The sequence below is a fragment of the Mycobacterium sp. 663a-19 genome, assembly GCF_035616495.1.
Classification (GTDB): Bacteria; Actinomycetota; Actinomycetes; order Mycobacteriales; family Mycobacteriaceae; genus Mycobacterium.
Window position 1 is genome coordinate 225,694 of record NZ_JAPJAV010000002.1, and the last position, 56,057, is coordinate 281,750.

At 69.7% G+C, this 56,057-nt stretch carries 54 protein-coding genes and 1 pseudogene (2 of these 55 only partly in view); 27 read left to right on the forward strand and 28 right to left on the reverse strand.

Going from position 1 to position 56,057, the window contains the following annotated elements; genetic code table 11:
• The 4 genes from OQ968_RS05380 to OQ968_RS05395 form a co-directional block, all read right to left on the reverse strand.
• Window positions 1–1,284: the 5' portion of an aldehyde dehydrogenase family protein gene (locus OQ968_RS05380; protein ID WP_324675482.1), read on the reverse strand. Its footprint begins 114 nt before the window's first position; the window shows 1,284 of its 1,398 coding nt (coding positions 1–1,284); it begins with the start codon at window positions 1,282–1,284; its stop codon lies beyond the left edge, outside the window.
• A gap of 1 nt (window position 1,285) precedes the next feature.
• Window positions 1,286–2,398 carry an AMP-binding protein gene (locus tag OQ968_RS05385; protein ID WP_324675484.1) on the reverse strand — a complete coding sequence of 371 codons (1,113 nt, stop codon included), beginning with the start codon at window positions 2,396–2,398 and terminating at the stop codon, window positions 1,286–1,288.
• 133 nt (window positions 2,399–2,531) lie between these two features.
• On the reverse strand, window positions 2,532–3,314 hold the full coding sequence (locus OQ968_RS05390) for an SDR family oxidoreductase (RefSeq protein ID WP_324675486.1): 783 nt from the start codon (window positions 3,312–3,314) through the stop codon (window positions 2,532–2,534).
• A gap of 85 nt (window positions 3,315–3,399) precedes the next feature.
• On the reverse strand, window positions 3,400–4,281 hold the full coding sequence (locus tag OQ968_RS05395; protein ID WP_420715848.1) for an oxygenase MpaB family protein: 882 nt from the start codon (window positions 4,279–4,281) through the stop codon (window positions 3,400–3,402).
• A 119-nt stretch (window positions 4,282–4,400) separates the two neighbouring features.
• Here OQ968_RS05395 and OQ968_RS05400 point away from each other — a divergent pair, with 119 nt between their 5' ends.
• The 3 genes from OQ968_RS05400 to OQ968_RS05410 all read left to right on the forward strand — a co-directional run bounded on the left by OQ968_RS05400 (window position 4,401) and on the right by OQ968_RS05410 (window position 7,241).
• Complete coding sequence (locus OQ968_RS05400) at window positions 4,401–5,006, forward strand: TetR/AcrR family transcriptional regulator (protein WP_324675489.1); 606 nt, start codon at window positions 4,401–4,403, stop codon at window positions 5,004–5,006.
• A gap of 44 nt (window positions 5,007–5,050) precedes the next feature.
• Window positions 5,051–6,436, forward strand: a complete 1,386-nt coding sequence (locus OQ968_RS05405) for an adenylate/guanylate cyclase domain-containing protein (protein WP_324675491.1) — start codon at window positions 5,051–5,053, stop codon at window positions 6,434–6,436.
• A 64-nt stretch (window positions 6,437–6,500) separates the two neighbouring features.
• Entirely contained in the window at window positions 6,501–7,241 is a 741-nt protein-coding gene (locus OQ968_RS05410) for a class I SAM-dependent methyltransferase (RefSeq protein ID WP_324675493.1), read from the forward strand.
• 46 nt (window positions 7,242–7,287) lie between these two features.
• On the opposite strand, the pseudogene OQ968_RS05415 reads toward OQ968_RS05410, so the two are convergent.
• From OQ968_RS05415 to OQ968_RS05430, 4 genes and pseudogenes are all read right to left on the reverse strand, one after another.
• Window positions 7,288–7,773 (reverse strand): annotated as a pseudogene (locus OQ968_RS05415) (SDR family NAD(P)-dependent oxidoreductase); the annotation flags it as partial.
• Window positions 7,773–8,231: an SRPBCC family protein gene (locus tag OQ968_RS05420; protein ID WP_324675495.1), complete on the reverse strand. Its 459-nt coding sequence runs from the start codon at window positions 8,229–8,231 to the stop codon at window positions 7,773–7,775. The pseudogene OQ968_RS05415 and the gene OQ968_RS05420, both read right to left, overlap by 1 nt.
• A 31-nt stretch (window positions 8,232–8,262) precedes the next feature.
• On the reverse strand, window positions 8,263–8,421 hold the full coding sequence (locus tag OQ968_RS05425; RefSeq protein WP_324675496.1) for a hypothetical protein: 159 nt from the start codon (window positions 8,419–8,421) through the stop codon (window positions 8,263–8,265).
• A gap of 144 nt (window positions 8,422–8,565) precedes the next feature.
• On the reverse strand, window positions 8,566–9,429 hold the full coding sequence (locus OQ968_RS05430) for an SDR family oxidoreductase (RefSeq protein ID WP_324675498.1): 864 nt from the start codon (window positions 9,427–9,429) through the stop codon (window positions 8,566–8,568).
• 48 nt (window positions 9,430–9,477) lie between these two features.
• Here OQ968_RS05430 and OQ968_RS05435 point away from each other — a divergent pair, with 48 nt between their 5' ends.
• Complete coding sequence (locus OQ968_RS05435; protein WP_324675500.1) at window positions 9,478–10,083, forward strand: PaaI family thioesterase; 606 nt, start codon at window positions 9,478–9,480, stop codon at window positions 10,081–10,083.
• Here the strand turns inward: OQ968_RS05435 and OQ968_RS05440 are convergent.
• The gene (locus OQ968_RS05440; RefSeq protein ID WP_324675502.1) at window positions 10,064–10,834 is read right to left on the reverse strand and encodes a DUF2127 domain-containing protein; all 771 of its coding nucleotides are present in this window, start codon (window positions 10,832–10,834) and stop codon (window positions 10,064–10,066) included. The genes OQ968_RS05435 and OQ968_RS05440 overlap by 20 nt on opposite strands.
• A 52-nt stretch (window positions 10,835–10,886) precedes the next feature.
• Window positions 10,887–11,786 carry an IclR family transcriptional regulator gene (locus OQ968_RS05445; RefSeq protein WP_324675932.1) on the reverse strand — a complete coding sequence of 300 codons (900 nt, stop codon included), beginning with the start codon at window positions 11,784–11,786 and terminating at the stop codon, window positions 10,887–10,889.
• Between the two features lie 98 nt (window positions 11,787–11,884).
• Between OQ968_RS05445 and OQ968_RS05450 the strand changes: the two genes are divergently transcribed.
• The 5 genes from OQ968_RS05450 to OQ968_RS05470 all read left to right on the forward strand — a co-directional run bounded on the left by OQ968_RS05450 (window position 11,885) and on the right by OQ968_RS05470 (window position 16,657).
• Window positions 11,885–12,928 carry a zinc-binding dehydrogenase gene (locus OQ968_RS05450; RefSeq protein WP_324675933.1) on the forward strand — a complete coding sequence of 348 codons (1,044 nt, stop codon included), beginning with the start codon at window positions 11,885–11,887 and terminating at the stop codon, window positions 12,926–12,928.
• Entirely contained in the window at window positions 12,925–13,338 is a 414-nt protein-coding gene (locus tag OQ968_RS05455; RefSeq protein ID WP_324675504.1) for a nuclear transport factor 2 family protein, read from the forward strand. Before OQ968_RS05450 ends, OQ968_RS05455 begins: the two co-directional genes overlap by 4 nt.
• Window positions 13,339–14,154, forward strand: a complete 816-nt coding sequence (locus OQ968_RS05460) for an SDR family NAD(P)-dependent oxidoreductase (RefSeq protein ID WP_324675506.1) — start codon at window positions 13,339–13,341, stop codon at window positions 14,152–14,154. It abuts the gene before it with no gap.
• A gap of 361 nt (window positions 14,155–14,515) precedes the next feature.
• Complete coding sequence (locus OQ968_RS05465) at window positions 14,516–15,805, forward strand: sodium:proton exchanger (protein WP_324675508.1); 1,290 nt, start codon at window positions 14,516–14,518, stop codon at window positions 15,803–15,805.
• Between the two features lie 33 nt (window positions 15,806–15,838).
• A complete protein-coding gene (locus OQ968_RS05470) occupies window positions 15,839–16,657 on the forward strand; it encodes an SDR family oxidoreductase (protein WP_324675510.1) in 819 nt (272 codons plus the stop codon).
• A gap of 110 nt (window positions 16,658–16,767) precedes the next feature.
• On the opposite strand, the gene OQ968_RS05475 is transcribed toward OQ968_RS05470, so the two are convergent.
• The 3 genes from OQ968_RS05475 to OQ968_RS05485 form a co-directional block, all read right to left on the reverse strand.
• The gene (locus OQ968_RS05475; protein WP_324675935.1) at window positions 16,768–18,312 is read right to left on the reverse strand and encodes an NAD(P)/FAD-dependent oxidoreductase; all 1,545 of its coding nucleotides are present in this window, start codon (window positions 18,310–18,312) and stop codon (window positions 16,768–16,770) included.
• 29 nt (window positions 18,313–18,341) lie between these two features.
• Entirely contained in the window at window positions 18,342–20,141 is a 1,800-nt protein-coding gene (locus tag OQ968_RS05480) for an NAD(P)/FAD-dependent oxidoreductase (protein WP_324675512.1), read from the reverse strand.
• 66 nt (window positions 20,142–20,207) lie between these two features.
• A complete protein-coding gene (locus OQ968_RS05485) occupies window positions 20,208–20,822 on the reverse strand; it encodes a TetR/AcrR family transcriptional regulator (RefSeq protein WP_324675514.1) in 615 nt (204 codons plus the stop codon).
• Between the two features lie 74 nt (window positions 20,823–20,896).
• Between OQ968_RS05485 and OQ968_RS05490 the strand changes: the two genes are divergently transcribed.
• Window positions 20,897–21,520: a helix-turn-helix domain-containing protein gene (locus OQ968_RS05490; RefSeq protein WP_324675516.1), complete on the forward strand. Its 624-nt coding sequence runs from the start codon at window positions 20,897–20,899 to the stop codon at window positions 21,518–21,520.
• Here the strand turns inward: OQ968_RS05490 and OQ968_RS05495 are convergent.
• Entirely contained in the window at window positions 21,510–22,025 is a 516-nt protein-coding gene (locus OQ968_RS05495) for a YkgB family protein (protein WP_324675518.1), read from the reverse strand. The genes OQ968_RS05490 and OQ968_RS05495 overlap by 11 nt on opposite strands.
• Window positions 22,026–22,159: 134 nt before the next feature.
• On the reverse strand, window positions 22,160–22,630 hold the full coding sequence (locus OQ968_RS05500; protein ID WP_324675520.1) for an SRPBCC family protein: 471 nt from the start codon (window positions 22,628–22,630) through the stop codon (window positions 22,160–22,162).
• A gap of 109 nt (window positions 22,631–22,739) precedes the next feature.
• Here OQ968_RS05500 and OQ968_RS05505 point away from each other — a divergent pair, with 109 nt between their 5' ends.
• The 5 genes from OQ968_RS05505 (at window position 22,740) to OQ968_RS05525 (ending at window position 28,637) form a co-directional block, all read left to right on the forward strand.
• Entirely contained in the window at window positions 22,740–23,561 is an 822-nt protein-coding gene (locus OQ968_RS05505; protein ID WP_324675522.1) for a mycofactocin-coupled SDR family oxidoreductase, read from the forward strand.
• A 176-nt stretch (window positions 23,562–23,737) separates the two neighbouring features.
• On the forward strand, window positions 23,738–23,920 hold the full coding sequence (locus OQ968_RS05510) for a heavy-metal-associated domain-containing protein (RefSeq protein ID WP_420715849.1): 183 nt from the start codon (window positions 23,738–23,740) through the stop codon (window positions 23,918–23,920).
• Window positions 23,917–26,169 (forward strand): heavy metal translocating P-type ATPase, encoded by a 2,253-nt coding sequence (locus tag OQ968_RS05515; protein ID WP_324675526.1) that lies wholly within the window; start codon window positions 23,917–23,919, stop codon window positions 26,167–26,169. Before OQ968_RS05510 ends, OQ968_RS05515 begins: the two co-directional genes overlap by 4 nt.
• Window positions 26,170–26,211: 42 nt before the next feature.
• Window positions 26,212–27,603: an alpha/beta hydrolase gene (locus tag OQ968_RS05520; RefSeq protein ID WP_324675937.1), complete on the forward strand. Its 1,392-nt coding sequence runs from the start codon at window positions 26,212–26,214 to the stop codon at window positions 27,601–27,603.
• A 224-nt stretch (window positions 27,604–27,827) separates the two neighbouring features.
• Window positions 27,828–28,637 (forward strand): polysaccharide deacetylase family protein, encoded by an 810-nt coding sequence (locus OQ968_RS05525; protein ID WP_324675528.1) that lies wholly within the window; start codon window positions 27,828–27,830, stop codon window positions 28,635–28,637.
• A gap of 17 nt (window positions 28,638–28,654) precedes the next feature.
• On the opposite strand, the gene OQ968_RS05530 is transcribed toward OQ968_RS05525, so the two are convergent.
• Window positions 28,655–30,031: an FAD-binding oxidoreductase gene (locus tag OQ968_RS05530; protein ID WP_324675529.1), complete on the reverse strand. Its 1,377-nt coding sequence runs from the start codon at window positions 30,029–30,031 to the stop codon at window positions 28,655–28,657.
• Between the two features lie 149 nt (window positions 30,032–30,180).
• Here OQ968_RS05530 and OQ968_RS05535 point away from each other — a divergent pair, with 149 nt between their 5' ends.
• Window positions 30,181–33,081: a helix-turn-helix transcriptional regulator gene (locus OQ968_RS05535; protein WP_324675531.1), complete on the forward strand. Its 2,901-nt coding sequence runs from the start codon at window positions 30,181–30,183 to the stop codon at window positions 33,079–33,081.
• A gap of 6 nt (window positions 33,082–33,087) precedes the next feature.
• Here OQ968_RS05535 and OQ968_RS05540 read toward each other — a convergent pair whose 3' ends face one another.
• Window positions 33,088–33,357: a DUF4242 domain-containing protein gene (locus OQ968_RS05540; protein WP_324675533.1), complete on the reverse strand. Its 270-nt coding sequence runs from the start codon at window positions 33,355–33,357 to the stop codon at window positions 33,088–33,090.
• 12 nt (window positions 33,358–33,369) lie between these two features.
• Entirely contained in the window at window positions 33,370–33,849 is a 480-nt protein-coding gene (locus tag OQ968_RS05545; protein WP_324675535.1) for a MarR family winged helix-turn-helix transcriptional regulator, read from the reverse strand.
• Window positions 33,850–33,924: 75 nt separating this feature from the next.
• Between OQ968_RS05545 and OQ968_RS05550 the strand changes: the two genes are divergently transcribed.
• The 3 genes from OQ968_RS05550 to OQ968_RS05560 all read left to right on the forward strand — a co-directional run bounded on the left by OQ968_RS05550 (window position 33,925) and on the right by OQ968_RS05560 (window position 36,938).
• Window positions 33,925–34,869, forward strand: coding sequence for an alpha/beta hydrolase family esterase (locus OQ968_RS05550; protein ID WP_324675537.1), 945 nt, complete (start codon window positions 33,925–33,927; stop codon window positions 34,867–34,869).
• A 146-nt stretch (window positions 34,870–35,015) separates the two neighbouring features.
• Window positions 35,016–36,305 (forward strand): lipase family protein, encoded by a 1,290-nt coding sequence (locus OQ968_RS05555; protein WP_324675539.1) that lies wholly within the window; start codon window positions 35,016–35,018, stop codon window positions 36,303–36,305.
• A gap of 69 nt (window positions 36,306–36,374) precedes the next feature.
• Entirely contained in the window at window positions 36,375–36,938 is a 564-nt protein-coding gene (locus OQ968_RS05560) for a TetR/AcrR family transcriptional regulator (RefSeq protein WP_324675939.1), read from the forward strand.
• Here the strand turns inward: OQ968_RS05560 and OQ968_RS05565 are convergent.
• Window positions 36,895–37,548 carry a TetR/AcrR family transcriptional regulator gene (locus OQ968_RS05565; RefSeq protein ID WP_324675540.1) on the reverse strand — a complete coding sequence of 218 codons (654 nt, stop codon included), beginning with the start codon at window positions 37,546–37,548 and terminating at the stop codon, window positions 36,895–36,897. The two genes, OQ968_RS05560 and OQ968_RS05565, sit on opposite strands and share 44 nt — an antisense overlap.
• Before the next feature lie 70 nt (window positions 37,549–37,618).
• On the opposite strand from OQ968_RS05565, the gene OQ968_RS05570 reads away from it, so the two are divergent.
• From OQ968_RS05570 to fadD1, 3 genes are all read left to right on the forward strand, one after another.
• Entirely contained in the window at window positions 37,619–38,449 is an 831-nt protein-coding gene (locus OQ968_RS05570) for an alpha/beta hydrolase (RefSeq protein ID WP_324675542.1), read from the forward strand.
• 32 nt (window positions 38,450–38,481) lie between these two features.
• Complete coding sequence (locus tag OQ968_RS05575; RefSeq protein ID WP_324675545.1) at window positions 38,482–39,252, forward strand: SDR family oxidoreductase; 771 nt, start codon at window positions 38,482–38,484, stop codon at window positions 39,250–39,252.
• 67 nt (window positions 39,253–39,319) lie between these two features.
• Window positions 39,320–40,963 carry a fatty-acid--CoA ligase FadD1 gene (fadD1, locus tag OQ968_RS05580; protein WP_324675547.1) on the forward strand — a complete coding sequence of 548 codons (1,644 nt, stop codon included), beginning with the start codon at window positions 39,320–39,322 and terminating at the stop codon, window positions 40,961–40,963.
• Here the strand turns inward: fadD1 and OQ968_RS05585 are convergent.
• Genes OQ968_RS05585 through OQ968_RS05610 form a run of 6 tightly spaced genes read right to left on the reverse strand, consistent with a single transcriptional unit; the run spans window position 40,908 to window position 47,152 of the window.
• The gene (locus OQ968_RS05585; RefSeq protein WP_324675548.1) at window positions 40,908–41,555 is read right to left on the reverse strand and encodes a MarR family transcriptional regulator; all 648 of its coding nucleotides are present in this window, start codon (window positions 41,553–41,555) and stop codon (window positions 40,908–40,910) included. The two genes, fadD1 and OQ968_RS05585, sit on opposite strands and share 56 nt — an antisense overlap.
• Window positions 41,552–41,977, reverse strand: a complete 426-nt coding sequence (locus OQ968_RS05590; protein ID WP_324675550.1) for a Zn-ribbon domain-containing OB-fold protein — start codon at window positions 41,975–41,977, stop codon at window positions 41,552–41,554. The genes OQ968_RS05585 and OQ968_RS05590 overlap by 4 nt, the downstream gene beginning before the upstream one ends.
• Complete coding sequence (locus OQ968_RS05595; protein WP_324675552.1) at window positions 41,974–43,137, reverse strand: thiolase family protein; 1,164 nt, start codon at window positions 43,135–43,137, stop codon at window positions 41,974–41,976. Before OQ968_RS05595 ends, OQ968_RS05590 begins: the two co-directional genes overlap by 4 nt.
• Window positions 43,127–43,459 (reverse strand): hypothetical protein, encoded by a 333-nt coding sequence (locus OQ968_RS05600; RefSeq protein WP_324675554.1) that lies wholly within the window; start codon window positions 43,457–43,459, stop codon window positions 43,127–43,129. Before OQ968_RS05600 ends, OQ968_RS05595 begins: the two co-directional genes overlap by 11 nt.
• A 1-nt stretch (window position 43,460) precedes the next feature.
• On the reverse strand, window positions 43,461–45,800 hold the full coding sequence (locus OQ968_RS05605) for a CoA transferase (protein WP_324675941.1): 2,340 nt from the start codon (window positions 45,798–45,800) through the stop codon (window positions 43,461–43,463).
• A gap of 2 nt (window positions 45,801–45,802) precedes the next feature.
• A complete protein-coding gene (locus OQ968_RS05610; RefSeq protein WP_324675556.1) occupies window positions 45,803–47,152 on the reverse strand; it encodes an amidohydrolase family protein in 1,350 nt (449 codons plus the stop codon).
• A 261-nt stretch (window positions 47,153–47,413) separates the two neighbouring features.
• On the opposite strand from OQ968_RS05610, the gene OQ968_RS05615 reads away from it, so the two are divergent.
• Window positions 47,414–48,388 carry a LacI family DNA-binding transcriptional regulator gene (locus OQ968_RS05615; protein WP_420715834.1) on the forward strand — a complete coding sequence of 325 codons (975 nt, stop codon included), beginning with the start codon at window positions 47,414–47,416 and terminating at the stop codon, window positions 48,386–48,388.
• An 87-nt stretch (window positions 48,389–48,475) separates the two neighbouring features.
• Window positions 48,476–49,930, forward strand: coding sequence for an aldehyde dehydrogenase family protein (locus OQ968_RS05620; protein WP_324675558.1), 1,455 nt, complete (start codon window positions 48,476–48,478; stop codon window positions 49,928–49,930).
• 75 nt (window positions 49,931–50,005) lie between these two features.
• Here OQ968_RS05620 and OQ968_RS05625 read toward each other — a convergent pair whose 3' ends face one another.
• From OQ968_RS05625 to OQ968_RS05635, 3 genes are read right to left on the reverse strand one after another with little or no spacing between them, the layout of a single operon-like run.
• Complete coding sequence (locus OQ968_RS05625) at window positions 50,006–50,416, reverse strand: OB-fold domain-containing protein (protein WP_324675560.1); 411 nt, start codon at window positions 50,414–50,416, stop codon at window positions 50,006–50,008.
• Window positions 50,417–50,418: 2 nt separating this feature from the next.
• Complete coding sequence (locus tag OQ968_RS05630) at window positions 50,419–51,627, reverse strand: thiolase family protein (RefSeq protein WP_324675562.1); 1,209 nt, start codon at window positions 51,625–51,627, stop codon at window positions 50,419–50,421.
• A gap of 9 nt (window positions 51,628–51,636) precedes the next feature.
• Window positions 51,637–53,856: an acyl-CoA dehydrogenase gene (locus OQ968_RS05635; protein ID WP_324675563.1), complete on the reverse strand. Its 2,220-nt coding sequence runs from the start codon at window positions 53,854–53,856 to the stop codon at window positions 51,637–51,639.
• A gap of 132 nt (window positions 53,857–53,988) precedes the next feature.
• Between OQ968_RS05635 and OQ968_RS05640 the strand changes: the two genes are divergently transcribed.
• The 3 genes in view from OQ968_RS05640 to OQ968_RS05650 are tightly spaced (at most 10 nt apart) and all read left to right on the forward strand, a layout consistent with a single transcriptional unit that may run on beyond the window.
• The gene (locus tag OQ968_RS05640) at window positions 53,989–54,594 is read left to right on the forward strand and encodes a TetR/AcrR family transcriptional regulator (protein WP_324675565.1); all 606 of its coding nucleotides are present in this window, start codon (window positions 53,989–53,991) and stop codon (window positions 54,592–54,594) included.
• Between the two features lie 10 nt (window positions 54,595–54,604).
• Window positions 54,605–55,666, forward strand: a complete 1,062-nt coding sequence (locus OQ968_RS05645; RefSeq protein WP_324675567.1) for a DUF1214 domain-containing protein — start codon at window positions 54,605–54,607, stop codon at window positions 55,664–55,666.
• Window positions 55,663–56,057, forward strand: partial view of a sulfotransferase gene (locus OQ968_RS05650; RefSeq protein ID WP_324675569.1) — the beginning only. 790 nt of this gene lie beyond the right edge of the window; only the first 395 of its 1,185 coding nucleotides appear in the window; it begins with the start codon at window positions 55,663–55,665; its stop codon lies off the right edge, out of view. The genes OQ968_RS05645 and OQ968_RS05650 overlap by 4 nt, the downstream gene beginning before the upstream one ends.

The following is a 56,057-nucleotide window of genomic DNA, read 5'->3' on the forward strand; positions in this document are numbered from 1 at the left end:
CGTCGGCTCGGCGAGGAGATCGTCGATCAGCCCTTCGTCACCCGTGATCGCGGTGACGACCAGCGAATGGCGTAGCGGCCCCACGCCGGCACCCCGCGACCACGGCGACACCCACACGCACGGGAACGGCAGCTCGATGTTGAGCCTTGCGACATCGGGCCCGGCCAGCAGATGCACGGCCGGGCGCAGCGCGGCAGCGCCGTCGCCCACGGCGGCAACCACCTGGTCGGCGCCGAGTAGCGGCGTCGTTCCCGCCGCCTTGGCCGCGAGATAGCGCGCGGCCGCGCGAGCCTTGTCGACAGATTGGGTGGGCAGGACGGCTCGCTCGTCGTCGCTGGGACGCGGCTCGATCGTCGCCAACCGCGCGGCGATCGCGCGAGCCAGTGGGCCGGGATCGCCCTCGTAGAGCACCGCCGTGGTGTTGACGCACGCCATCCCGCCCGAGCCGGCGATCGAGTCGACGATCAGATCGATGTGGTCACGCCAGTCCCGATCGGCGGTGATCAGAATCTTCGCGCGACCCGGCCCGTTCACCACCACCGTCGGGTCGTCGGCGTATTTCTCCGCGACGTCCTGGCCCCCGTACACCATGGCCACGTCGGCCGCCCGGACGAGCTCGTCGGCACCGCCGTGATCGGTCGGCAGGTACACCGCGTCTTCCGGGCGAAATCCCGCCTGGCGCAAGGCATTCACCAGCCGATGCGCGGTCAGCGGCTCGCGGCGCGACGGCCGCACCGCGACCCGGTAGCCCAGCGCAAGCGCCTGGGGCCACAGGGCATGCACGCCCGGGCCGTTGCCGGCGGCGTGGACCGCGAACACCTCGCCGCGCCGCGTCCAAACCGCGCCCCCATGGCGGGTGCGCTGCTCGCGCCAGTCGGCGACCGCACCGACGGGTCGGCTCGGCCGCACCGCATCGAATGCCGAGGCGACGGCGTCGGCCACGCCGCGGGCCGCGGCGCGGGTAACCACGATCGGCAGCCCCGAAATCCGGCTGGCCAGGCCGACATACGCGTCGAAGTCCAATCCGGCGATGACGGCCGTGGCGAAGAGATCGGCGGCGACGGCCAAAACCTCCTCGCGCCGGCCGGGCGGCAGTGGCCGAACCCTGCGTTGGGTGCCGATTGCGCGCGAAACATAAAGCGGGGGCGTGATACTCAGCTCGGCAACCGGCATACCCGCGGTGCTCGTGACGATCGCACGGTTGCGGGTCCGGTACTCGCCTCCGGGTCCCAGCGCATCGATGCGCACGAAATCGACCGCAGCACTGCGTGTTTCACCGGCCATTTCAGTACACGCCCTCGATGACGGCCTCGCCGTCGAATGTAGCTACCGGTCGCACCGCGCTGAGCGAATCGCTGATCTGGGCCGCGGGCCCACGCATCCGGATTGCCATATCGCGTTCCAGGTTGTTGGGAATGAACATTCCCTTGCTGATGTGGTTCATCACCACCTGGCCGGGTTGCCCGTAGGGGACTTGCTCCCCGGTGTCGGGATCAACCACCCGGAACACCACATACGGCGTTCGCGGATCGAAGACGAACGAGTCGCCCTCGGTTCGCGTGACGGCCTGCGAAAGGACCATGGTGCTGCCGAAGGCCACGGTGATCGTCGTTTCCGGGAAGATCTCCCGCAGCAGGTCCAGCGTGTCGGCGTCTACGTGCGCGCCGCTGAGCAACAGGTAGCGGATCTTGGCGTTGACCAAATCCACCACACGATCGTCGCGGGCGATCGCCTCCAGCAACGGCGGAGTGGTATGCAGATTCGCAACGTGCTGCGTCCGCAGGATGTGCACGGCCTGCTCTATGACGTGGACGATGTAGGCCGCGACCTCGGTGGCCGCCCGGCGCGCGGCGAGGATCTTGACCCAGCGCGGATCGATGTCGATCGGGTGGAATATCGAGCCGAGCCGCTCGGAGACCAGCCGGGAGAAGTAGCCCACACCGTGCGGACCGCTGGGCATCAGGCACAGGAAGCCCCGGCCCGGCAGAAAGCCGCCCGCAGCGAAATCCTCGGTTTGCCAGTGCACGACCTGCGCGATCCAATCCGGCAGTTGCACAGTCCGTTTCGGAGCGCCGGTGGTGCCGCCGGATTCGAATATCTGCGGCAGCGGCACCCCGGCATCCCCGGATGCGTAGCCGCGCGGAATGAGATCCTCTACCGGCACGCTGCGCAATTCGTTGACGACGTTGGGGAACAGCCGCAGATCCGCGAAGGTCTTGATATCGGTCAACGGGTCGAAGTCGAGCGTCGTGGCGATCCGCAACCAGAACTCCGAACCAGTGTCCGCGCCGAAGTGCCAGGCGATGGCGGCTCGCAGGTAGGCCTCGGGGTCGGTGACGGGCACCGATCGCGGGACGTCCAACAGCGAAAAGTCGGCCGCGAAATCAGCGGGGGCCATGCCACCGATCCTGTCGCATCGCCGGCCCGCCCGCCACGCTCGCGCGCCCCGCCGGGTAGACGGCGGCTGAACGTTGCGCCATGCCGCGGCAAACTCTCTGCGCCCGACAGGTTTTCAGCGCGCGGGCTCCGCGTCAACCGCCGGTGCGCTCCAGTGCGGCCATCATGGCCTCGTTGAGGGCAGGGTAAACCTGGTCGAAAACACCGTCGCGCTCGGCGAACCGGAACGGCCTGACACGTTCCACGATGATCTCGTCAGCATCGGGTTGTGTCTGCAACAGGCTCATGGTCTCGGCGATGTACTCATCCAACGGCATCGCCCTGGGGTCCTCTGAGTCGAATCCCCGCCCACGCTGCAGTCCCGTCCGCACGTGCGGTGGAACGATTTCTATCACCTGAACCGACGTCCCGCGGAGCTGAAAACGCAGCGACTGGGTGTAGGAATGCAGCGCCGCCTTGGTGGCGCAGTAGGTCGGGGTGAGCGCGCCAGGCACAAATGCCAGGCCCGACGATACGTTGACGATCGTCGCGCGCGGTTTTTTCAGCAGCGACGGCAGCAGCGCCGAGGTGAGCCGGATCGGCCCCAGCAGATTGACTGCGACGGTCAGCTCCGCCGTTCCGGGGCCACTGGAAGTGAGGTCCTCAACGCGCTGAATGGCGGCGTTGTTGACCAGGACGTTGAGTTCCGGATAGCGGTCGGTCAGCTCGATGGCGAAGCGCCTGATATCGGCGGCATCGCCTTGATCCAGCGACAGAACCCGCATGCCGGGGTTCGCCTCGGCGACCTCCCGCAGCGCCTCACGGCGTCGCCCCGCGATAATCACCCGGTTGCCGAGCTTGTGCAATGACTCGGCCAAGCCGCGCCCGATCCCGGTGCCACCTCCGGTGACCAGCACCGTGTTGTCTGTCAGCTGCATCACCGCACCTCCGTCGTCGTCCGAACCGCAACAACTCTGGCAGGTGTTGGCGGCGGGCAGCAAACCCCGGAGTTCGGCGTCCGCATCAAGCGGCCGGGCGGTCGTGCAGCTTGCGCGGGTCGACACCCGCCCGGCGCCACGCCGCCGCCGCCCAGGGCAGGTAGATGAGCGCGACTGGCAGCCGGTTGACGAGCGGGTTCAGCGCGCGCATGACCGCCGCGAACCGCTGAAATCGCTTCTCCCGCTTCTCATCCCACTCCAGCTCGCACACCGCGCGCATCTGCGGCGGCAGGGTGCCCACCAGCACGAGGCGGGTGTAGGCGTTGATCGGCGCGGACAGGATCCTCCAGACCGGCCCGGGAATCCAGCGCGGCCCCGGGATGCCCTTCCTGATGTAGCCGGTGCCGTACAGCACGGTCTTGTGCGGGACGAATCGCTCCAGCATGTCGTCCCAATAGGCGACGAACTCGTCGTAGGTCTGCGGCTGGCCGCGGTCGCTGACCCCGTACAGGCCGTACCAGACCTTGCCCTCGTCGAAGATCCGCTCCTTCTCCGCCCGCGACAGCCGCCGGATGAAGGTGTCGGTGATGTAGATGACCTGGTCGACGAACGTGGCGTGGGCCCAATAGAACAACTCGGGGTTCAGCGCGTGATACCTGGAGCCGTCGCTGATGGTGCCCTTGATCGGCTTGTGGAAGTCACGCACCTTGCGGCCCCACTCGTGCGGCTCGTCGGAGTAGACGGTCTTCATCAGCGGCGGCGCCGTGCGCTTGGCGCGGCCCAACGTGTCGCTGAACACCACCGAGTGATCGAGCACGCCCTGCGCGAGCTGCTCGATGCAGTTCTCCACACCGGCGGTGCGCTGGAACCCGAAGAATTGCGTGCGGTGATCGCCGTAGAACTTCCAGATCAACGAGTCGGGCCCCAGGCGCGGCGTTGCGTCGGCGACCTCGTCGTCGACCGGCATGGGCACCGCCTCGCGCACCCCGATGTCGAAGTCTTGTTGCGCCGTCACTCAACCTCCCAGCCCCACGCATACCCAGGAACACAGAAACAAATCCGTATCTTTGTGTCAAGATAGCATCCATGCGGAGTGGCAGCCCCGACGGCAACCTCGCCGAGACGGCCTCCGAAAAGACAGAGGTCGAGCGCACCATCCTGGACACGGCGCGCGCCGTCTTCGAGACCTACGGCGCGCGGCGCGCGAACATCGAGGACGTCGCCGCCCGCGCCGGGGTCAGCCGCAGCACCGTTTACCGACGATTCCCGACGAAGGACGTGTTGTTCGCGCACGTGGTGCGCCGCGAGGCCGAGCTGTTCTTCGCAACGCTCGACGAGGCCACCGCGGGCTGCGACCCGCGGCAGGCCGTGATCGAGGCGTTCGCGCTCGGGGTGCGCCTGGTCGGAGACTCGCCGCTGTATTCGCGGATCGTCGAAAGCGAACCCGAGCTGTTGGGCATGTTCTCCCGATCGCATGCGTTTCCGATCGGCCAATTCGCCGACGGGATCGCCCGCACCCTGCGGCGCTGCGGCAGCCGGATCCCCGATCCGGACCTGGCCAACATCGCCGACATCCTGCTGCGCGTCGCGCTGGGCATCATCGTGTTCCCCACCGACCGGCTCGACACGTCCGATCCCGCGGCGGTGCGCCAGTATGCGGCCCGCTACCTGGTGCCGATCCTCGGCGGTTGACGCTTGGCTCCGGGTTGTCGGGGGCCTGGATTAGCCTTTAGCTCGTGCCTGGGTTTTCAGGGACACCGCGAACCCGATACGCCAGCTGCGGCGACACCGACATCGCCTACCAGGTGTTCGGCGACGGGCCGATCGACCTGGTGCTGCTGCCCGGGCCGTCGATCCCGATCGACTCGGTCGACGCCGAGCCGTCGATGTACCGCTTCCATCGCCGGCTGGCGTCGTTCGCCCGGGTGATCCGGCTCGACCAGCGCGGGATCGGGCTGTCGTCGCGCGTGCCGTCGGTCGACGTGATCGGGCCGGAATTCTGGGCCAGGGACGTCGTCTCGGTCATGGACGCCGTGGGATGCGAGCGCGCCACGATCGTGGCGCCGGGCTTCACCTCGATGACCGGGCTGGTGCTGGCGGCCGACTACCCGGAACGAGTGAGCAGCCTGGTGATCATCAACGGCGCGGCCCGCACGTTGTACGCCCCCGACTACCCGATCGGCGCCCGGATCGAGGACCTCGACCCGTACACGACGGTCGCGATCGACCCCGATGCCGTCGAGCACGGCTTCGACATGCTCGGCATGATCGCGCCCAGCGTCGCCGGCGACGACGCGTTCCGCGCCTGGTGGGACGCCGCCGGCAACCGCGCCGCCTCGCCGAGCATGGCCCGCGCGATGATCCTGTCCATCCGGCGCTCCGACGTGCGCGACAGGCTGCCGCGCATCGCCGCCCCGACGCTGATCGTGCATCGCGCCGGCTCCGAATTCACCCCGGTCGCGCACGGTCAATACCTCGCCGACCACATCGCCGAATCGCGCTTCGTCGAGCTACCGGGCGACGACACCCTGTACTGGGTGGGCAACACCGGGCCGATGCTCGACGAGATCGAAGAGTTCATCACCGGCATGCGCGGCGGCTCGGACGCCGAGCGGCTGCTCACGACGATCGTGTTCACCGACATCGTCGGCTCCACCGAGCGCGCCGCGACGCTGGGTGATGGCCGCTGGCGCGACCTGCTGGACAACCACGACACCATCGTGCGTCACGAACTGCAGCGGTTCGGCGGGCGCGAAGTCAACACCGCCGGCGACGGATTCGTCGCGACGTTCAGCAGCCCGAGCGCCGCGCTGGCCTGCGCGGACGAAATCGTCGACGCGGTGCGGGTGCTCGGCATCGAGGTTCGGGTGGGCGTTCACGCCGGTGAGGTGGAGGTGCGCGGCGCCCTGAAGAACGACATCGCCGGCATGGCCGTGCACATCGGCGCGCGGGTGGCGGCGCTGGCCGGACCCAGCGAGGTGCTGGTGTCCTCGACGGTGCGCGACATCGTCACCGGGTCGCGGCACCGGTTCGCCGACCGCGGCGAGAGCGCGCTCAAGGGCGTGCCGGGCCAGTGGCGGTTGTGCGCCCTGGTGCGCGAGCACGCCGTCGTCAACCGTTAACGAAGCTCGCGTAGGCTGCGATCAATTGTGGCGTACAGCTTGGTGTTTGACCGAAGGGACACCCATGACCGACGTGCACGTCTCGCTGCCTCCCGCGTTGCGCCGGGCGCTGGACCTCCTCGCCGATCCGCCGGCGGACCCCGACGTCAGCAAGGGCTATCTCGATCTGCTCGGCACCGCCGGCGACGACGCCGTCCCGAAAAACACCGGCCCGATTCAGGCGGCCTGGGCATCGCCGATCGGGTCGATGCTCTACGACAATGCCCAGGCCCTGACCCGCCGACTGATCAGCGCCTGGCAACACCCCGTCGAGTGGCTCGACATCCCGCCCGGCGGCACCGCACTGGACGTGGGCTCCGGTCCGGGCAACGTCACGTCGTCGCTGGCGCGCGCCGCGGGCCCGGGCGGACTGGCGCTGGGCGTCGACATCTCCGAGCCGATGCTGGCGCGCGCGGTTCGCAACGAAGCGGGCCCGCGGGTCGGGTTCATCCGGGCCGACGCGCAGCGACTTCCGCTGCGCGACAACACCGTTGACGCGGTGGTCTCGCTGGCGGTGCTGCAGCTGATCCCCAACCCGGCGGCCGCCCTCGCGGAGATGGCGCGGGTGCTGCGGCCCGGCGGCCGGCTGGCCATCATGGTCCCCACGGCCGGGCGCGCGGCCCGGCTGTGGCAGATGCTGCCCAACGCGGGGGCGCACGCGTTCGGTGACGACGAGATCGCGGACATCCTGGAAGACAACGGATTCGCCAGCGTGCGGGTCAACACCTTCGGCACGTTGCAGTGGGTGCGCGGCAAGAACGGCTGAGCCTCAGCCGCGCTTCATGGCGGGGTGGCCGCGAGACAGCAACGGCAACAACAGCTCTGGTGGCGCCGTAGGCCGCCTGGCCGGGCAGTGGGCCGAACGCGGCGATCGACGCCACATTCAGCACCGCGCCTTGATGGCGGTCGACCATCCCGGGCAGGAACCTGCTGCACAGGTCGACCACCGCGGCCACGTCGACCTCGACGAGGTTGACCTCTTGCTCCGGAACGGATTTCGCGACCAGCCCCAGGGTCGACAGTCCCGCGTTGTTGATCAGGATGTCCGGGGTCAGGCCGAGCGCCGCGACCCGGTCGGGCAGGCCGGCCCGCGCGGAGCGATCGGACAGGTCGGCGGGCAGCGGGTGCGCCTGCGGGCCCAGCCGCCGGGCGAGCTCTTCGAGTCGGCCCGCGCTGCGGGCCACCAGCACGACCTGGTACCCGCGCCGCGCGAGTATCTCCGCGAAGTGCTCGCCGATGCCCGAAGAGGCGCCGGTGACGAGGGCGGCGCGGCCGTTTCGCGGCGGTGGAAGGGCCATCAGTTGCCCGCCTGTGCGAGCATCGCGAGCTTGTCCATCGATTCGCGCAGCATCTCTGGCGTCGTCGACCGGGCCCTCTCCAGCCGGCTCTGGTCGGTCAGCGCGGTCCAGTCGTAGGTGTGGGTCACGTTGGTGAGGGTGGCGTTGATCGGCTCGAGCTCCCAGCGCCACAGGTGGCCGGGCGGCCGCTTCCCGGGTTCCGCTGGGCACCAAGCGATCTTGCTGCCCTCGATGAATTCCACGACGTGGTTCTCCCGCACGGCGCCGTTGGTCAGGGTCGTCTTGAACACGTCGCCGACCTGGCGGACGCGCTGACCCGGGGCCGCGGACGCCAGGTTGTCGTTGCCGTCCCAGCGCGGCTGGCTGGACGGCTCGGCGATCAGCTCGAAAATCCGCTCCGCGCTGGCAGAGATCGCGCGGGTGGCTTTGACAATGGTTCCGGGTTCGGTGTCGGCCATGGGGCAATCCAAACACGTCGGCCGCGACCCGTCAGCAGCGTTCGGCACCCCGGCGCATCAGGCGCAACTCCGTCGGGCGCGGCTTGCTTCTGCGCACGGCCTGCAGCGCGTCGCAGGCCCGCGCCTTGATCGGGGCGACGACGTCGCGGTTGGCGGGGCCCTGGTTGATCCAGGCCGGCGGTGTTGCCACGATTTCGATCCTTCGCTTGTTCGGCCGGTGGGCCGACTCATCGCATTTCATCGCGTCTCCCTTACCAATGTGCCGCGCGTTGATGAACGCCGCGAAAAGCAGCGCTGTGGTGTCGCACACAACCGCGGCCGGTGCGGGGCGCCGTCACACGTCCGGCCGGCCCTTGGGACCGCTTTTGAACCGGCGCAGAAAGCCGAGCAGTCGATGCGCCGGCACCGGTTTCGGCCAGTCGTCGGCCCGGAAATACGCGTCCGAGCCGCCGTCGACGAAAACCACGCTGCCGCAGAGGAAGTCGGCCGAGTCCGACAGCATGAAGCACATCCAGTCGGCCATGTGCCGGGCGTCGCCGAACCCGCCGACGGGAATCGGGAACGACCGAACCGCCTTGGCCTCGGTGGGATTCGACAGCTGCTCGGCCAGCAGCGGCGTCATGATGGCCCCGGGCGCGATGGCGTTCAGGCGCACGCCCTCACCCGCCCACTCCGGCAGCACCGCCTTCCGCCGAACCCAGCGGCTGACAGCGATTTTCGACGCGGCGTACATCATGGTGGGCGCGGCCCTACCGAACAGCCTGACCGAACGCACCGCCCTGTCGGCATCGTGCGCCAGCAACGCCCGGACGGTTCGGCCCGGGACTGCGGGCACCGTCGTCGTGGAGTTGCTGGCGACGACGACGGCCTTGGCACGTTCGGCGGCGGCCAGCGCCGGTCGCCACGCGGCGAGCAGCTCGACCACGCCCAGGTAGTTCACCTGGGCGATCTGACGCGGGCGATCCGGGCTCGGGCCCGGCCCCAGGCCGGCGGCCAGCACCGCGCCATCGAGCCGGCCGGCCGAGGCGCCCAGGACGGCGTCGGCGGCCGTTTGGCGCCCGTGCGGCGTCGACAGGTCCGCGGTGACGTCGGCGTCCTTGATGTCGACGCCGATCACGGTGTGGCCCTCGCCGCGCAGCCGGTCTGCGGTCTCCCGGCCCATCCCGGACGCCGATCCGGTGATCGCATAGGTGCCCATTCAGGTCTCCACTCCTCGGCCGCTTCCGGCGAAATGTAGGTTGACTATATGACCGACGAAGCGATAGCCACCGACTTCACCCGGCTCGAATCGGTGTACGGGCCGCTGGCCGAATCGATCCGCAGGCTCATCGAGGTCAGCATCCGCACCGAAGCCGACCCGCGGGCGGTGGCGGTGGTGAAGGCCCGGATCGACAGTGCCGCAGACGAATTGAGCTCCTCGCTGCGGCCGGGACCCTTCGGCGTACAGCTGACGCCCGACGGCGAAACCATCGCGTGGGGCAACGTCGTGGTCGGCGTGCGCAACCCGGTGGCACCGCCGCTGGTCGTCCACCACGACCCGGACGGGCTGGTGTGGTCCGAGTTCGTCCTGGGCGCCGCGTACGAGGGCCCGCCGGACCACGTCCACGGTGGGGTGTGCGCGCTGGTGCTCGATCACGTGCTGGGCGCCACGGCCCACCAGCCCGGACGGCCCGCCTACACGGGCACGCTCACCCTGCGTTACCGGCGCCGCACGCCGCTCGGCCGGCCGTTGCGCGCCCAGGCGCGGGTCGAGCGCACCGAGGGCGTCAAGACGTTCGCCGTCGGCCACCTCGCCGACGAGGGCGGCATCACGGTCGAAGCCGAGGGCGTGTTCATTCACCCGAAGCGGTAGCGGCCCGTTCGACATCGAGGAGTTGCTCACCGCGGCGCTCCTCGTCGTAGGCCTTGCGCCCGCCCCGCAGGCCGAAGAGCCGCTTCGAGATCAGCAGGTAGATCACGGCGGCCATGTTGATGGTGAAGGTGACCGCGCGAGTCATCGTGATGCCCTTGGCCAGGTCGTGGATCTCCAGCGGCAGGAAGACCGAGGTGGCTATCACCGCGAAGTACTCGCCCCAGCGCTTCAGCAACCACAGGCCGACGCCCTCGACGACCTCCAGCAGCGCGTAGCCGGCCAGCATCAGGGTCAGCAAGGCCAGGGTGGACGGCTTGGTGGCCAGCGCCTTTTCCAGTTCGTGCACGATCGTCATCTGATCGACCTTGAACCCGGCCGCCCGGAAGATCGGCAGGTCGCGGTCGAGGGTGGCCTGGATGGCGCCCCGAGCGCCGCGAAACTTCCAAACCGCATAGGCCGCGAGCGCGATCACCACCGCGCGCAACAAGCGTTCCACCGCGAGGGCGCGGATGATGATGGCCTGCCGTAAAGCCTTGCCGCGCATGATCATCGGCGCATCCTCGGCGCGCCCGCGCGCGTGTGGCGCGCCGACTGTGAATTCACCGCAACGCAGGCAGCGCCACACCTCACCCAGACCGGTGGTACCGCTCAGCCGGCCGGCCAGCGCCTCCTCCTCGGGCGCGTACGTGACGTGCCCCGCGAGCGCACAGGTCACCAGCTCCCACCGATTGATGCCGCCGTCTTTGTGCATGGCCGATCATTCAATGCCGGCGGTGAGCCGCGCAAGGGGGCGGTGCGCCGCCCTACCCCGCGCGATGCGCCGCCTCGGCCCGCGGCTGGGATTCGCTGATGGCCGCGGTTTCGTCGGTGAGCCTCTTCCCGATGACGCCGATCTGTCGCGCGCTGAGGGGACACAGCGGGTGCACCGCGACCATCAGGGCGACCCGGCCGCGATGGTCGAAAACCGGTGCGGCGATGGTCACCACGGGCTGCTTGCGTCGACCCGGATTGTCGTCGGAGAGAAAGCCGATGGTGGTGAACTCGACGAGCAACTGGTCCAGGATGTGGCGCACCGGGGTCGGCATCTCGTTGCTGTCCAGCGTGCCGACCACCTGGACGGCTTGCGCCAGCGCGGGCGTGGTCCAGTCGACGTCGAATCCGCGCTTGCGGGTGTGCTCCAGGACGCGTTCCAGCCGCCGCGCGCGATCGGCATTGCTGCCGGCGCCCCGGCGGATCCACGCGCGCTGTTCCTCGTCGGTGTCCCAGGCGGCGAGCGCCACCCCGAACGGCGGCGCATACGGGATGCGGTCACCGGGTATGCCCGACGGCTGGGTGGCGGGATCGCCCTCGAAGGCCGTGACCACGAGCGAATCGCCGAAGCGCTCGACCACCGAGCCGGCGTAGCCGACCTCACCGGAGAGCCGCAGCGCCGCCGAACGCGCGGCGTGGGCCAGCGGGCGGGCGGTGTCCATCCGCGCGGCCACCACGGCGAGCGCGGGGCCCAGGCTGAACGTCTTGGTGATCGGGTCGCGGCTGGCCCAGCCGCGGTCGCACAGCGTCTTGAGGATCGCGTGCGCGGTCGCCTGGGTGAGGTCGAGCTCGCGCGCGACGTCGGAGAACCGCAACCGCGCACTCGGCGACCGCGCCAGCAGCTCGACGACGTCGAGTACCCGCGCGGTCGGTGCCGACGGCGATCCGCGGATGTCTTGACTCCTTCACGAAAGGATTCCTACAGTCATACCGAACATTCGAGATCCTATATCGATTATTCGAGAAGTTTTAAGGCTGACAATTGCGCGCTGTGGTGTTGCGGGACGGCCGGCTGCAGGTCCGCGAGACGCCGGACCCCAAGCCCGGCCCGGGCGAGCTGTTACTGCGGACCCTGAGCACCGCGATCTGCGCGTCGGACGTCCATTTCATGGACCATCCGGAGCTGGCTATCGACGACCCGACCGGGCGCTCGCGCTACGATGCGGATCGCGACATCGTGCTGGGCCACGAGTTCGTCGGCGAGGTGATCGCGCACGGGCCCGGCTGCACCGACCAGTTCGACGTCGGCGCGCGGGTGACGGCGATGCCGGTTCGCCTGGTCGACGGCGGCGCGGCCGGCATGCGGATCATCGGCCAGCATCCCGAGGCGCAGGGCAGTTTCGCTGAGCTGCTGGTGGTTTCGGAGCCGGCGGCCAAGCCGGTCGTCGGCGACGTCTCCAGCGACGCCGTCGCACTGACCGACGCGTTCGCGGTCGGCGAGTTCTACGTCAGGTCCGCGCAGATGCGCGACGGCGAGGTCGCCATCGTCGTCGGCGCCGGGGCGATCGGGCTCTCGGCCGTCGCCGCGCTGGCCGCCCGCGGCATCGAGCCGATCATCGTGGCCGACTACAAGCCCGACCGCCGCGAGCTGGCCCGCGATCGCTTCGGCGCGCACGTCGTCGTCGACCCCGCCGAGAAGTCACCGTTCGATGCTTTCAGGGACGTCCGCGCCGAACGCGGATTGCCCGGGCCGGCAGTCGTTTTCGAGTGCGTCGGCGCGGCCGGGCTGATCCAGCAGCTCGTCGAATCCGCCGAGATGGCGACCCGGATCTACTGCGCGGGCGGCTGGTACACCGGTGACACCCTGGACATCACCACCGCCACCCGGCAGGGCGTCACAATACAATTCGGCGGCGGTCCCCACCCGCAGGACTGGTACGGAACGCTGGATGCCATCGCGTCCGGGCGACTGGACCCGCTGCCCAGCGTCGGCAAGGTCATCGGCCTCGACGAGGTGCCGGCCGCGCTCGACCTCGCCCGCAGGTCCGACGGGCCGCCGCGCGTCGTGGTCCACCCCAACGGGGACGTCAGGTGACCGAACGCGAAGACCGCCAGGACATCTCCGAGCTGCTGCTGCGCTACGCCACCGGGATCGACCGGCGCGACTGGGCGCTGTTTCGCACCGTGTTCACCGACGACTGCGAACTCGACTACGGCGAGATCGGCGTGTGGAAGGGCGTCGACGCCGTCGCCGAGTTCATGGAGCAGGTGCACGCGCTGGCGGGTCACACGATGCACCGGCTGAGCAACGTGGCCATCACGGTCGACGGCCACCGCGCCGTCGCGCGGACCTACATCGACGGCCTGATCATGGCCTCCGACAACGCATCCGGCGTCAACGCGATCGGCTTCTACGACGACGAGATCGTCCGCACCGACGCCGGCTGGCGCATCGCGCGCCGCCGCTACACGCAGGTGCGGCTGACCACGGTGGGGGGCGCCTAGGTGACATTCGCGAGCAAGTACGGACCGTGGGCGCTGGTCGCCGGCGCCTCCGACGGGCTGGGCGCCGCGTTCGCCGCGGGACTCGCCGAGCGCGGCGTCAACGTGGTGCTGCTGGCGCGGCGCCAGGCGGTGCTCGATCGGGTTGCGGCCGAGATCAACTCGCGGACATCCGTCCAAACGCGGACCCTCGCCGTCGATCTCGCCGAACCCGGCGCGGTGTCGGCGATCGCGGCGGCCACCGCCGACCTGGAGATCGGCTTCCTGGTGTACTGCGCGGGTGCCGACCCGAACTTCGAGCCGTTCCTTGCCAATCCGATCGAGGCCGCCGAGTCGATGGTGCAGCGCAACTGCATGGCGCCGATGCGGCTGTGCCACCACTTCGCGCCCGCCATGGTCGAGCGGGGCAGCGGGGGAATCGTCATCTTCGGCTCCGGCGCCGGATTGGCCGGCGGACCGAACATGGTCGCCTACGGCGCGTCCAAGGCATTCGACATGGTCTTCGCCGAGGCGCTGTGGGCCGAGCTGCACGACAAGGGTGTCGACGTGCTGGGCCTCATCCTGGGCAAGACCGACACGCCGGCCTTGCGGCTACTCGAGTACAGCCGCGGCCTGATCGGCTCGCCCGACGAGTCGCCGCCGGATGCCGCCGCCGTGGACGACGTCGTCGCCGACGCCTTCGAGAACCTGACGAATGGGCCCACCCGGCTGGTGGGCGAGGACCTGCGGGCCGCCGCGCAGCTGATGGCGTCGCTGACCCGCAATCAGGTCGTCGAGCTCTTCACCCAGGCCGCCGCCGCGGCGATGGGCCCCGGGTAGCGGTGCGCGCCGGAACCCCCGGCTCCGGCGCTGCGTCCTAGTGGATATCGGCGTCGAGCTACCGGTGCCCGGCGCGGGCGCGGCGGGCCGTCGGCCGTCGGGACACCGCACGGGCCGCCGCGGGGCCGTCGCAAAACCGCACCACAACACCCCGAGCAGGTTTGCCAAAATTTAAGATCAGCGCGGCCAAACTTTTTAGCTTGCGCTGCTGGCCAGCAAAGACAGCCGGCCGGCCGGCGTCGCCGTGCCGGTCTGCGACGTTGCTGGCGTGGATGGCCGTCGGGTAGTTTTGGAAAGCAGTTCGCCCGGCCCGCGAGCCGAAGTAACAGCGATGATCGGCACCCCCGGACCGAAGGATGACATGCTCGCAACATCGGCTGCCCAGACCGCGACGGCGTCGCGCTCGCCGCGCCGCACTCTGGCCCGCTCGGCGCTCATCACCGCGATATTCATCATTCCGGCCGTCGTGGTGCGCATCGTCGGCCTGCGCCCGGATCCCGTTGCCGCCCTGCTGATCTTCGGGGCCGCGGTCGTGGCCGCCAGCTTCCTGCTGGCGTGGGCGGCCGAGGCCGCGCAGATCGATGTGTCCGGCGGGCTGGCGATCGCGATCCTGGCGCTGATCGCGGTGCTGCCCGAGTACGCCGTCGACCTGTACTACGCGTACGTGTCCGGCCACAATCCGGACTACACCCAGTACGCCGCGGCCAACATGACCGGATCCAACCGGCTGCTGATGGGCCTGGGCTGGCCGGTGGTGGTGTTGGTCGGCATCGCCGTGGCGCGCAAGAGCGGCGCGGGCAGGCCCGGCGGTGTGCGGCTGGAGCCGGCCAATCGCGTCGAGCTCGGGTTCCTGCTCGTCGCCGGCGTGGTCGCGTTCGCGATACCGGCGATCGGCCAAATCCATTTCGCGCTCGGGTTGGCGCTGCTGGCCTGGTTCGGCTTCTACCTCTACAAGGTCAGCCACGGCGAGGTGGAGGAGCCCGAGCTGATCGGCACCGCGGCCGCGCTCGGGGAGCTGTCCGACCGTGCTCGGCGGATCGCCGTCGTCGGCCTCTTCGTGGCGTCCGGCGCGGTGATCCTGTTGTGCGCCAAACCGTTCGCCGACAACCTGGTCGCGGCGGGCACCGAGTTGGGCGTGGACCGGTTCCTGCTGGTCCAGTGGCTCGCCCCGTTGGCCTCCGAGGCCCCCGAGTTCATCATCGCGACCATCTTCGCCGCCCGCGGCAAGGGCACGGCGGCCATCGCCACGCTGATCTCGTCCAAGGTCAACCAGTGGACGCTGCTGATCGGGTCCCTGCCGGTGTCGCACCTGCTGGGAGGCGGCGGCTTCGCCCTGGAGCTCGACTCCCGCCAGATCGAAGAAGTGCTCCTCACCGCCACCCAGACCCTGATGGGCGTCGCGCTGATCCTGGGGCTGCGCTTCCGCCGGGCCGCGGCGTGGGCGCTGCTGGGGTTGTTCATCGTCCAGTTCCCGCTCACCTCGACCTACGGGCGCCTGCTGCTCTGCGGCGCCTACACCGCGGTGGCCGTCGCGGGCCTGATCGTCAACCGCCGCCACCTGGCCGCCACCGTTCGGGCGCCGTTCGTCGGGACCGCGATCCGCCACGGTGGTCACCCCCACCATTTGGAGGGTTCCGGACTCCCGACCTAGCACGCGCGATCGGCTTGTATAGCATCGCGAGCTGTGGCCCGAGAAGTGTTGACCGTCATCGGCGTGGGCGGCATGGGCCAGGCGATCGCGCGGCGCCTCGGCGCCGGCAGGACCGTGCTGCTCGCCGACTACGACGAGGGGACGCTGGCGTCGGTGGCCGAATCGCTGGCCGCCGACGGCCATTCCGTCGAAAGCCGTCGCGTCGATGTCGCCTCACCGGAATCGGTGCACGGCCTCGCCGAATACGCGGCGTCACTGGGCAGCGTCACGCAGGTGGCGCATACCGCCGGGCTATCCCCGTCGCAGGCCCCGGCCGACGCGATCCTGGCCGTCGACCTGCTCGGCGTGGCACTAGTTCTCGACGAGTTCGGTGAAGTCGTGGCGCCGGGCGGCGCGGGTGTGGTGATCGCCAGCATGGCCGGGCGCATGTTTCCGCCGGTGACCGCCGACCAGGAACGCGCCCTGGCCCACTCGCCGGCCGGCGAACTGCTGAGGCTGGACTTCATCCGCGGGATCACTGACCCGAACATGGCCTATCCAATCGCCAAGCAGGCCAACCACATTCGGGTTCGCGCCGCCAGCGCCTACTGGGGCCGGCGGGGCGCGCGCATCAATTCGATCAGCCCCGGCATCATCTCGACACCGATGGGACAGCAGGAGCTCGCCTCACCGGTCGGCGACGGCATGCGGGCGATGATCGCCATGTCCGCGACCGGCCGGCTCGGGACTCCCGAGGACATCGCCGCGGCCACCGCGTTCCTGCTCGGCCCCGACGCCTCCTTCATCACCGGCACCGACCTGCTCGTCGACGGCGGGGTCATCGCGGCGATCAAGTCGGCCAGCGCCGGGTAGCAGTCCCGCCCGTCGCGGACAGCGAGATCAACGCCAGCGTGCAAGTCTCTCGCACTTTTCCGCGCTAGCGTCGATCTCGACAAGGTCAACGAGGCCAGCGCCGGGTAGGCCTAGCCGCCGGTGAGCTGGTTTGCGGCGTCGTCGACTTCGGTCTCGACTCGTACGCCGGCACCCGCGTCGTCCGTGCGGTGCTCCCAGTCCCGCGACCGCAGCCGCCAGGTCCGGCGGGCGTACTCCAGCTCCGTGTACGGCCATTGCGTGACGATGCGCCCGGTGGGCGACCGGAAATAGCTGTCGCATTGGGTCCAGATGGTGCGCGCGAGGTCGGCGGAAAGCTGGTCGTTGTACCGCTTTTCGGCCTCGGGGCGCACGTCGACGTATCCGCCGCGACGCGCCACCCTGCTCACCGCGCTGGCCACCAGCCGCGCGCCGGCCTCCAGGATGTAGACGATCGAGTTGCCGCCCTGGTTGGTGTTGGGGCCGTAGAGCATGAAGAAGTTCGGGAATCCGGCGACGGCCACGCCCAGGTAGGCGCTGGGGTCGGGCCCCCAGCGCTCGTGCAGGCGACGGCCCCCCGCCCCGATCACGTCGATGCCCGAAAGATAGCGCGACGTCTCGAATCCGGTGGCCAGCACGATCGCGTCGACGTCGACGGCGTCGCCCGCCGCAGTGACGACCGACGTGGCGGTGATGCGGTCGATCGGGTCGGTGACGAGCTCGACGTTGTCCTGCTGCAGCGCGCGGTAGTATTCGTCGCCCAGCAGCACCCGCTTGCAGCGGAACGGGTAGCCCGGGGTCAGCGCGCGGCGCAGCCGCTCGTCGCCCACGGTGCGCTCCAGAAACGATGTCGCGACGTGCGAACGGGCGGCCACGATCGGGTCATCGGCGAAGGTTGCGGTGTTGTCGTGCTGGAACTTCCAGATCTGCCAGCGGGCGCGTCGCATCGCCAGGGGGTTGCGCCGAAAACGCGCCAATTCGGTTGCGCTGTAGGGGCGGTCGTCCTTGGGTACCATCCACGGCGGTGTGCGCTGGAAGACCGTCAGCCGGTCGGCGACCTTGGCCAGCTCGGGAACGACCTGCACTCCGCTGGCGCCGGTGCCGATCACCGCGACCCTCTTGCCGGTCAGGTCGACGCCGTGATCCCATTGCGCGGTGTGCATCAGCGCGCCCTCGAAGTCGGCCACGCCGGCGATGTCGGGGAGCCTGGCCGAGCCGAACAGGCCTACGGCGCAGACCACGACGTCGGCGGACAGCGTCGCGGCCCGCCCGGCGCGCTGCAGCTCACAGTCCCAGCGCCAGGTGTCCGCGTTCCAGCGCACCGCGCGCACCCGGGTGCCGAGCATGAGGTGGCGGCGCAGGTCGAAGTCGTCGGCCACACCCTCCAGGTAGGCCAGGATCTCCGGCTGCCGGGCGTAGGTGCGGCTCCAGGATTTGTTGGGCGCGAACGAAAATGAGTACAGGTGGCTCTGGATGTCGCAGGCCGCGCCCGGATAGGTGTTGCGGCGCCAGGTTCCCCCGACACCGTCGGCGGCCTCGACGATGATCAGGTCGTCGATGCCGGCCCGGCGCAGGGCCACCGCCGTGGCGAGACCGCCGAAGCCCGCGCCGACGATCGCGACCCTCGGTGGGCGCCGGCGCCGGGTCGCCGCCCGCATCCGGCCGACGAGGTAGCGCCGGCGGCGTGTCACGGCGCGGCCCCCGGGTCGCGGATGTCGAACCCGTCCAAATCCCCCGCGGCGCGCCACTTCTCCAAGATATCCGCGTACTCGGTGGGCGCGCCGAAGAAGAAGCTGCCCTGCCGCGTCTTCGCGTCCGCCTTGCCCTCCCGGTTGTAATACCCGGGGGTGCACGTCTTGGCGCGTTCGGCGCTCGCGACCGACCGGGCGACGACGGTGTCTACCCAGGCGGCCTCGGCGCTCGCCGACGCTTCGACCTCGGCAGCCCCGTGTTCGAGCGCCCACGCGATGATCCACGCGACGTGGGCCGCCTGCACGTCGAGCAGGTACGGGAAGTTCACCGTGAGCCCCGCCTGCGCGATGCTCTCGATGAAGCAGTTCGGGAAACCGTTGGCGCACAGACCCTGGAAGGTGCGGACACCGTCGGCCCAGCGTTGGGTCAGGGTGACGCCGTCGCGGCCGATCAGCTCGAACCCGGTGCGACGGCAGTAGTCGGTGCCCACCTCGAAGCCGGTGGCGAAGATGAGGCAGTCGAGGTCGTAGGCCGCCCCGTCGACGACGACGCCGGACTCGGTGATGCGTTCCACCCCGCGGCCGCGGGTGTCTACCAGCGTGACGTTGTCGCGGTTGAACGTCTGCAGGTACTCGTCGTGGAAGCAGGGCCGCTTGCAGAAGTAGCCGTACCAGGGTTTGAGCGCCTCGGCGGTGGCGGGGTCGGCCACGATGTCGTCGACCCGCGCCCGGATCTCCTCCATCTTGGCGAAGTCGGCGATCTCGATGTCGCGGCTCCGCTGCTCCGGGCTGCCCGCCCCGTCGGCGTCGTGGCGCATCACCGGGAGCTTGCGGGTGATGCTCGTCCACGCGTCGGCGACGAGATCCTCGGGTGCCTGCCCGCCGGCGGTCAGGATCTGGAAGTTCTGTATCCGCTCCCGTTGCCAGCCCGGCCGTAATGTGCTGGTCCACAGTGGATCCGTGGGCCGATTGGCCCGCACGTCCACCGACGAGGGTGTGCGCTGGAAGACGTAGAGCCGCCCGGCCGCCGCGGCCAGGTGCGGCACACATTGGATCGCGGTCGCACCGGTGCCGATGATCCCGACGCGCTTGCCGGCCAGGTTCTCCAGCTTCGCGCCCGTGTACTCGTAGTCCCACCTGCTGGTGTGGAACGTCCCGCCGCCAAACGCGCCGATCCCCGGGATGCCGGGCAGCTTGGGCTTCGCCTGATACCCGTTGGCCATCGAGACGAACCTGGCCCGCATCTCGTCGCCCCGGTTGGTCCGGATGATCCAGCACGAACTTGCGGCGTCCCAACGGATCTCGTGCACGTCGGTCTGCAGGCAGGCGTCGCGGTACAGGTCGTAGTGCTCGGCGATGCGCCGGCAGTGCGCGAAGATCTCGGTTCCCCTGGCGTACTTCTCCGTCGGGACGTAGCCGAGTTCCTCCAGCAGCGGCATGTACACGTAGGACTCGACGTCGCAGGCGATCCCGGGGTAGCGGTTCCAGTACCAGGTGCCGCCCACGTCGGCCGCCCTGTCGATCAACCGCACGCTTTCGACGCCGAGCTGGCGCAGCCGCGCGCCCGTCAGCAGCCCGCCGAAACCCGCGCCGACGATGGCCACGTCGACCTGGTCGCGCAGCGGGTCGCGCTCGAAACTGCCGTCGGCCCAAGGGTCTTCACCGAACCGGGCGAACTCGCCCGCGATCTCCACGTACTGGGCGATCCCGTCCGGGCGTATTCGCCGGGCCCGCTCCTCGGCGTACTTGCGTCGCAGCGCATCGACGTCGAACGCGCACCCAACGGTCTCGGTCAAGGTCTCGACTCCGCTCTACGTCGGCCCGACTCTATAATCAATCGCTTGATCATATCAAGCGGGTCGTCACGCCCCGCCGAACAGCGCGCCCCTGACCAGCACCTTGGCCGAACTCAGGGCGGCCTGGTACTCCTCGGCGGGCAGGGTGGCCGCCAGCTCGGTCAGGCCGTAGACGAGCGCATAGATCGCCTCGACGGTGGCAGGCGGATCCGGCCGACCGCCGAGCTCGCCGCGCCGGTGCGCCTCGTGGACGACGCCCTCGATGATCTCCCGGAAGGTCGCGAACCCTTCCGCGTCCCGCCCGTCGGCGCCCATGACGTTTTCCGCCCGGATCGCAAATTCGAACGCGGCGAGGTCCGGGTACTCGCGCATCAACTGGCCACATTCGTCGAGCACCGCCTCGATTCGGTCGACGACGTCACCCGGACCCTCGGCGGCCCGGCGCAGCCGGGGCATGAACGCGTCGGCCCGGGCCGCGACCGTCGCCGTGATCAATTCCGACTTGTTCGGAAAGTAGTTGTACAGGCTGGCGCTCGTCACGTTCGCCATGCGCGCGATCTCACGGATCGTGGCCTTCGCGTGACCCACCTCGGCGACGCATCTCATGGTCGCGGCGATGATGCGGCGGCGGGTTTCCTCGCCGCTGGCGCCGACGGGGCGGCCCAGCCGTGTTCGGGTCATGTTCGCCTGCGTCCTCACGATATGTGGTCGAATATATGCGACCAATCAAGGGGTTCCGACATCCGCGGAGGTGCATGACCGCCACGCCGTCGCAACTCGGGCGCCCGGTGGGGGCGGACGCCGAACAGACTCGCCGACGAATAATCACCGCGGCAATGCGCTGCGTGGCCCAGGCCGGCTATTCGCAGGCGACGATCCGTGAGATCGCCCGCGCGGCCGGCATGACCAGCGGCAGCCTGTATCACTACTTTCCAAACAAGTCGGAACTTCTCAAGGCGACCGGCGAGCAGATCGAGGATGTCGTGTTGCCCCGGCTGCGCGCCGCCGCCGCGCGGTGCGACGGTGCCGTCGACCGGCTCGATGCGGTGCTGGACGAGTCGCAGCGATTGATACGCGACTATCCCGACCTGGCCGCGTTCCTGCGGGCGATGCGCGCCCAGAGCGACGCCCAGTCGCGGCGCGGTGGCCCAAAATACCCGGGTTCCAAGGCGCTTCACGATGTCGTCACCGAGATCGTCGAGGATGCCCGGGTGCGTGGCGAGCTGGCCCCCGGCCTCCGCACGGCGGCCACGGTGGAGGCCATCTGCGCGCTGGCGCGCGGGCTGTCGGAGCGGGCGGGCACCGTGGCGCCGAAGACCCACGGCGCCGCGATGAACGCGGCGAAAAAACTCATCCGGGGAACGCTTTTCAAGCGTTAGGCCTTGATGGCTGACCGCCCGAAGTCGGCGCGGCCGCAAGCGACTCGCCCAGGCTCCACACTGCGACTCCGATCAGCACAAGATCCTTGAGCAGGAATTGGCCGGGTAGCGCTGACAGCACCGGAAGGCCGCCCGCGTGGTTGGTGACCACCCCTGGGGTGGTGAACAAAAAGCTCAGCGTTCCCAAGAACAGCACCACCGCCAGCAGGCTGCCGACCGCCGATGCCCGCGGCCATACCGGACGCAACGCAATCAGAAGCGCGGCAACGATTTCCATCGTTCCCAGGCCCCGTGCGACGGTGGTGACGCTGGCCACGTCGTAGATCCAGCTCATCAGTGGGCTATGTTCGATAAGCACCCGTGATTCCATCTTCAGGTACTTTCCGAACCCGATCCAGGCCAAGACGACTACCAGGCCGTAACGGCTGACGAGCAGTCCCCATCTGGCCAGCGATTGCGCCACCGAGCGGGATGTTGCGCCAAGGGTCGGGCTGTTGTCGGTCATCGAGGAGCGTCCTTCCGGCGAGGGATGTCGAAGGCAATCGTTCCTAGAGGACACGGTGGACGGCACAATTGGGTTCAGTGACCCAATCGTTCCAGCCCGGTGTACGTGGGCCGCAGCCGAGGAGCCCGACCGACCTATCCGGCGTAGCGGTCCCGCAGGTTGGCCAGCGTCTTCTCGATGCCGGCCGCGTTGGCCTTCCGGAAGCCCATCCGTTCGTAATACTTCAGCTTGTTCTTGAGCGCACCGGCGTCGCGATAGTCGAACGTCTCGGTGACCTGGGTCAGGGTCGGGGACAGCGGCTCGAATTCCCAACGCCAGCGGTGCCCGAGCGGATGGCGCCACTCGACCACTTCGTTCGGCTTTAGTTCGGTCACCGTGCTGGTGATGCGATAGGGCAGGCCGTACATCTTCATCTTCGTCGAAAACTTGGACCCCACAACCATTTGCGGCGGCACCTCGATGTTGTCTCGCACGGTGCCGGAGCCGTCGAGTTCGGAGTGGCGACGAGGGTCGGCGGCCAGAGCGTAGAGATCGGCGGCCGGCGCGGCGACCTCAACCCTGCGGCTCACCTGTCGCGGTCCCCGGTCAACAACCGTGACGGTCATGGTGTCTCCTTCCGACTGTTCGCCAGCGCCATGTCGAGGCTACGCTTCGGCGAGTCGCCCCATCACAGCCGGTGACGGCGCGCAGCGAGGAAGGGGACCGAAAGGACCGATGAGCCAGCCACTCTCGGGCCGGGTCGCGCTGATCACCGGGGCCGCGCGAGGACAGGGCCGGGCGCACGCGGCGCGGCTGAGCGCCGAGGGCGCCGACGTCATCGCGCTCGACATCGCCGGGCCCCTGCCGCCCAGCGTCCCCTACGATTCGGCGACACCCGAAGACCTGGCCGAAACGGCGCGGCTGGTGACCGCCAACGGCAGGCGGGCCATCACCGCCGCCGTCGACATCCGCGACGCCGACGGCCTCGACGCGGCCGTCGACAAAGCGGTCGGCGAGCTGGGCCGTCTCGACGTTGTCGTCGCCAACGCCGGCATCTGCAGTCCGGCGCCCTGGGACCGGATCACCCCCGACGCGTTCCGCGACACCATCGACACGAACGTGACCGGGACGTGGAACACGGTGATGGCTTGCGCCCGGCACATCATCGCCGGCGGCCGCGGCGGCTCGATCATCCTCATCGGCTCGGCCGCCGGCATCAAGATGGAGCCGTTCATGGTGCACTACGTGGTGAGCAAACACGCCGTGACCGGGATGGCGCGCGCGTTCGCCGCCGAACTCGGCCGCCACAACATCCGCGTCAACAGCCTGCACCCCGGGGCCGTCGCCACCCCCATGGGCGACGACCGGATGCGCGAGGCGATCCGATCCGCCGGGGAAACCTACCCGTACCTGCGGGGTCTGAACAGACCGCTGCTGCCCGAAGGCACCGCCCAGCCGGAGGACATCGCCGACGCCGTCGCCTGGCTGGCCTCCGACCAGTCCCGATTCGTCACCGGCACCCAGGTCTCGGTCGACATGGGCATTTCCTACTGCTGAGCGCTGCTGAGCGCTGCTGAGCGCGTGGTCCCCGCCGCCGATCCGCGCGACCGACCGGGCACAATGGCGGTCGACGGGAATACCTCCGGGCGACGGCGCGTTGACTTCGGAGTCATACCCCTAGGGGGTATTGAGGAAGGAACGACGTGACCACCAGCGAGTACCGGGTGCGCGGAATGAGTTGCAGTCACTGTGAGGCCGCCGTCCGCGAGGAGGTCGGCCGGATCCCGGGCGTCGCCGGGGTCGACGTGGACGCGCAGACCGGCACGCTCGTCGTCACCAGCGCGGCGCCTATCGATGCGCGCGCGGTGCTCGGCGCCGTCGAGGAGGCCGGCTACGAGGCGGTGCCGGTCGCATGAGAACCGCGTCCGGCACCGGGGCAGGCGACGTCGAGCTGGACATCGCCGGAATGACCTGCGCCTCGTGCGCGATGCGAATCGAGAAGAAGCTGAACAGGCTCGACGGCGTCACCGCGAGCGTCAACTACGCGACGGAGAAGGCCACCGCCACCGTCCCCGCCGGCTACGACCCGCGAACGCTGATCGCCGAGGTCGAGAAGGCCGGCTACGCCGCGGCCCTGCCGCACCCGGAACCGGCCGGCGAGCCGCCGGCCGACGAGCGTGAGCTGGCCTCGCTGCGCGGCCGCCTGATCGTCGCGACCGCGCTCGCCGTCCCGGTGATCGCCATGGCGATGATCCCCGCCCTGCAATTCCGCTACTGGCAATGGGTGTCCCTGGCGCTGGCCGCGCCCGTCGTCGCCTGGGCGGGCCGGCCCTTCCACGCAGCCGCCTGGGCCAACCTCAAGCACCCGACGATGGACACCCTCGTCTCGATCGGGACGCTGTCGGCGTTCGGCTGGTCGCTGTACGCCCTGCTGCTGGGCACGGCCGGGGAGCCGGGCATGCGCCACGGCTTCGCGCTGACCGTCACCCGCGGCGATGGCGCGGGCAACGTCTACTTCGAGGTGGCCGCGGGCGTGACGCTATTCGTGCTGGCCGGCCGCTATTTCGAGAAGCGCTCCAAGCGGCGCGCGGGGGCCGCGCTGCGCGCCCTGCTGCAGCTCGGCGCCAAGGACGTCGCGGTGCTGCGCGACGGAACCGAGAGCCGCATTCCCGTCGGCCGACTCGCGGTGGACGACGTCTTCGTCGTCCGCCCCGGCGAGAAGATCGCCACCGACGGGATCGTCGTCTCGGGCTCCTCGGCGGTGGACGCCTCGATGCTCACCGGCGAGTCCGTCCCGGTCGAGGTGGGCGAGGGCGACACCGTCACCGGCGCCACCGTGAACGCCGGCGGCCGCCTCGTCGTGCGCGCCACCCGCGTCGGCGACGACACCCAACTGGCGCAGATGGCCAGGCTCGTCGAGGCCGCCCAGTCGGGCAAGGCCGACGTCCAGCGGCTCGCCGATCGGATCTCCGGCGTGTTCGTCCCGCTCGTGATCGCGATCGCCGCGGTCACCCTGACCGGGTGGCTCGTCGCCGGATTCGGGATCAGTGCGGCGCTGACGGCCGCCGTCGCGGTGCTCATCATCGCCTGCCCGTGCGCGCTCGGGCTGGCGACCCCGACCGCGCTGCTCGTCGGAACGGGCCGCGCCGCCCAGCTCGGCATCCTCATCAAGGGACCGGAGACGCTGGAATCCACCCGCAGGGTCGACACGATCGTGCTCGACAAGACCGGCACGGTGACCGCCGGGAAGATGGCCCTCGTCGACGTGATCGCCGCACCCGACACCGACCGGGACACGCTGCTGGCCTACGCGGGCGCCCTGGAAGACGCCTCCGAGCATCCGATCGCACGGGCGATCGCCGACGGCGCACGGGCGGAGCTCGGCGCCCTGCCCGCGCCCGAAGACTTCACCGCGGTGCAGGGCACGGGCGTCCGGGGCGTGGTCGACGGCCACGCCGTCGTCGTCGGGCGGGAGAGCCTGCTGGCCGACTGGGCCCAGCGGCTCGACGCGACGCTGTCGGCGGCGAAGACGCAGGCCGAGGCCGAGGGCAACACCGCCGTCGCGGTCGGCTGGGACGGCCGGGCCCGCGGCATCCTCGTGGTCGCCGACACCGTCAAACCCACCAGCGCCGAGGCCGTCCGGCAGTTCAAGCGCCTGGGCCTCACGCCGGTGCTGCTGACCGGCGACAACCGGGCGGTGGCCGAACGCATCGCCGCAGAGGTCGGCATCGCCGACGTCATCGCCGACACCATGCCCGCCGACAAGGTCGCGGCCGTCAATCGCTTGCAGGCCGAGGGCAGGGTGGTCGCCATGGTCGGCGACGGCGTAAACGACGCGGCCGCCCTGGCCGCCGCCGATCTGGGGCTGGCGATGGGCACCGGCACGGACGTGGCGATCGAGGCCGCCGACCTCACCCTGGTTCGCGGCGATCTGCGCGTCGCCGCGGACGCGATCCGGCTCTCCCGCCGCACGCTGGCCACCATCAAGGCCAACCTGTTCTGGGCGTTCGGCTACAACGTCGCCGCCATCCCGCTGGCCGCGCTCGGACTGCTCAATCCGATGTTCGCGGGCGCCGCGATGGCGTTCTCCAGCGCCTTCGTCGTCGGCAACAGCCTGCGGCTGCGCCGCTTCGCAACCGCGATCAGCGGCGCCGATGTGGGATAGTTGGTGTCCTCAGCCTCCGGATTCAGCGAAGGTCGCGAACTGTTGAGCCACTTCTTCGAGCAGCTGTCCTTGCTGCACGGCTGGTTCCCCCTAGCGGTGCAGGCGATCACGCTGCTAGTGGCCGTCGCCGCGATCGGGTTGCGCCGGCGCCGGTGGCGTGGCTGGCCGTTGCCGGTGGCGCTGGGTGTCGCGGCCGCGGCGACGGGGCTGTCGTACTGGTACATCACGTCGCTGGGGGTGGCCGGGGACCCGGCGCCCCTGTCGCTGTGGCTGTGGGTGGCGATGAGCGGGCTCGCGGTCGCGGCGCTCGTGCTGGGTTGGCCGGGCGCCCGCTGGTGGCGGCGCGGGCTGGCGGTGCTCGCGGTCCCGCTGTGCGCGTTGTGCGCGGCCCTGGCCGTCAACGGTTGGGTGGGCTACTTCCCCACCGTGTTCGCGGCGTGGAATCAGCTGACGTCCGGGCCCCTGCCCGACCAGATCGATCGGCTGCGGGTCACCGAGATGCAGGTCGCGGGGACCAGGCCGGACAAGGGCGTCGTCGTGCCGGTGAACATCAGCGCCGACGCGTCGCACTTCCCCCACCGCGAAGAGCTGGTGTATCTGCCGCCGGCCTGGTTCAACAGCAACCCGCCGCCCCGGCTGCCGACGGTGATGATGATCAGCTCGGCGTTCAACACCCCCGCCGACTGGCTGCGCCCGGGCGGCGCCTTCACCGCCATCGACGACTTCGCCGCCCACCACCACGGCTTCTCCCCGGTGCTGGTGTTCGTCGACCCCACCGGCTCGTTCGACAACGACACCGAGTGCGTCAACGGCGCCCGGGGCAACGCCGCCGATCACCTGACGAAGGACGTCGTGCCGTTCATGGTCTCCAACTTCGGGGTGAGCGCCGACCGGGCCAACTGGGGCGTCGCCGGGTGGTCGATGGGCGGCACCTGCGCGGTGGACCTGGCCGTCATGCACCCGGAGCTGTTCAGCGCGTTCCTCGACATCGCCGGGGACCGCAGCCCGAGCATCGGCTCGAAGGACCTGACCGTCGCCAAGCTGTTCGGCGGCGACGTCGCCGCCTGGGCCCGTTACGACCCCATCACCGTCATGAACAAGCACGGGCGCTACACCGGGGTGTCGGGATGGTTCGACATCCCGGCGTCCTCGGACGCGCAAAACCTGGCCGAGGCGACCACTCCCGGCCTCATCGCCGCGCGCACCGACCCCTCCGCCAACCCGGAAGGTCAGGACGCCGCCGCCAAGGCCCTGTGCGACGCCGCCTCCGCGAACGGCATCAGCTGCGCCGTGGTGACGCAGCCGGGCAGGCATGACTGGCCGTTCGCCGCCCAGGCGTTCGCCACGGCACTGCCCTGGCTGGCATCGACGCTGGGGACGCCGGGCGTCGAGCCCGTGCAGCTACCACAACGCGGCACCGGGGAACCGCACTAGCCGCCCCCAATTCACAGCTGACGCTCCCGGCCCGATTCGGGCATATCGGTGCTGGCAGTGGTACGGTTCGCTGCTGTGGTGACTGTGCAGCTCGACAAGACCGGCGTCCGGCGCGCCGGCTTGCCCGTCACGCCCCGCACCGCAAACCACCCGCAAAGAATCGGGTCGGATTCCCTGCTGCCGAAGCTGCGCGGCCGCGGGACCGAGACCATGCCATGTTCGAGATGAATCGCCGCCGTTTCCTGGGGTCGCTCGCCGCGGCCACGGTCGCCGGTGTGGGCGCGGCCCGGCTGGTGGTCGACCCGCAACCGCGGACGTTCGCCCAGGCGCCCGCGGCGTCCGCGGCCACGTCGGGTCCGACCGCCCCGGCCGCCCTGTTGCCGCCCCCGCCGCCCAGCGCCCGCATCCCGCTGCCCGGCGGCGGAGCGCTGATGAGGATTCCCGGCGACGGCGACCTGCTCGCGCTGACCCTCGACGACGGGGTCAACAGCGAGGTCGTCCGCGCCTACACGCAGCTCGCCAAGGACACCGGCGCGCGGATGACCTTCTTCGTCAACGGCGTGTACGACTCGTGGACCGAGAACGCGGCCATGCTGCGGCCGCTGGTGGACTCCGGGCAGATACAACTCGGCAACCACACCTGGTCACACCCGGATCTGACGACGCTGCCGCCGGCCAAGGTCGCCGAACAGCTCACCCGCAACGACGATTTCCTGAAGCAGACCTACGGCGTCGGCGCAAAGCCGTACTTCCGGCCGCCCTACGCGAAGCGCAACGCCACCGTCGACGGCATCGCGTCCGACCTCGGCTACACCGTTCCGACCCTGTGGTCGGGTTCGCTGTCGGATTCCACGCTGATCACCGAGGAATACATCCTGAAGATGGCCGATGAGTACTTCACGCCGCAGTCGATCGTGATCGGTCACCTCAACCACCTGCCGGTCACGCACGTCTATCCGCAGCTGATCGACATCATCAAGGACCGAAACCTGCGCACCGTCACGCTCAACGACGTATTCCTGCGGACGCCTTAGCGATTCGCACCGGGCGCCTATTGCGCCGGCTCGATGTTCTGGTTGATGTGGAAGATGTTGGCCGGATCGTATTGCGCCTTGATCTCGCGCAGCCGCTGGTAATTCGGGCCATAGGTGGCCCGCACCCGGTCTTGCCCCTCGTCCATCATGAAGTTGACGTAAGCCGCCCCGGCCGAGTATGGGCGGATTGCCTCCCAGTAGTCCTTCGTCCAGCGCTTCAGCACCTCCGCATTCGCCGGGTCGGGATCGACCCCGGCGATCACCTGTGAGAAGTTGACATCCCGGTGGGCCCAAGCGGTTTCGGTTTGACCGACGCGATGGACCGCGCCGTCGACCGGGTACAGGTGCATCGTGGAGTGCATGGTCGGCAGCTCCTCGGTGAAGCGGGTGTGGGCCTCGACCGCGTTGTCGGGCACCGTCCGGATGAGGTGGCCACGCCAATACCATTGCAGCCCTTTGGGATACAACGCGTCGAAGGTTGATTGCAGCGCGGGGTACGGGGCCGGGCCTATGCCGTCGAAGGCAGGCTCCATCTGCCGGATGGGCGCGAAGACCTCGTCGGTGCGCGCGGGATCGCCTGTGTAGCACCACATCACGGCGCAGGCCTTGTGCGAGTGAAACGCCTCGGGGAACGGCGGTGCCGGCGGGACGGTCATGGTGGCGAAGAACCCGTAGAGGTCGTCGTCCTGCGCGGGCAGGAAATCCCGGTACCACCGGAGTATGTCGGCCGTGCACGATGACGGCCACGCCGTCGGGCCGCAGATCACCGTGTGCACGGGGTGTACGCGGAACGTGAACGCGGTGACCACGCCGAAGTTTCCGCCGCCGCCGCGCAGCGCCCAGAACAGGTCGGGGTGCTCCGATTCCGACGCCGTCACCGTCCGGCCGTCGGCCAGCACGACCTCTGCCTGCAGGAGGTTGTCGATGGTCAGCCCGTGCTTGCGGGTCAGGTAGCCGTGGCCGCCGCCCAGGGTGAGCCCGCCGACGCCGGTGCTGGAGATGATGCCCGACGGCGTCGCCAGACCGTGCGCGTGCGTCGCGCCGTCCACCTGCGCCCACGTCGCACCGCCCTGGACGCGTACCGTGCGCCGGTCGGCGTCGACGTCGACGCGGTTCATCGGTGACAGGTCGACGACGAGGCCGCCGTCCACGGAACCGAAACCGGGGCCGTTGTGACCGCCGCCGCGGACGGCGACCACGAGGTTCGACGTCCGCGCGAATTCGAGCGCGCCCGCGACGTCGGTGGCGGAGCCGCACCGCACGATCACCGCCGGGCGCTTGTCGATCATGCCGTTGTGCAGCGCCCTGGCCTCGTCGTAGCCGGCGTCGCCGGGCAGGATGACCCCGGCCCCGAATCGGCCGTGCAGTTCGTCGGTCGCGGTTGTCAGGCTCATGGCCCGCACCTCCTTGTTGCCTCGTTATGCCGCGACGCTACGGGGTGACAAGACCGTGCGTCATGACCACAACGAAGCATTTCCGAGGCATCCAACGATAGTCAGAACTGACTATCGACCAGCCAATACGGCGCGGTTACCTTGGTTTCATGGCGCAGTGGCTGCCGCCGCCGCTTCCGGCAGAACTGGTGGCGCGTCGCCGCGGCCCGCTGGTGGGCCGCGACGCGGAACTCGCCGCGTTCGAGCGGGCCTGGGAGCGGGTCGAGGGCGGCAGCCGCCAGGCGGTGTTCATCGGCGGTGAACCCGGGGCCGGTAAGACGCGCCTGGCCGCCGAGGTGGCCGGAACGCTGGCCGACCACGGCGTTGCGGTGCTGGTGGGCAGCTCGACGGCCGACGAGGACGTCCCATACGCACCGTTCGCCGAGGCGCTGGATCGCCTGCTGGCCGTGGCCCCGTCCGGTTCGATGGCGGATTCGCTGGCCGATGCGGGGCCGCTGCTGCGGCGACTGTCGACCCAGGTCGACCGGCACCTGCCCGACGCCGACGCGGCGATGGACGTCGGGTCGCCCCGGCAGGCCCTTTTCGACGCCCTGACCGGGTTCCTGCGCCGCCTGGCCGTCGACCGCCCGATCGCGCTGATCCTCGACGACCTGCATTGGGCGCAGCTGCCGACCCTCGCGATGCTCGAGCGCGTCCTGATCGGCTGCGCCGACGTCCGCCTGCTGGTGGTGGCCACGTTCCGCACGACGGCGCCGGATCGCTCCGACGAGCTGACCACCCGGCTGGCCGAACTGCACCGCTTCGACGGTGTCCGGCGCCTGGATCTCGCCGGGCTGGACACCGAGGCGATCGCCGAGTTCGTCGGCCGCACCCAGCAGCTGGCGCCCGCCTCGGCCCGCACGGCCGCCGCCCTGCTGCGCGACAAGACCGGCGGCAATCCGTTCTTCCTGACCGAACTGGTCAACGACCTCGAGATGCGGGGCGGGCTGGCCACGCTGAGCGTGCAGCAGACCGTGCCCGCGTCGATCGGCGACGCCATCGCCCGCCGGCTCGCCGGCCTGGGCGCCGGCGTCCGCGGGGTGATCGAGCAGGCGGCGGTGCTGGGCGAGACGTTCGACCTGCCCGCGCTGATCGCCGCCAGCGAAACCGATCTCGCCGCGACGCTGGCGGCGGTCGATGCGGCCGAGGGCGTCGGGCTGATCCGGCCGGTCCGCGACTCCGACGGCGAGTTCGCGTTCGTGCACGCGCTCACCCGCGAGGCCGTGGTCGGCGGGATGGCGGCGTCGCGGCTGCGGATCATGCACGCGCGGGCCGCCGAGGCGCTCGAGGGCCGCGCCGACCCGTCCGTTGTGCCCCGCCTGGCGAACCACTATCTGCGGGCACACGTGCTGGGCTACCACGAGCAGGCGTTGCGATACGCGCACCAGGCGGCCCGGATGGCCGAACAGAGCCTGGCGTATGAGGACGCGGCGCGGTGGTTCGAGCGGGCGGCGTCGCTGCCCGAGCTGAGCCGCGCGGATCGGGCGAGGCTGGACCTCGACGCGGCCGCCAACCACGTGCGTGCCGGCGACTACGCCCGGTCGCGGGCGATCTACGAACGCCTCAGCGCGATGGACGACCCGCTGATCCGGCTGGGGGCGGCCGTCGGCTACGAGGAATCGAATTGGCGCCGCGGCCAGTCGGATTCGACGGCGGCCGACCTGCTGGCGTCGGCGCTGGAATCCTGCGGTCTGACCACCGACGACCCCCGCTACGTGCAGGCGCTGGGCAGCTTCGGCCGGGCGCTGGCCTTCGCCGGCGAGGCGGTGCGCGCCCGCGAGGTCGGCGACAGCGCCATCGCCCGCGCGCGGGCCGCCGACGATTCGGCGGTGCTGATGCACACGCTCAAGGCCAGCCTGTGGCACGGGCTCACCCCGGAGCTGTGCGAAATCCAGGCGGAGCGGTCGGCCGAGGTCTCCCGCATGGCGTTGGCGCGCCGTGACTACGAGGTGCTGGGGGCGTCCTCGCACTTCCGCGCCATGGTCAGCTATCTGGCCGGCCGGCCCGACGACCTGGCGGCATCGACGGCGGACATGCGGCGGGCGGGCCGAGCCGTCGGGCAACCCGTCTTCGGCTTCGTTGGCGCGTGCGTCGAGCAGGCGCTGGCCTACCTGCGCGGCGACTTCGCCGCCGCCGAACGGTGGGCCGACATCGCCTTGCGCACAGGCGATTTGTTCGACGCGGAGGACACCGAGGGCAGCAACGGGGTCCAGATGTTCATGATCCGGCGCGAAACCTCGGACCTGAAGCGATTCGCCGGATTCGTCGACGGCAGCGAGACATTCGCAGGCCGGTGGGTGCCGGGCCTGCTCGCGCTGTACACCGAGCTCGGCTGCGAAGCCGGCATGACCCGCGCCCTCAATCACCTACTGAACCGAAAACTCGGCGACCGCACCGACGAGGCGCAGTGGCCGATGGAGCTGGTGTTCATGGTCGAGGCGGCGTTGGAGCTGGGCAACCGCGAGGCGCTGCACGCGCTGCGCCCCTACCTGTCCCGCTACGCCGGCAAGAACCTGGTGGCCGGCCAGTTCGTCGCGCTGTTCGGCAGCGCCGACCGATACCTGGCCAGGATCGCCGCCCTCGGCGGCGACACCGCCGCCGCCGAACGGCATTTCGACGCGGCGCTCGAGATGGACCGGCGGATGGGCGCGGTGGTTCATGTCAGCGAGACGCTGGCCCGGTACGCGTTGTTCGCGGCGTCGTGCGGCCGCACCGAGGAAGCGCGGCGCCTGGCCGACGAGGCCCGCGCCATCGCCGCGCCGCTCGGCCAGAACCGGGTCGTCGATCTGGTGGATTCGTTGCTGACGATCGGTCCGGACGGCCTGACGGACCGCGAGATCGAGGTGCTGCGGCTGCTCGCCGAGGGGTTGAGCAATCGGGCGATCGGCGAGCGGCTTTACATCAGCACCAACACGGCCGCCAACCACGTGCGCAACATCCTGATCAAGACGGGCGCGGCGAACCGCACGCAGGCGGCGATGTATGCCGCCGATCACGAGCTGCTCGGGTGACGGTGGTCAGATGGCGGACAACCCGCCGTCGGGCATGATGCGATCGCCCATCTCGACGATGACGTCGGCCGGGAGGCCGGCCCGCGCGGCCGCGGTTCGGATGGCCTCGGGCGACGGCGCCTCGTACAGGCAGTAGGTCTTGCGCTTGTCCGCGGACAGAAACGAGTACATCCACCGGACACCTTCGTCGTCGTTGATCCGGTTGATGCCGTCGGCAACCTCGAGGCTGGGTTCCATTTCCTCGGCGAAGTTGCGCTCGACCATGAAGATGGGCACGGCGGGCTCCTGTCAGTGTCTTGGGTCGAACCTACGCCCCGCGGAGTCGTCGGTCTCGCTGGACAGCAACATCAGTAAGGTCTCCCGCAATTCCCCCAATCGCTGCCGCCCCACGGCCTTCTCCCATCGCGTCTCCAGATCGATTGCGTTCGACCGCATCACGCGCAGCGCCTGCCGGCCGCGCGGCGTCAGCTCGATGAGTCGTGCCCGCGCGTCCAGCGGATCGGGCACTCGAGTGACGTAGCCGTGTCGCTCCAGCCCCGCTATTGCCTGGGCCACCGCCTGCCGGCTCACCCTCAGCCGGTCGGCCAGGTCCGACGCGTGCAGCCCGCCGGCCGCCAGCGGCACGAGCGCGACCGCCTGCGCCGGGCGGATCCCGTCGAGACCGGCCGCGGCGAATGCGGCCCGCAAGTGCGGGGCCCCGGACGCGGCCACCAGGTTCACCAGCGCCGGAACGGTGGGCTCCCACTGGGAATCCGCAACGCGCCGCATGGCCCTAGAGTCTGCCACCCCGGCGCGATTGACAAGATACTTGTCAAATGTGGGCGCGGCTGCCACGATGGGGCCATGCGATCTCGATGCGCCCGCGTGCTCGGCGTGTGCCTGCTCCCGACTCTGGTTGTGCTGCTCGGCCGGTGCCTCGGCGGCGGGCACGCGCTGGGAACTCCTGGGGCACAGTCGATTCCGGTGGGGCAGTCCACTCAAACCCTCGAATGGGGCGGTGTGAGCCGGACCTTTCACCTCTACCGGCCGCAGGGACTGACCGACGCGGTGCCGCTGGTCGTGATGCTGCACGGCGGCTTCGGCAACGGCGCACAGGCCGAGCGTTCCTACCACTGGGACGCCGAGGCCGACGGTGGGCATTTCCTGGTCGCCTACCCCGACGGCCTGAACCGCGCCTGGAATGCCGGCACCTGCTGTGGCGAACCCCAGCGCGACAACGTCGACGACGTCGGGTTCGTCACCGCCATGGTCGCCGCCATCGAGCGGGAGATCCCCATCTATCGCTCGCGTGTCTACGTCACGGGTATGTCGAACGGGGCCATGATGGCCCTGCGGCTGGGCTGCCAGACCGACACCTTCGCCGCGATCGCTCCCGTCGCCGGCACGCTGCTGACCGACTGCTCCCGCGCGCGGCCGACGTCCGTGCTGCAAATCCACGGCACGGCCGACGACCGGGTCCCCTACAACGGCGGGCCCGGTAAAGCGTTCGCGGCCAACGGAAATCCCCGCGTCGACGGTCCGTCGGTCGAGTCGGTCAACGCCGCCTGGCGCGCCATCGACGCGTGCGGGCCCCCGGATTCGAGCACCAACGCGAGCGTGACGACGCAGACCGCCGGCTGCGCCGACGGGCGAACCGTTGAGATGATCTCGGTGGCCGGCGCCGGGCATCAATGGCCTGGCGGGGAGCCCAGCCCGCTCGCGGAACGGGTCGCCGGCATCCCGGCGCCGTCGACGGCGCTCGACGCCACCCACACCATCTGGCAGTTCTTCGCCCGCAACCACCGCTGACTTCGCCTTTTGCCGCGAGCGTGCGTGTCGGTACGCCGACACGCCGCGTCGGCTGTCATTCTGCGCACGCTCGCGGTGGAATCTGATCTCTAAAAAATTAGAGAAACTCCCTTTCCCTCGGGCACGCGCGTTGTTACCTTTTTGTGATGCGTCGGGTTGGGGGAGTCCTCGCTGTCCTGCTGGCAATCGGATTCGCGTTCGGCGGCACGAGAATCGCACGGGCCGACGGCGGCGACGAGCCGCGGTACGCCGAGTTCTACACCCCGCCGGATCCGCTGCCCCCGGGCCGGCCCGGTGACCTGATCCGCACCGAGCCGTCCCGGCTGGTGCTGGAGCCCTCGGGCCAGCTCGGCGCGATCATGGCCACCGGCACCCGAATCATGTACCGCAGCAACGACACCCACGGAAATCCGATCGCCGTCACGGGAACCTACTTCGAGCCCTACAACGCATGGCCGGGCAACGGGCCGCGGCCGTTGATCAGCTACGCGCCCGGCACCCAGGGCCAGGGCAACCAGTGCGCCCCGTCGCGAATGTTCAACCAGGGCATCCACTATTCGGGTGGCTGGGACATCATGTTCAACTACGAGGAGCTGTTCGTCGCCACGATGGTCGCCCGCGGCTTCGCGATCGTGATGACCGACTACGAGGGCCTGGGCACCCCCTCGATGCACACCTACGTGGGCCGCGTCGCCGAGGGGCAGGCGGTGCTCGACGCCGCCCGCGCCGCCATGCGGCTGCCGGGAACGTCGCTCGATCCGCATGGGCCCGTGGCGTTTTGGGGGTACTCGCAGGGCGGCGGCGCGGTCGCGTCGGCGGCCGAACTGGCGCCGTCCTACGCCCCCGATCTCCATGTCGTGGGCACCTACGCCGGCGCGCCGGTGGCCGACCTGAAGGAACTGTTGCCCTACGCCGACGGCAGCGCGCTGGTCGGTGTGGTGGGCTATGCGATCAACGGCGCCATCGCCACCTACCCCGAGCACGCCGACGAGATCCGCTCCAAGCTCACGCCGCGGGGTTTGGCCATGCTCGAATCGGCCTCGCGCCAGTGCGTCGGGCAAACGCTGATCGATTTCATGTTTCGCCACCTGCAGCCGTACTTCAACGAAAACGTCTGGCAGGTCATCAACGAGGAACCGTTCAGCAGCATGTTGGACGAGCAGCACGTCGGACGTTACAAACCCAACGCGCCGGTGCTGATCGACAGCAATCGCTACGACCCGCTGGTGCCCTGGACCGCGGCCAATCAGCTCGGCCGTGACTGGTGCGCCCAGGGCGCCGACGTCGAATTCCGCACCAACGAGGAACCGCCATTCCTCAACAAGCTCGTCATCAACCACGCCCTGCCGATGCTCGTCGACGGCGAACCGGCCATGCAATGGATCGCGGCCCGCTTCAACGAGGAACCAACCACACCCAACTGCGGCCAGTTCTAGACTGGACGCATTGCTGCACGCAGGAAGCGCAACGCGCCCGAGCGGCGCCGACAGCTCGCCGACGCCGCGATCGAGCTACTGGGCACCAACGGGATCCACGGCGTCAGCCACCCCAAGGTCGACGAGCGCGCTGGGGTGCCGGACGGCACCACGTCGTTCTACTTCCGGACCCGAAAAGCGCTGCTGCACGCGGTCGCAACCCGGTTGAACGAACTCGACGTCGCGGATCTGTCAGTGCTGACCGAGCTCGCCGGCGACCGGCCCATCGAGTTCGCCGGCACCGCGGGCCTGGCCCGCGTCGTCATGTATGTGGCGACCGAACCCTGGCTCACCCGCGCCAAGGCGCGCTACGAGTTGGTGTTGCTGGCCAGCCGTGACCCGGAACTGGCGGCGACCCTCAACGAGTCCGCGGAGGGCCTCTACGCACTGGCGCGCGACGTCGTCGCGCACTGGCATCCCGCGGACAGCACGCCGGACCCGGCGCTGATCGAGGATCAGGCGACCGCCACCATGATGTTCATCAACGGGGTGATGATGACGTTCGTCGCGGGCCGGCCGGCGGTCGACGGTACCGAACAGCTGGACCGGCTCATCCGGGGCGTGATCGCGGGGGTCGCGCAGGTCCGCCACTGAGGTGCCGCTCGTCCAGCATCGCGTCGATGAGCCGGTGCAGCACCTCCCCGGTCTCCCTGCGGGCGCGCTTCGGGTCGTCGGCCGTCGCGATGACCATGGCCGCCTCGTCGAGCGCGCCGATCAGTATGTGGGCTAGCGGCCGCATCGGCTGGGCCGCCAGCTGGCCCGCCCGGACGGCCTCGGTGAGCAGCTGTTCGGTCATGCCCAGGCTGTACCGCTGGGCGACGTCGCGGAAGGCGGGCCAGCCCAGCACGCTGGGTGCGTCGAGCAGGATCAGCTGACGCACCTCCGGGTCGCCGGACACGTCGAGCCAGGCATCGACCGCGGCCCGGATCGCGTCCGCGGGGGTGCTCGCACCCGACTCGGCCACCAGCGTGGCCATCCGGGCCATCACGTCCTGCTCCACGGCCTCCACGACCTCGCCGAAAAGCGTTGCCTTGTCCGCGAATTGGTGGTACATCGCGCCCCGGGTGACGCCCGCGGCCGTGGCGATCTCGGGCGTGCCCACGTCCGCGTAGCCGCGTCGGCCCCACAGCGTGCGGGCGGCCGAGATCAGCGCCTCGCGGGTCGCCGCGGAGCGCTCCTCCTGAGTGCGCCTCTTGATTTCCATACAGCCTGTTGGTAACTTACGAACAGACAGTCTGTTTGTAAATACCAATCCTTCCAGCTAGGAGCCATTCATGCCGACGATCGACACTAGTGCCGGAACCATCCATTACGAAGCAACCGGACCCGAGGACGGCCGGCCCGTCGTGTTCGTGCACGGGTACATGATGGGCGGCGACCTGTGGCGCCAGGTCGGCAAGCGGCTCGGCGCCCGCGGCCTGCGCTGCATCGCCCCCACCTGGCCGCTGGGCGCGCACCCGCAACCGCTGCGCCCGGGGGCCGATCGAACCATCACCGGGGTGGCCGACATCGTCGCCGAGGCGCTGACGGCCCTCGAGCTCGAGGACGTGGTGCTGGTCGGCAACGACACCGGCGGCGTGGTCACCCAACTCGTCGCGGTGCACCACCCCGAGCGGCTGGGCGCGCTGGTGCTCACGAGTTGCGATGCGTTCGAACACTTTCCGCCGCCGATCCTCAAGCCGGTGATCATGGCGGCCAAGTCCAAGGCGACGTTCAAGGCCGTCGCCCAGGCCATGCGGCTGCCCGCGGCCCGCAAGCGCGCGTTCGACGGCCTGGCGCACCGCAACATCGACGCGCTCACCGAGGCCTGGGTGCGCCCGGGGCTCTCGGATCCGGCCGTCGCCGAAGACCTGCGCCAGTTCACCCTCTCGCTGCGCACCGAGGTCACCACCGGCGTCGCCGCGCGGCTGCCCGAGTTCGACAAGCCCACGCTGATCGCCTGGTCGGCCGACGACGTGTTCTTCGAGCTCGCCGACGGCGAACGGCTCGCCGCGACCATCCCGAACGCCCGCCTCGAGGTGATCGAGGGGGCGCGAACGTTCTCGATGGTGGACCAGCCCGACCGGCTGGCCGACCTGCTGTCGTCGATCGCCGTGCGCACCTAACGTCTCCCGAGGCGTCGGCTAGCGTTGCCGCCATGCCAGACGCGACATCACCCCTGCAAGGGCGCCGGATCCTGGTCACCGGCGGGGCCTCCGGGATCGGCGCGGCCGCCGTCGGGGTCCTCACCGAGGCGGGCGCCGCCGTCGCCGCCACCTATCACCAAACTCCGCCACCGGAGGGTCTCGCGGCCGCTTGGTTGCAGTGCGATGTGCGGGACGCCGACGCGGTCTCGGCGATGGTGCGACAGGCCGTGGAAAGCCTCGGCGGACTCGACGTGTTGGTGAACGCGGCGGGGCTGTGGCAGGCCGGGGTGCCGGGATACATCGGCGCCGACGAGATCTCGTTCCTGTTGGACACCAATGTGAAGGCGACCATCCTCACCAATCAGGCCGCGTACGCGGTGATGAAGGAGCAGGATCCCAAGGGCGGCCGGATCATCAACTTCGGGTCCTCCGAAGCCGTTATGGGCAGCCCGATTTCGGCCGTCTATGCCGCGACCAAGGGAGCGGTGCAGGCGTGGACGCGCTCGGCCGCCAAGGCCTGGGCGGCCGACAATGTCACCGTCAACGCGCTGGCGCCCGCGGTGCAGACGGCCGGGGCCGACCGCTTGCGCGAATTCCTTGGCCCGGAGGCCGCCGCGCTGATCGACCAGCAGATGAAGATGGTGATTCCGCTCGGCGGCACGCTGGGCGAGCCCGCGCGCGACGTCGGTCCGATGCTGGTTTTTCTGGCCGGCCCCGGGTCGGGCTTCATCACCGGGCAGCTGCTCGCGGTCGACGGCGGCCTGATGATGGTGGGCGGCTGATTGGCGGGCGGGCCCCGCTACGATAAGACGGACCGTCTCGTCTCGTAAGTGAAGGTGGACCGCCCGGATGGCCGACGACACGATGCAAGCGCTGCTGCGGAAGCGGCTGTCGGATTCCTCGGTCGCCGTCAAACACCGCGATCTGCAATGGAGTTGGGCGCAGTACCTAACGAAGTCGGCGGCGCGCGCCGCGGCTCTGATCGGCGCCGCCGACCCGGAACGGCCGATGCACGTCGGCGCCCTGCTGGGAAACACGCCCGAGATGCTGGCGCAGATGGCGGCGGCCGGGCTCGGGGGGTACGTGCTGTGCGGCCTCAACACCACGCGGCGCGGCGAGGCGCTGGCCGCCGACATTCGGCGGGCGGACTGCCAATTCGTGGTGACCGACGCCGAGCATCGGCCGCTGCTGGACGGTTTGGACCTCGCGGGAATGCGGGTCTTCGACACCTCGGCGCCGCAGTGGGAGGAATTCGTCGGCGGCGCCGGCGAGCTGGTCCCCCATCGTGAAGTCACCGCGACGGACGCGTTCATGATGATCTTCACGTCGGGAACCAGTGGAAACCCCAAGGCGGTGCCGGTATCCCACCTGATGGCCGCCATCGCCGGCCTCAGCCTCACCGAACGCTTCGCGCTCACCGCGCGGGACACCTGCTACGTGTCCATGCCGCTGTTTCACTCCAACGCGGTGGTCGCCGGATGGGCGCCCGGGGTGGTGTCCGGCGCCGCGATCGTGCCGGCGAAGTTCTCCGCGCGCAACTTCCTCGGCGACATCCGCCGCTACGGGGCCACGTACATGAACTACGTTGGCAAGCCGCTGGCCTACATCCTGGCCACACCCGAACGCGACGACGACGCCGACAACCCGCTGCGGGTGGCCTTCGGCAACGAGGCGAATGACAAAGACATCGAGGAGTTCTCGCGCCGCTTCGGCGTCCAGGTCGAGGACGGATTCGGCTCGACGGAGAACGCCGTCATCGTGATTCGCGAGCCCGGCACGCCGAGGGGCTCGATCGGACGGGGGGCCGAGGGGGTCGCGGTGTACAACAGCGAGACCGTCACCGAATGCGCCGTGGCGCGCTTCGACGAGCACGGGGCGCTGGCCAACGCCGACGAAGCGGTGGGCGAGTTGGTCAACACGGCCGGATCCGGATTTTTCACCGGCTACTACAACGACCCCGAGGCCAATGCCGAGCGGCTGCGCCACGGCATGTACTGGTCCGGGGACCTGGCCTACCGCGACGCCGACGGATGGATCTACCTCGCCGGCCGCACCGCCGACTGGATGCGCGTGGACGGCGAGAACATGGCCGCCGCGCCGATCGAACGAATCCTGTTGCGGCACAGCTCCATCAACCGCGCCGCGGTGTATGCCGTGCCGGACCCGCGCGTCGGCGACCAGGTGATGGCCGCGATCGTGCTCAACGAGGGCCAGACCCTCGATCCCGGCGAATTCGAGGCGTTTCTGGACGCGCAACCCGACCTGTCCCCCAAGGCCCGGCCGCGATTCGTCCGCCTCGCCAACGACCTGCCCAGCACCGCCACCCACAAGGTGCTCAAGCGCGGGCTGATCGACCAGGGAACGGCCGTGCCCGACGGCGAAACCCTTTGGGAGCGCGAACCGCGCGGCACCGCCTACCGGGCCGTGTCGGACACGCCTAGTCCTTCGGTGCGCGACGGCGGATCTGCCCCTTCGACCGCCGCACCCGCCTGACCGGGTCTCGGGTTGTCCCGCCGGCGATCTCGTCGCGCAGCTGCGAGATGTTGGAGATCTCCGCGTACAGGCCGCGGATCGCGTAGTCCAGGACGGCGAAGGAGAATCGCTGGTCCGGATCGTCGATGATGCCCAGTTCGCGGGATCGCTGGCGCGACCACAACGCCTCGTCGAGGCGAGCCCGCGTCGCCTCGAGATGCCGCTCCAACGTGTCGATTACGTGATTCGGTTCCCCGCCGCGGGCGAGCCACGTCTTGAGGATCACGGGATGCTTGATGACGACCCGGTCCTCGCCGGGAAAGTGCTGGATCCACCGGCGCAGCGCGTCGAGCCCGGCCTCGGTCGTCGCATACAACGTGATGGCGCGCTTGCCGGACCGGGCGCCGGTCTCGCTGACCATGCCGCGCGATAGCAACCGGTTCAGCTCGCGCCGCACGTGGCTCACCGACGGCGACCAATAGAAGTGGCCGACCGACAGCTCGGCGCGCATCTTGATCTCGCCGGCGGTGAGCTGCTCGTCGTTGGCCGCCAGGACGCCGAGGACCAGGTAGGCGGTGACCGGCAGGCCGTTGCTGGTGCGCGCGGGACTCATTGCGGCCCCGCGAAATACGGCAGGGTCACGTCCGGGCCGACGGCATGGAATTGCACCCGCACGCGCATGCCGATGGCCAGGTCTTCCGGCGCCACGCCGACGATGTTCGTCAGCATCTGGTAGCCCTCGTCCAGCGTGACGATCGCCGGCGCGTAGGGCGGTTGGAACTCGGCCGTGACCGGACGGTGGACCACCGTCCAGCTGTAGATCTCGCCGACGCCGCTGCTGCGTTCCCACCGCAATTCGTGCGAAAGGCATTGGCGGCAATGCTCGCTCGGTGGGAAGTTCGGTGCGCCGCAGGCCTCGCAGCGTTGATAACGCAGCTCCCCCGACCGGCAGCCCTGCCAGAACGGGGCGCTGACCGGGCTGCTGGCGTGCGGCACCGGGCCGGTCTGCGGTCGCAACGGGTTCGGAGAATTCATCGCGGTTCGTCCCCCAGGATCAGCACCGTGGTGAACAGCGCGCCCGCTCCGCCGTTGCTGCACAACGCGATATGCGCGTCGGGCACCTGGAGGTTGCCCGCCTGACCCCGCAGCTGCTGGACGGCCCGGATGGCCCGCTGCATCATCTGCGGATTGGAGCCCGCGTGGCTGAACGACATGGTTCCCCCGTCGGTGGTGACCGGGTGGCTGCCGCCGATGGCGATGTGGCCGTCGGCGACGAACGGTCCGCCCTCGCCCTCGCCGCAGAACCCGAATGCCTCGAGCTGGCGGATGATTTCGAACGAGAACGGGTCGTAGAGCTCCAGCACGTCCACGTCGCCGGGACCAAGCCCCGCGTGGTTGAATGCGCGCTCGGCCGCGCGCCGGCCGACGACGCCGTTGACGTAGTGGCCGTAATCACCTTGCCTGCCAACGAGATCCCACGCGGGTGGGTGCTGATACGACGGGCCGTGGAAGTCGGCGCCGCTGCCCAGCACGTGGATCGGCCGCGCGGCGACGTCCACCTTGTTGATGTTCGCGACGACCAGTGCGCACCCGCCCTCGGAGGTAGTGGCGCAATCGAGCAGATGAAACGGATCGGCGATGGGGCGCGACGCGGTGATGTCGTCCGGGGTGAACGGGCCGCGCTGGTAGTAAACGGCTTCGGGGTTTTGCGATCCGTTGTTGCGGATGGTCGCCGCCACGATGGAGAGTTGCTCGCGCGTCGTCCCGTAGACGTGCATGTGGCGCCGGGCAATGAGCGCGAACTCGGCGGCGGTGAACATCCCCCAGGGCGCGACGAATTCGTTCTCGGGCCGGGTCCATGGCGCCGTGGCCTCGTGGTCGCGGTACTCGCCGGCCTGGGCGGCGACGAGCACCACGACGTCGGCCATGCCGTGCTCGATAGCGGTGGCCGCCTCGGTGATCATGCCGACCCCGAAGCCCAGCCCCTGCCAGGCCGGGCCGAGGCGCAGGTCGTAGATCAGCGTGGTGGACAGCGGGCCGGCGCTGATTCCGTCGACGTCGTCGAGGCTCAGGCCCGCGTCGTCGAGCGCGCCCCGAATTGCCTTGAGCGCCAGGGTGCGCGAGGTCTCGCCCTCCAGGCGGCGACCCTGCCGGGTGTTGTGCACACCGACGACGGCGGCGGTGCTAGTTTTCATCCGCGACCACCCCGAGGTAGGTGCCCAGGACGTCGTATCGCCGCCCGTCGCGCACGATGGACCCGATCGTCCTCGTCCGCGCCTCGGCGCGCGCCGGGTCGGCCTGCTCGACGACGTCGATTCGCACGTCGACCGGCCGCGCGGTCTGCGGGTCGGTGATCTCCACGACCATGGCGACCGCGCGCTCGCGCTCGTCCCACCCGACGCTGGTGATCCGGTGCCGGGCGGTCAGTTCCATCACCACGGAGTCCCGGCGCACCAGGAAGCGCACCGGCGCGCACGGCTCGCCGGCCCGTGGCGGCACGCACAGCGTGACGGCCATCTCACAAGCCCGCCGGCCGTGCGCTGGTTGCCCCGGACGCGCGCAGCTCGGACAGCTCCCGTTCGCCGTGCCCCAGCACGCTCATCAGGACCTCGCGGGTGTGCTGGCCGTACAGCGGCGGCGGCCGGCGAAGCCAGCGACGTGGCTTTCCGACGAAGGCGAACGGCATTCCGGTGCACAGGAACGAGCCCGCAACCGGGTGGTCGACCGTTTCCCAGAACCCCCGGGCCAGCAGCTGCGGATCGCTCAGCAGCGCCGCCGGCGGCGTGACCGGGGCCGCGGCCAGCCCGAGGGCGCGCAGCGCGCCGACCGCGTCGGGCACCGGGCGCCGCGCGGTCCACTCCGAGATCAGCTTGTCGATTTCGTCGGCCCCCGCTCGCCACTCGGCCTCGGCCGGCCCCAGTCCCGCCTGGTCGAGGAGTTTCGCCAGCGCCACCCGGGCGTTGTCGTCGGTCGCGGCGAGCGCGACCCAGTCGTCGTCACCCTTGCAGCGGTACACGCCTTGGGGACTGGCGCCGGGTCCGCGATTCCCGTTGCGCCGCAGCTCGATTCCGTTGCGCGAGTATTCCACCATCATTTCGGCGGCGACGTTGAGCGCGGACTCCACCATGGTGGACTCGACGTGCATGCCGATGCCGTCGCGGTCGCGGATGACCAGCGCCGCGATCGCGGCGAAGGCCGCGTGCAGCCCCGCGATCGGGTCGCACACCCCGCGCGGAATCACCGGCGGCCCGTCGGCATGTCCGGTCATCCACGCCATGCCCGTCGCCTGCTCCATGGTCTGCGCGAAGCCGACCCGGTCGCGCCACGGGCCGTCGAGGCCGAACGCCGGCATCCGGACCATGACCGCGCGCGGGTTGGCGGCGCGCACCGCATCCCACTCGAGGGCGAAGTTTTTCATCACCCGCGGCGAGAAGTTCTCGATGACGAGGTCGCTGGCGGCGATGAGCTCGAAGGCGATGGACCGTCCCGCGTCGGTGCCGAGCTCGGCGCTGACGCCGCGCTTGTTGTTGTTGCTGCACAAGAAGACCGGGCCCCACTCCCACCACTGGTCCCAGTCCGGGGGGCGGCCGGCGGAGAACCGCATGCCGTCGGGCCGGCGGACGCCCTCGAGCTTGATCACGTCGGCGCCCAGGGCGCCGAGGAATTGGGTGGCGACGGGGCCGGCCCAGAACGCGGTGAAGTCGGTTACCCGTATGCCGGACAACGGAAGTGCGTCGGCGTCGTCGCAAGGGGACCGCTCGGGTCGGGGCGGCCAGTGCACGCGGCCGTTGTCGGCCCCCAGTTCCGGTGGCCGCCCCGGCGCCCGGGTGGCGATGGCGTCGCTGCGATACGGCACCCGCGGCTGCAGCACCCCGAGCTCCGATTCCACGAAGACCCCGCGGTCGACGAAGTGGTCGATGCCGGGCAGCGTGGCCGGGGTTCCGATGGGGGCCACCGGAATTCGGAATGCCACCGCGAGGTCGATGATCTCCTGCGTGCTCCGGGATTCCGTCCATTTCGTGACCATGCCCAGGAACTCGTCGCGGCGCCGAACCCGTCCGGCGAAGGACGCCAGGTCCGCGTCGTCGATCAGGTCGGCCCGGTCGATCATCGTCAGGAAATCCTGGAACTGCTGCGCCGTGATGGTGCAAAAGCCCACCATCCCGTCGGCGGTGGGGACGATCGACGGGAGCTCCAGGCTGCGTTGGTGCAGCAGGGAATCCGCGCCCAGCACGCTGGCCGACATGGCGGGCAGGCCGCCCATCGCGATGACCATCGCCTCGTAGGTCGAGACGTCGACGACCCGCCCCCCGCCGCCGCGGGCGGCATGCCGGGCCGTGGCGGCGGCGACCGGCGCGGCGAACGACCCGGCCAGCCACTCGCCGAGGCGGCCGCCCGCCTGCACGGGCTCGTCGCCCGGCCAGCCGCGGCTGGCCGTGGAGCCGCACAGCGCCTGCAGGATGAACTCGTTGGCGACGACGCGGTCGTCGACGTACGGTCCCGTCAGCCCGAACGGGGTCACGGCGACCACGACCGCCGACGGGCCGGTGTGGGCCGTGATGTCGTCGAGCGCCCAGTCGTCGGTGAGGTCGGTGAGCACGATGTCGGCGCCGGCCAGCAGCGCCGCGGTCTCGGCCGCACCGCGGCGGACCACCGACCTCTTGCCCGCCGCCAGGTAACCGAACAACGCGCCGGGTGGGCCACCCGCCGACCAGTTGCGCATCGAATCGCCTTGCGGGGACTCGATCTTCACGACGTCGGCGCCGGCGTCGGTGAACATCTTCCCGCAGTACGACACCGCGATCCCGTTGGACAGCTCCAGCACGCGCCAGCCGGCGAATGACGCCCGGGCCGGCACGCTCACCTGCCCAGCGTCGTGGCGCGGCCCGCGATACCGGAAGCCTCGGCCGTCGCCAGCGGCTCCCCCTGTGCCTGCAGGGCGAACTGCGTCATCCGGGTCCACGTGTCGAGGTCACGCTGGCTGGCCTTGTGGCCGACGTGCGTGACGACGTCCACGTCGGTGGCCTGAGCACGCAGGTGACCCGCCGTCGCGTGTTCCCTGGGAATGTGCCGGAACGGGTCGAACGAGTATGCGGCCATGGCGTTTTCGTGGGTGATCTTGTTGATGACGGCGTCGTCCAGGTGGCCCATCGTCTCCATCACGTCTTCGGGCGCGAACGGCCAATTGCTGTCGGAGTGCGGGAAGTCGGACTCCCAGCACAGCATGTCCTCGTTGAACCACTCCATGTTCTTCACCCCGACCTTGTCGCTGATGAAGCAGGTGTAGAAGTGTCGCCGGAACACGTCGGCGGGCCCGCTGTAGCCCGGCGGGAACTTCGCCAGCGTCCAGCCCGAGTGGCGGTTGTAGACATGTTCGGCGCGCCAGAGGAAATACGGTATCCAGCCGACGTCGCCCTCGGTGAGCGAGAACTTGATCTCCGGGAAGTCGGCGTAGAACTCCGCCCAGATCAGCTCGGTGAAGGTGAACATGCTCATCATCGACGACGCCGTCATCATGACGCTGGGCGGGGCGTCGCTCGACACCTGCGGCGAACGCGACGCGGAGCCGACGTGGGTGCACAGCACAGAGTTGTTCTCGCACACGGCCTCGAACAACGGGTACCAGTACCTGGTGTGAATGCTGGGCATCTCCAGGGCCTCCGGATTCTCGGAGAACGTCACCGCGTGGCAGCCCTTGTCCGCGAGCCGTTTCACCTCCTTGGCCGCTTCGGCCACGTCGAAAAGCGGAAGGATGCCGCAGGGGATGAAGCGCCCCGGATACGCGCCGCACCATTCGTCGATGTGCCAGTCGTTGTAGGCCTTGATCATCACCAGGTTGACGTCCCGGTCGGGTCCCTGGTTGAGCACCTGACCCGAAAACCCGGTGAAATTGGGGAAGTTCAGGCCCGCCAGCTGCCCGCCGGCGTTCATGTCGCGGATCCGCTCGTCGACGTTGAAGCAGCCCGGCCGCATCTCGTCGTAGCTGGTGGCGTCCACGTTGTACATCTCGCGGGGTTTGCCGGCCACCGCGTTCAGGCCCATGTTCCGTCCGCGAACGTCGCCGTAGTACCACTGCTGGACGCCGTCGGGCTCGAGGACCACCCGCGGGGCGCGGTCCTTGTACTTCGCCGGAACGTGCGCGTCGAACATGTCCGCCGGCTCGGCGATGTGGTCGTCCACGCTGATCAGGATCAGGTCGTCCTTGTTCATGCCGCACTCCTAGGCCGAGATGTGACTAGTAGACAATGGTGGCCGTCACAGTGTCAACGGTGGCGGCACCTGCCCTCTCGGCGCTAAGTGGCTGTGTCACAATGCCAAACACCACAGTTTTTGCATGCTTGCGGCCCGACGCACTTGCCCCCGGATACGGACTATTAGTCCTCACTGCTCGTCCTGCGGGATGGCGGGTCGCGCGCTGCCCGCGGGATCGCGTGCCACCATGAGGCATGGTCGGGCCCGGAAGGTGATGCGTTGACTGAGAAGGTTGTGCGGCCCACCACCGCCGATGTGGCCCGACTGGCCGGCGTGTCGACCGCGACCGTCAGCTACGTCCTGAACGACGCCGAGGGCCGCAGAATCTCCGCGCCGACCCGCGAGGCGGTGTACCGCGCCGCGGAGCTGCTTGGTTATCGGCCCAACCTCGCCGCGCGCAACCTCGCCCGCGGCAAGGGCGGCGTGGTGCTGTACGTGGTGCCGCACGTGGCGGTGGGTGACATGCCCATGCAGGCCGGCAGCCGCATGACCACGGAACTGGCCCACCAGGGCCTGCTTCAGGTGCAGATCTTCGAGGCCGAGGACGATCAGCATGTCGTCGACGCGATCGCGAGCCTCGACCCGGTCGCGGTCACGAGCCTGTTCCCGCTCAGCGACGCCGCCGTCGCCGCGGTCCGGTCGGCCGGCATACCGCACATCGAGATCGGAACCCTTCCCGCGCTTGGGGATCCGCACCTGTCGGTCGGCGAGCTGCGGGTCGACCACCTCGTCTCGCGCGGCCAACGGCAGATCGCCTTCGCCTACACGGGAATCGCCAAATGGCGCCCGCTGGGCGACTACTGGTTCGAGGGCGTCGAGCGCGCGGCGCGGCTGCGTGGCCTTCCCCCCATCCGGGTTGGCGAGGTCACACTCGAGAATGCCGCCGACGTGGTGACCGGCTGGGTGCAAGGCGGCGTGACAGCCGTGTGCGCACAGAGCGACGACATAGCCTGCCTCGTCCTCTACGGCATTCATCAGGCGCGGCTGCGCTGTCCGGACGACCTCGCCGTGATCGGCGTCGACGCCAGCCCGATGGGTGTGGTGAGCACGCCGCCGTTGACCACGGTCGAGTTCAACCCCCGCGCGCTCGCCGACGCCGCGGTCGCCGCCATCTTCGAACGGCTGAGCCTCCCGGCCGTGCCGTCGAGTGAGCCGACCGAGATTTCGCGGCTGATCGTGCGCTCGTCGACCTGACGCCCCTAGGCCCGCCCTGGACATCGAGTGGTTAAGCGCATAACCTCGGCGTGACGATCCGTGCAATGAGGCGTAGGAGGAATGGGCGTGTCGGTGCAGGCTGTGCTGGACGAAATCCGGGAGCGACCGGGCACCGGTGAGGTGATCGCGGTTGTCGATCCCGCGACCGAAGAGCAGGTCACCGAGTTCAAGGATTGCGGGCCCGAAGCCGTCGACGACACGGTCGCGCGCGCGAAGGCGTCCTTCGAGTCGGGCGTCTGGCGGGACAAGCCGCCCAGCGAGCGGGCCAAGATTCTGTGGCGGGTGGGCGAGCTGATCGATCAGAACGCGGAGCTGCTGGCCGAGCTCGAGTCGCTCAACGCGGGCATGACCCCGCTGCAGGCGCAGGGTACGGTCACCGTCGGCTCGGAGTTCTTCCGCTACTACGCCGGCTGGTGCACCAAGATCGAGGGCATCGCGGCCGACGTGCACACCGGCGGCCTCACCGGCATCGACTCGCATCAGCACGCCTACACCCTCAAGGAGCCGTACGGCGTGGTGGGGCTGATATTTCCTTGGAACGGACCGGTTTTCAACTTCTGCTGCAAGCTCGCGCCGGCGCTCGCGGCGGGCTGCAGCAGCGTCGTCAAGCCCGCCGAGGAGACCCCGCTGTCGGCCCTGGTGCTGGACAACATCCTGCACGAGGCCGGGGTGCCCGACGGGGTGGCGAACCTGCTGCTGGGCTACGGGCACACCGCGGGCGCCGCGATCACCGCGCACCCCGACGTCGAGAAGGTCGCGTTCACCGGGTCCACCGAGGTCGGCCGCGAGATCGTGCACGCCGCCGGGGCGAGCAACCTGAAGAAAATCACGCTCGAGCTCGGCGGGAAGTCGCCGGTCGTCGTCTTCGACGACGCCGACCTGTCGAAGGCCGTCCCGATGGCGGCGTTCGGCACCTTCATCCACTCCGGCCAGGCGTGCGTGTGCGGATCGCGGATCTTCGTGCAGCGCGGCATCTTCGACCAGTTCGTCGAGCAGCTGGCGAACGTCGCGAACGGGCTGCCGCAGGGCGGCCCCAAGGACGAGGGCAGCCTGATCGGCCCGCTGATCAGCCAGAAGCAGCTCACCCGCGTGCTGGGTTACCTGGACCAGGGCAAGGCCGACGGCGTGCAGATCGTCACGGGCGGGGAGCGGGTGGACCGCAAGGGCTACTTCGTTCGCCCGACCGTTCTCACCAACGTCGCAACCACCAGCCGGCTGTTCCAGGAGGAGATCTTCGGGCCCGTGGTCGCGGTCATCCCGTTCGACGACGAGGACGAGGCGGTCGCATTGGCCAACGACAGCACCTACGGGCTGGCCGCCACGGCCTGGACCCGCGACCTCGGCCGGGCACACCGAATTGCCAAGCGGCTCAAGGCCGGAACCGTGGGCCTGAACTGCCAGATGCAGTTCGACCACTCCATGCCCTTCGGCGGGTACAAGCAATCCGGTTGGGGCTACGAGTCGGGCAAGGCGGGCCTGGAGACCTACCTGCAGACGAAGATCGTCTGGGCGCAGATGTAATCAGCTGCGCGAGCAGACGCAAAGGCCCCCAATTCCTACCGAATTCGGGGGCTTTTGCGTCTGCTCGGCATCCCGCTAGTCGGCCGGTTCGTAGCGCAGCATGGTGACATCGTGTTCCGGATAGTCGAAGAACACCGGCCGCACCCGCATCCCGATCCTCAGGTCGGCCGGGTCGACGTTCACCATCTCGGTGGAAAACCTTGGTCCCTCGTCCCATTCCACGATGGCGAGCAGCTGCGGAACGGCGTCGGCGAAGTGCTGGCTGACGGGCCGGTGCGCGACGGTGTAGGAGTACAGCGTTCCCATGCCCGAGATCTCTCGCCATTCCAGGTCGTCGGCCAGCGTACGCGGCGCGCGCACCCGCGGGTAGAACACATAGCTCTGCGACGACGGCGAGTACTGGATGACGATGCGGTGCTGCGCCAGCTCATCCCAAAACGGCGCCGTGGTGGGCGTTTTGACGGGCATCGGGCGCTCGAACTTCATCGTCAGTCCCCCTGCAGGATGAGCGTCGTCTGCTCGGACAGGATGCCGCCGTTGCCGGACACGAAGGCGCGGTTGCAATCGGCGACCTGGGCCGCGCCCGCGCGGCCCATGATCTGGCGGGTGGCGTCGCAGACGTGATGCATTCCGCCGGCCAACCCGGCCTGGCCGAAGCCGAGTTGGCCGCCCGCGGTGTTGAGCGGGAAGTCGCCGCGGAAGGTCAGGTCGTGGTTGGCGATGAACTCCAGGCCCTTGCCCTTCTCGCAGAAACCCGCGTCCTCCAGCGACAGCATCACGGTGATGGTGTAGCAGTCGTAGATCGACACCATGTCCATCTGGTCCCGGGTCAGGCCGGTCATGGCGAACGCGGTATCGGCGGCGGCGGCAATCGGCGTATTCAGCAGATCCTCGGCGTACGTCGGCGTCTTGAACGGGACGTGTTCACCGAATCCCTTGATCCACACCGGACGATGGCGGGCCCGCCGCGCGACGTCGGCGTTGGCGACGACCACCGCGGCCCCACCGACGCAGGGCATGACGATCTCCAGCATGTGCAGCGGGTCGGCGATGACGGGACTGGCCAAGACGTCATCGACGGTGAGCGGCTTGTCCTTCCAGATGGCGCCCTCGGTGTGGTTGGCGTTGACCCGCTGATCGACCACGATCTTGGCCATCGCCCGCTCGTCGTAGCCGTAGACCGCGGCGTAGCGCTGAGCCACCTGGCCGTAGGGCCCGTTCTGGCCGAGGTTGCCATACGGGATCTCGAATTCGGCCTGCGGGGAACCGTATTGGTTGCTCGACGAGCCGAAGAACATCGCGTCGATGATCGGCCTGGGCTTCTTCTTGGACGACGGCGTGATGTACCGCGCGGGCAGCGCGCACAGGACGGCGTCGCAGATGCCGAGTTCGATCACGGCGGCCGCGCGCCACACCATGGCGGCGGCGCTGGCCCCGCCGAGGTCGACCAGCTCGGCGAATCGTGCTCCTATTCCCAGGTATTCGGCGATGGTGGAGGGAACGAAGATCTCCGATTCGGCCAGGTGCGAGGCGGCGATGCCGTTGACTACGCCAGCCGGCAGCCCCGCGTCATCGAGCGCGGCGGCGCCCAGTTCCGCCCACTGCTCGAGGACGAACGGCGCCGGTGAGGCCTTGTTGAGCCGTTCGGGCGGCAGCTCGACGTACCCGACGATCGCCGCCTCTCCGCGTAATCCCATGTGGCGTCCTCACTTACGTGGCAGGCCCAGGATCATCTGGGCGATGATGTTCAGCTGGATCTCCCGGGTTCCGCCGCCGATCAGCTCGGCGGGCAGGTGCAGGTAGGGCTGCACGACGGCGGGTTCCGAGTCGGCGACCATCGCCGTCCGCCCGGTCAGCTGCAGGGTGGCCCGGAAGGTGCGCCGCAGCAGGACGTTCATCGCCACCTTGGCGATGCTGGATGCCGGGCCGGATGCCTGGCCGTCGAGCAGCCGGATGGTTTCCCGCACGCCGAGGGCCTTGATGGCGTTGGCATATGCGTCGAGTTCGCCGAGCTCCCGCAGCGCGTCGGCGCGATCGGCTCCGGGTTGCGCCGTCAGCGCCCGCAGCGCGGCGGCCCTGTCGAACTTGACGTAGCCGCTGATGGCCGAGCGCTCCTCGGCCATGGTGGCGATGGCGAGGTTCCAGCCGTCGGTCGGGTCGCCGAGCAGCATGTCGTCGGGCACGAACACGTCGTTGAGGAAGACCTCGTTGAAATGCGCGTGGCCGGTGGCCGTCTTGATGGGCTGGATTTCTATTCCGGGCGAACGCATGTCGAGGATGAAGTAGCCGATGCCGCGGTGCTTGCTTGCCGCCGGATCGGTGCGCGCGAGCAGCGCACCAAGATCGGCGTACTGTGCCAACGACGTCCAGATCTTGTGACCGTTGATCCGCCAGCCGCCGTCCACCTTGGTCGCCCTGGTGGCCAGCGACGCGAGGTCGGAGCCGGCGCCCGGCTCGCTGAACAGCTGGCACCAATGAATATCGCCGCGTTGGGTCGGGGGGATCAGCCGCTCCTGCAGCTCTCGTGGCGCGGCCGCCAGCACCGCGGGCAGGATCCACTCCGCGATGTTCAGCGACGGCCGGACCAGCCCGGGTCGCTTGGCGAACTCTTCGTCGATAATGAGCTGTTTCAACGGGTCCGCGCCGACGCCCCAGGGCGCTGGCCAGTGCGGCACGATCAGGCCGGCGTCGGCGAGCAGCGCGCGTTGCGGCCCGGAGGCCTGGTCCGCGTAGTCGCCGTGCGGCGCGGGTGTGTCGTTGCGCAGTCGCATTGCGGCATCGAGCGTTTCGGCGACCCAGGCCCGGAGTTCAGCCTCCGCGTCGCCGAGGTTGACCGACATGTCACGCTGCTGCGTGCACGTCAGCTCCCCGAGACGGCGGGCCCACCGATTCGCGGGCCCGATCGACGCGGCCAGGCTGGTGGCCCGCCGCCAGTACAGGTGCAGGTCGTGTTCCCAGGTGAAGCCGATGGCGCCGAACATCGTGAGCGCGTCGAGCACCAGCTCCGGCACCGGCGAGATCGCGATCATGGCGGCACCCGCGGCCGCGAGCCGGTGCTGATCGAGCGATTCGTCGGCGGCGCGCACCGCGTCCCAGGCCGCCGCGGTGGCCAATTCGCTGTTGACCAGAAGCATCGCCGCGTGGTGTTGCAGCGCCTGGAACGTTCCAATCACCTTGCCGAACTGCTCGCGGGTGCGCAGGTGTGCGGTGACCACCTCGACGCACCACTGCGCGATGCCCGCGGTGGTGGCGGCGACCAGTCCCAGCGCGACGCACGCGGCGCGATCGGCGTCGATGCCGGTGAGGACGTCGCCCGCCTGATACTCGGCCAGCCGCAGGATCCCGGCATCGGCGACCAGGTCGGTGCCGTCGACGGATTCGACCGTCGCCGTTGACTTTCCGGTGTCGACCGGCACCCACACCACGTCGCCGTCCCCGGTGCGGGCGCCGACCAGGATGACCCGCGCCGCACACGCGCCCATGGTGACACCCGAGGCTCCGCTGACCGCCCAGCCCGGGCCGTCGGCGCGCGCCAGAAAGTCACCATCGTCGAGAAGGACGACGGCCGCGGGCGCACCGGATGCGAGGTCGCGCAGCAGTGATTCGGCGGCCGGCGTGGGATCCGCCAGCAGCGCGACGGCGCCCGTCGTCACGGTGGGCAGCAGCGGTCCGGGCAGCAGCGCCTTGCCCGCCGACTCCAGGACGCACGCGGCGTCGATCATCCGTCCGCCCTGGCCGCCGAGGCTCTCCGGCAGGTGGACCGCGTGGAAGCCGTTGCCGACCAACGCATCCCACCATCCGGGGAGCTTGCCGGCGGCCAGCGCGTCGAATTCGTCGCGTGTCGAGGAGATCGGGGCATGCCGGCCGGCGAACCGCCCGACGGCCTCGCCGAGGTCGTGCTGCTCCGGGGACAACGCAAGCGTCATGGTCGCGGCCGAGATGTGGCGAACGCGGGCTTCGGCCGCACGGACTGCTATCCTTCCCTCTTACAAGACGAACCGTCTCGTCTTGTGGGACATTACGGTGCGGGTCAGGATATGTAAAGCGAGGATCATCACATGCCAAGCGATCCCGCCCCGCGGCGCCGCAGCGAGAGGTCGCGCACGGCGATCGTCACCGCCACGCGAGAACTGCTTCTGGAGCGCGGATTCGACGGTCTGACGATCGAGGCGGTCGCGGCGCGCGCCGGCGTGGGAAAGCAGACGATCTACCGCTGGTGGCCCAGCCGTCCGGCGCTCGTCGCCGACGTCATGCTCGAGGACGCAGACAGGATCCTCGCCTCGGTGGACCACACCGGCGACCTGGCCGGGGACCTGGTGGGCTGGGTGCGCAAACTCGCCGCGAGCCTGACGACGGAGCGCGGCTCGGCCATGCTGCGGACGCTGACCGCCGCCGGCATGGAGCACGAGGAGACCGCGGTCAAGCTGCGCGCCGGGTTCTCCTCGCCGCTGCACGAAAGCGTCCGGAGCCGGCTTGTCGCCGACGACATCGATGAGGTGACCGCCGACTCCGCCGCCGACGCGATCGTCGGCGGCGTGGTGTATCCGATCCTGTCTGGCGCACAACGATATTCGCGGCGGCGGGCCGAGCTGACGACCCGGATCATCGTCGATGCCCTGACCCGCCGGCGTAAATCGGCAGCGCGAGCCGAGGACATGGTCTAGGCATGAGGTCATGACGCACAAGACGCTCGAGGCGTGGCAGTTTTTCCAGCAGATGCTCGCCGACGTCACCAAGGTGGTGACCCAGGACGCCGAATCCGAGCGAGAGCTTCTCGAGGGACTGCGGGTCGTGGCCCGGGTGTCGTCGCTGTGCTCGCAACTGTCCGTCGAGGCCGACCCCGACCGGCCGGCGTTCTTCGACATGTGCTCGGACAACCGGATGATCGGCGGCCCCAACCCCGACGGCAACTACTACCTGGCGATGATCCGCGGCGACCGGCGCTACCGGATCACCGGAACCCGCGGCACCAGCGCCTACCTCGGATTCCAGATCCTGGCCGGAACGGGGCTCACGCCGCGCCGGATGTCCAACTACGTCAGCGACACCGACCTGCCCGCAAGCGAATTCGCGTTCGTCCTGTCCGCGGACGAGCCCGCCGATCTCGCCGGCGCGCGGTGGGTGCAGATCCCCGACGACGCGTCGTCGGTCGTGGTCCGGGAGTATCTCGGCGATCGCGGCTCCGAGGAACTGGCCACCCTGAAGATCGAGGCCCTCGACCCCGGCCCGCTCGCGCGGCTCACCGACGACGAACTGGCCGAGCAGTTCACGGCGATGGCGTGGACGCTGATGAAGCTCGTCGCGCTGCACCGCACCATCAAGCCCGAGCTGCTGGAGCGCCCCAACACGCTGCTGACGGCCGAGGCCGCCGACCTGGGTGCCGCCGACACCACCCCGGACAACCTGTACATGATGGGGACGTTCCGGCTCGACCCCGGCGAGGCGCTGGTGCTCGACATCGCGCCGCCCGACACCAGGTACTGGAACGTCACGCTGGAAAGCATCTGGCACGAGTGCCTGGAGCCGCGCCGCCGGCACAGCTCGGTGACCAACCGCGGGGTGCGGCCGGACCCGGACGGGCGCGTGCGCATCGCGATCTCGGCGGAGGACCTCGGCTTCGGCCACTGGCTCGACACCGGCGGGCGACGGCGTGGATTCGTGGTGCTGCGCTGGCTCGACAACCCCAACCCGCCCGACGTCACGGTGTCGGTGCGCCGGCGTGGGGAGCCGGCGTGACGCTGCGGGAGCGCTTCGACCCGGACCGGCTCGTCGCCGCCGCCTGCGACGAAGCCGGCAGCGACGACTTCGGCGACAGCCTTGGCCTCACGGGCTGGCGAGCCGGGCTGGACCGGCTGACCGACGGCCTGGTCGACGAGGCGCGGCTGTCGGCCATCGGCGTTGAGATCGCCCACCTCGACATCATGCGCGCCCTGAAGAACCGGCTCGGCATCATCGATTGGCGCCAGCAGCATCCCGAAATCGCAAGCGAGCCAATAACTTCGCCGATCTTCATCGTCGGCCAGCCCCGCACCGGGACCACGATCCTCTACGACCTGCTCGCCCAGGATCCCGCCCTGCGGGCGCCGCTGACCTGGGAGGTCGACGCGCCCTGTCCGGTGCCGCGGCC

Excerpts from the sequence above, each read along its gene's own strand:
- OQ968_RS05435 (WP_324675500.1), top strand. The coding sequence starts at position 9,478 with ATGACCGACGAAGCGATAGCCACCGACTTCACCCGGCTCGAATCGGTG.
- OQ968_RS05545 (WP_324675535.1), bottom strand. The coding sequence starts at position 33,849 with ATGCGGCGCGTTGCGGATTCCCAGTGGGAGCCCACCGTTCCGGCGCTG.
- OQ968_RS05600 (WP_324675554.1), bottom strand. The coding sequence starts at position 43,459 with ATGGCCGTCACGCTGTGCGTGCCGCCACGGGCCGGCGAGCCGTGCGCG.
- OQ968_RS05410 (WP_324675493.1), top strand. The coding sequence starts at position 6,501 with ATGACCGACGTGCACGTCTCGCTGCCTCCCGCGTTGCGCCGGGCGCTG.
- OQ968_RS05440 (WP_324675502.1), bottom strand. The coding sequence starts at position 10,834 with ATGCACAAAGACGGCGGCATCAATCGGTGGGAGCTGGTGACCTGTGCG.
- OQ968_RS05535 (WP_324675531.1), top strand. The coding sequence starts at position 30,181 with ATGGCGCAGTGGCTGCCGCCGCCGCTTCCGGCAGAACTGGTGGCGCGT.
- OQ968_RS05505 (WP_324675522.1), top strand. The coding sequence starts at position 22,740 with ATGAGCCAGCCACTCTCGGGCCGGGTCGCGCTGATCACCGGGGCCGCG.
- OQ968_RS05550 (WP_324675537.1), top strand. The coding sequence starts at position 33,925 with ATGCGATCTCGATGCGCCCGCGTGCTCGGCGTGTGCCTGCTCCCGACT.
- OQ968_RS05385 (WP_324675484.1), bottom strand. The coding sequence starts at position 2,398 with ATGGCCCCCGCTGATTTCGCGGCCGACTTTTCGCTGTTGGACGTCCCG.
- OQ968_RS05430 (WP_324675498.1), bottom strand. The coding sequence starts at position 9,429 with ATGGGCACCTATGCGATCACCGGATCGGCGTCCGGGATGGGCCGGGAG.
- OQ968_RS05510 (WP_420715849.1), top strand. The coding sequence starts at position 23,738 with ATGAGTTGCAGTCACTGTGAGGCCGCCGTCCGCGAGGAGGTCGGCCGG.
- OQ968_RS05595 (WP_324675552.1), bottom strand. The coding sequence starts at position 43,137 with ATGAAAACTAGCACCGCCGCCGTCGTCGGTGTGCACAACACCCGGCAG.
- OQ968_RS05465 (WP_324675508.1), top strand. The coding sequence starts at position 14,516 with ATGCTCGCAACATCGGCTGCCCAGACCGCGACGGCGTCGCGCTCGCCG.
- OQ968_RS05515 (WP_324675526.1), top strand. The coding sequence starts at position 23,917 with ATGAGAACCGCGTCCGGCACCGGGGCAGGCGACGTCGAGCTGGACATC.
- fadD1 (WP_324675547.1), top strand. The coding sequence starts at position 39,320 with ATGGCCGACGACACGATGCAAGCGCTGCTGCGGAAGCGGCTGTCGGAT.
- OQ968_RS05565 (WP_324675540.1), bottom strand. The coding sequence starts at position 37,548 with ATGGAAATCAAGAGGCGCACTCAGGAGGAGCGCTCCGCGGCGACCCGC.
- OQ968_RS05390 (WP_324675486.1), bottom strand. The coding sequence starts at position 3,314 with ATGCAGCTGACAGACAACACGGTGCTGGTCACCGGAGGTGGCACCGGG.
- OQ968_RS05635 (WP_324675563.1), bottom strand. The coding sequence starts at position 53,856 with ATGACGCTTGCGTTGTCCCCGGAGCAGCACGACCTCGGCGAGGCCGTC.
- OQ968_RS05400 (WP_324675489.1), top strand. The coding sequence starts at position 4,401 with ATGCGGAGTGGCAGCCCCGACGGCAACCTCGCCGAGACGGCCTCCGAA.
- OQ968_RS05575 (WP_324675545.1), top strand. The coding sequence starts at position 38,482 with ATGCCAGACGCGACATCACCCCTGCAAGGGCGCCGGATCCTGGTCACC.
- OQ968_RS05475 (WP_324675935.1), bottom strand. The coding sequence starts at position 18,312 with ATGCGGGCGGCGACCCGGCGCCGGCGCCCACCGAGGGTCGCGATCGTC.
- OQ968_RS05485 (WP_324675514.1), bottom strand. The coding sequence starts at position 20,822 with ATGACCCGAACACGGCTGGGCCGCCCCGTCGGCGCCAGCGGCGAGGAA.
- OQ968_RS05530 (WP_324675529.1), bottom strand. The coding sequence starts at position 30,031 with ATGAGCCTGACAACCGCGACCGACGAACTGCACGGCCGATTCGGGGCC.
- OQ968_RS05495 (WP_324675518.1), bottom strand. The coding sequence starts at position 22,025 with ATGACCGACAACAGCCCGACCCTTGGCGCAACATCCCGCTCGGTGGCG.
- OQ968_RS05625 (WP_324675560.1), bottom strand. The coding sequence starts at position 50,416 with ATGAAGTTCGAGCGCCCGATGCCCGTCAAAACGCCCACCACGGCGCCG.
- OQ968_RS05490 (WP_324675516.1), top strand. The coding sequence starts at position 20,897 with ATGACCGCCACGCCGTCGCAACTCGGGCGCCCGGTGGGGGCGGACGCC.
- OQ968_RS05610 (WP_324675556.1), bottom strand. The coding sequence starts at position 47,152 with ATGAACAAGGACGACCTGATCCTGATCAGCGTGGACGACCACATCGCC.
- OQ968_RS05555 (WP_324675539.1), top strand. The coding sequence starts at position 35,016 with ATGCGTCGGGTTGGGGGAGTCCTCGCTGTCCTGCTGGCAATCGGATTC.
- OQ968_RS05570 (WP_324675542.1), top strand. The coding sequence starts at position 37,619 with ATGCCGACGATCGACACTAGTGCCGGAACCATCCATTACGAAGCAACC.
- OQ968_RS05395 (WP_420715848.1), bottom strand. The coding sequence starts at position 4,281 with ATGCCGGTCGACGACGAGGTCGCCGACGCAACGCCGCGCCTGGGGCCC.
- OQ968_RS05525 (WP_324675528.1), top strand. The coding sequence starts at position 27,828 with ATGAATCGCCGCCGTTTCCTGGGGTCGCTCGCCGCGGCCACGGTCGCC.
- OQ968_RS05630 (WP_324675562.1), bottom strand. The coding sequence starts at position 51,627 with ATGGGATTACGCGGAGAGGCGGCGATCGTCGGGTACGTCGAGCTGCCG.
- OQ968_RS05645 (WP_324675567.1), top strand. The coding sequence starts at position 54,605 with ATGACGCACAAGACGCTCGAGGCGTGGCAGTTTTTCCAGCAGATGCTC.
- OQ968_RS05590 (WP_324675550.1), bottom strand. The coding sequence starts at position 41,977 with ATGAATTCTCCGAACCCGTTGCGACCGCAGACCGGCCCGGTGCCGCAC.
- OQ968_RS05500 (WP_324675520.1), bottom strand. The coding sequence starts at position 22,630 with ATGACCGTCACGGTTGTTGACCGGGGACCGCGACAGGTGAGCCGCAGG.
- OQ968_RS05585 (WP_324675548.1), bottom strand. The coding sequence starts at position 41,555 with ATGAGTCCCGCGCGCACCAGCAACGGCCTGCCGGTCACCGCCTACCTG.
- OQ968_RS05640 (WP_324675565.1), top strand. The coding sequence starts at position 53,989 with ATGCCAAGCGATCCCGCCCCGCGGCGCCGCAGCGAGAGGTCGCGCACG.
- OQ968_RS05420 (WP_324675495.1), bottom strand. The coding sequence starts at position 8,231 with ATGGCCGACACCGAACCCGGAACCATTGTCAAAGCCACCCGCGCGATC.